Below are 56,917 nucleotides of genomic sequence, written 5' to 3' on the forward strand. Positions count from 1 at the left end.
AGGTATCGCCGCGGTCGCTCCGCTCGCCGCCCCCGCTCCGGTCAACTCGGCCCCCCCCCCCCCCCCCCCCCCCCCCCGCGGGCCCCCCCCCCCCCCCCCCCCCCCCCCCGCCGGATGTGCGGGAGGACCCTCGGGTCCGCACAGGCCCGTTACGGTCGGAGCGTGCGCTCCATCCGCTGACGGTCGAGCTTGGAGTCCGGCTCGGCCAGCGGCTTCGCCGCGGCGTCGCCGCTGCGGACGGCCGGCGATGCCACGCCCGCCCACTCCAGGATCTCGGACGTGGCCTTCTCCTTCTCCTTCGCCGTCAGACCGGCGACATTCGCACCGTGGTTGGCACCGGGCGCGAAGAAGACATAGGAGTCCTTGGCACTCTTGCCGAGGCGGAACGGTTCGGCACCCCACGGGTCGTTCTGCCCGTAGACGAACATCATCCGCTCGCTGCGGTTCCGGACCCAGCGGTCGACGTCTCGCATGACGCCGTTCTTCCACTTCATCGGGATGTCACGCGGCACGTAGGCACGCGGCGTGAAGTAGTCGGGGTACCGCAGCAGGCCGTCGAGGTGCGGGTACTCCAGGGTGGGAGCGCCCAGTTCCGTGCCGGCCTGGTAGTAGTACGGCGTGTAGGTCTCGAGGCCCTGGTCGGCGTAGGCGGAGAAGCCGGAGATCGCGTCGACGTAGGCGTAGAGCTTGTCGGTCGAGACGTCCGGCTCGGGAACGTCGGCGCAGTCCTTCTCGGAGCTGTACTGCCAGAAGGCCCAGACCATGTCGAGGACGACGCTCTCGTAAGCCTTGTCGAGGCTGCCGACCGTCTTGAAGGTGGCGTCGTTCTCCTTCGCCCACTTCTTGTACAGGTCGGTCATCTCACCGCGGCGCACGAGCGCTTCGCGCTGGACGGCGGACAGGGCGTCCCGGCACTCCTTGGTGGAGACGTTCTCGAAGAAGCGGTCGTATCGGGAGTCCTCACGGTTGTTGACGTCGTTGGGAGCGACGTACGCGACCGTGCCGTCCATGTCGTGCGGGTAGAAACGGCGGAAGTAGGTCGCCGTCATGCCGCCCTTGCTTCCGCCGGTGGCCAGCCAGTTCTTGCCGTAGATCTTCTTCATCGCCTTGAAGATGCGGTGCTGGTCGCTGGCGGCCTGCCAGATGTCCAGCTTCTTCCAGTCGGCCGGGTCGGGCCGGGACGGCGTGAAGAATCGGTACTCCATCGACACCTGGTTACCGTCGATGATCTTCGTCGGCTCGCTGCGGCCGGCGGTCGTGGAGACGTTGTAGCCCGAGGTCTGGAAGACCGTCGGGCGGTCGGTGGCCTTGTGCAGCACGGTCAGCCGCTGCTTGAAGGTCCCCTTCGACGGGTGCCGGTGGTCGACCGGCTGGGTGTAATTGAGGACGAAGTACCGGTATCCGTCGACCGGCTTCTCCTCGATGAGGCTCATACCGGGAATCGCGAGGATCCGGTCCTTGATGTCCTTACTGCCCGGCTCGGCGGCGGTGGCCGCTCCTGCGGGCGCACCGCCGGCACCAGCGGCGCCTATGAGCACCGTGAGCGACAGCAGCCATCTGAGCGCCTTGCGCATTCACCCTCCCCTGGGTTCACAAAGGTCGCCGCGAACCTACCGGCGCAACTCACGGCACCGCCAGACCTTATGGGCGAATCTGTTCGATCGGTGCACGATCGAAAGAGAGCGCCGGGCCATGACCGGTGGAGCAGGGCCGGGGGAGAGGGACCCGGCCGGGACGGACAACGGGTCGGTCAGCAGAGAACCCAGCCGGACTTGACCGACTTGTCGCCGACCGCGCCCCGTACGAACACGCAGCGGCCCCCCGCGGTCACCTTGACCGGCCCCGCGTGGTGCGTGAACCAGCCGCTGTCCGCCCGGGGGTGGCTGCCGCGCGCCTGGATGCTGACGCTCATCCTGCGGCGCTCACCGGGCGACTTGGCGATCGTGACCGCGCACTTGATCCGGTTGCTCTTGTAGACCTGGACCTTGCCGCCCGAGAAGTCGATCGTCTTGACCTTCCGCCCGGGGCACAGCGCGCCGGCCCCGGCCGTGGCAGCGGTGAGACCGGCTGCTCCGGCCGCCAGAACAGCGATCACCAGTCCTATGACCATGCGTCGACGTGCCGCACCACGCACGTGTGCCTCCCCCAAGGGGTCGAGTGCCCGTACCTCGTACATGCGGGCGATTGACAAGCTACACGCGCGCGACGGGGCGGTTGGTTCCCGGGGTGTCAGGGTTTCGGTGAGGCCTTGCGGAGACCTGTGGCGGCGTTCAGGCCGCCGCGATCTCCGGCTCACCGACGAACGTGCGCCAGAGCTGGGCGTATGCGCCCTCCGCGGCGAGGAGTTCGGCGTGGGTACCGTCCTCGATGACGCGACCGTGCCCCATGACCACGACGCGGTCCGCCCGTGCGGCCGTCGTCAGCCGGTGGGCGACGACCAGGGTGGTGCGCCTCCCGGCCAGCCGGTCCGTGGCCTGGTTGACCAGGGATTCGGTCGCCAGGTCGAGCGCCGCCGTGGCCTCGTCGAGAAGCAGAATGTCGGGATCGACCAGCTCTGCCCGGGCCAGGGCGATCAACTGCCGCTGGCCCGCGGAGAGGTTGCGGCCCCGCTCGGCCACCTCGTGGAGATAGCCACCGTCCAGCGAGGCCACCATCGCGTGCGCGCCGACCGCCCGCGCCGCGGCCTCCACCTCGGCGTCGGTCGCCTCCGGGCGGCCGTACGCGATGGCGTCGCGCACCGTGCCCGGGAAGAGGTACGCCTCCTGCGGGACGACACCGAGCCGCTGCCGGTAGGCCGTGAGGTCGAGGTCCCGCACATCGGCGCCGTCGACGCGGACCGTGCCGGACACCGGGTCGTAGAAGCGGGCGACCAGCTTGACGAGGGTCGACTTGCCCGCGCCCGTCTCCCCCACGAACGCCACCCGCTGGCCCGCCGGGATGTGCAGGTCGATCCCGGACAGCGCGGCCGGCTCCTCCTGGCCGTCGTTGCCCCGGTAGCGGAAGTGCACGTCCTCGAAGGCGATCTCGCCGTGAACCGTCCGCACCTCGCGCGGCCGCTCCGCGACCGCGGTCGACGTCGGCTCGCGCAGCAGCTCCTGAATGCGGCCCAGCGAGACCGTCGCCTGCTGGTATCCGTCGAAGACCTGGGAGAGCTGCTGCACCGGCGCGAAGAACAGGTCGATGTAGAGGAGGTACGCCACCAGCGCACCCGTCGTGAGCGTCCCCTCCGAGACCCGGCCCGCGCCGACGATCAGCACCAGCGCCGCCGCCACGGACGACAGCAACTGCACGAACGGGAAGTAGACGGAGATCAGGAACTGGCCGCGCACCCGCGCCCGCCGGTAGCTATCGCTCCGCTCGGTGAACCCCGCCGCGCCGCTGCCCTCGCGCCGGAACGCCTGCAGGATCCGCAGCCCGGCGACGCTCTCCTGCAGATCGGCGTTGACCACACTGATGCGCTCACGCGCGAGCTCGTACACCTTCACGCTCTTGCGGCGGAAGAAAATCGTCCCCACGACGAGTATCGGCAGGGTCGCGAACACGACCAGCGCAAGGCCCGCGTCGAGGACGAGCAGCGCGACGAGGATGCCGAAGAAGGTGAGGACCGAGACGACGGCGGTGACCAGACCGGTCTGGAGGAACGTCGACAGCGCGTCCACGTCCGTCGTCATCCGCGTCATGATCCGGCCGGTCAACTCGCGCTCGTAGTAGTCGAGTCCAAGACGCTGGAGCTGCGCGAAGATCTTGATACGGAGGCTGTAGAGGATGCGTTCGCCGGTGCGTCCCGTCATCCGGGTCTCACCGAACTGCGCCGCCCATTGCGCGAGGACCACGCCCAGCGCGAAGGCCGAAGCCGTCCATACGGCGCCGAGCGCGAGCTTCTGCACACCGTCGTCGATGCCGTTCCTGATGAGGATGGGCAGCAGCAGACCGGCGCCGGCGTCGACGGACACCAGCAGCAGGCAGAGCAGCAGGGGCGCGCCGAACCCGCGGAGCAACTGGCGCAGCCCGTAGTCCTTCTCGGGCCGGGCGGCGTGCGCCTCGTCCACCTGCGGAGTGTCGGTGGCGGGCGGGAGCGCCGCGACCTGGCTGAGCAGTTCGGGTGTGGCCGGCATTCCGGCGAGCGCTCCCGCCATGCCGCCCGCGGTGGGCGGGCCGGACCCGCCGGGACGCGAGGTGGACAGGGCGTCGATGGCGCTCGATGCGGTCGAGCCGGTGCGCGGCTTCCGCCCGGAGGCGTCCCCGCCCCACAGTTCTGGAGTGATGCCGTCCGCGACGCGGCGGCGGGCGTTGACCGGTTCGGAGTCGATCTCGGCCTCGACCTCCAGATCGCACTCGGCCCGCAGATCGGCGTCGGAGACCCGGCGGTCGGCCGCGCGGCGCTCGATCGCGCGGCCCCGGCTGATACGGGAGTCGGTGACGTAGGGGCGGTACGCGTAGGCCCGCTCGGAGGCTGCCTGCTCCTCACGGGCACCGGAGTCCTGGCTCGCCTCTCCATCCGTGGCGCTCGCCGCCTCCTCCCCGCTCTCCCCGTCCTCGCTCGGCACGGCACCGGCCGGATCGCGCTCCACGCCGCCCAGTTCGTCCGGATCCGTGAGCAGCCTGCGATACAGGGGACAGCGCTCCTGCAACTCCTCGTGCGTACCGGCGTCGACCAGCCGCCCGCCGTCCAGCACCGCGATCCGGTCGGCGAGGCTCAGCGTCGAGCGCCGGTGGGCGATGAGCAGCGTCGTACGGCCCGCCATCACGCCGCGCAACGCCTCGTGGATCTCGTGCTTGACGCGCGCGTCGACCGCGGACGTGGCGTCGTCCAGGAGCAGCAGCCTCGGGTCGGTGAGGATCGCGCGGGCCAGCGCGACGCGCTGCCGCTGGCCGCCGGAGAGGGTCAGGCCCTGCTCACCGACGGTGGTGTCGTAGCCGGAGGGCAGTTCCTGGATGAACCCGTCGGCCTGGGCGGCCGTCGCGGCGGCGCGGATCTGCTCGTCCGTGGCGTCCGGCTTCCCGTACGCGATGTTGGCGCGGACCGTGTCCGAGAAGAGGAAGCTGTCCTCCGGCACGAGTCCGATGGCGGCGCGCAGCGAGGCGAACGTCAGGTCCCGCACGTCGTGTCCGCCGACCCGTACGGCCCCGCCGCTCACGTCGTAGAACCGCGGCAGGAGCAGCGAGACCGTGGACTTGCCGCTGCCGGAGGTGCCGACGACGGCGACGGTCTCGCCCGGCTCGATGCGCAGCGAGAAGTCCTCCAGGACCGGCCGCTCCGGGTCGTATCCGAAGGTGACGGCATCGAACTCGACGGTCGCGGCGGCGTCGGCGGGCAGTGCGTGCGCGTCCGGCCGCTCCTCGATCGTCGGCTCGGTGTCGATGAGTTCGAGCACCCGCTCGACGCCCGCCCGCGCCTGCTGCCCGACCGTGAGGACCATGGTGAGCATCCGGACCGGGCCGACGAGCTGGGCGAGGTAGGTGGAGAAGGCGACGAACGTCCCGAGGGTGATCTGCCCGCGGGTCGCCATCCAGCCGCCGAGCGCGAGCATGGCGACCTGCCCGAGGGCGGGTACGGCCTGCAGTGCGGGGGTGTAGCGGGAGTTGAGGCGGACCGTCCGCATCCGCCCGGCGAACAGCTTCCTGCCGACCTCGCGGAGCTTGCCGGTCTCCTGCTCCTCCTGCCCGAACCCCTTGACCACGCGCACGCCGGTGACCGCCCCGTCCACGACACCCGCGACGGCCGCCGCCTGCCCCTGCGCGTACCAGGTGGCGGGGAAGAGACGCTTGCGGCTGCGCTGGGCGAGGATCCACAGGGCGGGGGCGATGGCCAGCGCGACCAGGGTCAGCAGCGGCGACAGCCAGACCATGACGCCCAGGGAGATGACGAAGAGGAGGATGTTGCCGATCATCATCGGCAGCATGAACAGCAGGCCCTGGATGAGCTGGAGGTCGCTGGTGGCACGGCCGATGACCTGCCCGGTGGACAGGTCGTCCTGGCGCCTGCCGTCGAGCCGGACGAGGGACCGGTACATCTCGGTCCGCAGATCGTGCTGGACATCGAGGGCCAGGCGCCCGCCGTAGAAGCGGCGGAGGTAGGTGAGTCCGTAGACGACGGCGGCGGCGAGGACCAGCAGGGCGGCCCAGGGGGCGAGATCGCGGGTCCGGGCGATCACCACGTCGTCGATGATCAGCCGCGTGACCAGCGGGACGAGGGCCAGGACGCCCATGCCTGCGAGCGAGGAGCCGAGGGCGAGCAGGACGTGGCGGCGGTAGCGCCATGCGTATCCGGTCAGCCGCCGCGCCCAGCCCGGCTGCCGTGTGCTCTCGCCCCTCGGACTCACTTGTCGTCCTCCGTTGTCCATGCCTCCCGGGCGCCGCGGGTATCCGCGGCACCACGATCCACAACACCGGTGATCCCCGGTTTTGTTTCAGCGGTGCGTACGCAATGTGTCGCAGACGGCTCCGCCCCGGGACGTACGACCCGGGACGGGGGCCGGACACGGGAGCCCACGGCGGCAGCGAGTAGGGTCCGGCCGTGACGCCGGCCCGGGGCCGGAGGCGTTGTCGGTGCGACGGGGGCGGGGACAGTGCGGCGCTGGATCAAGGTGTCGGTGGTGGCGGCGGCGGTCCTGGGTGTGGGCGGCTGGATCGCCGAGCCGTACGTGCAGGACTGGGCGGTGGCGCGAAGCGCCTGCGACGGGGCACTGCCGCAGGACGCGGTACGGCAGCTCGTACCCGAGGACGCGCATCTGGGATCCGCGGAGTCCCGGCGGAGCGAGACGCTCGGCTCCTTCACCTGCCGCGTCACCGTGGACGGCAAGCGCGGGTGGCTCATCGACATGGAGGCCTACACCCGGCGTGACGACCAGGACCGCACGTACATGACCGTCTTCCCGCAGGAGGGGACGGCGCCCCAGGCGCCCCTGCCGGACGGGCTGCCCGGATTCGTCGACCGGTTCGGCTCCGTCCAGCTCGTGCTGGCCTGCCCGGACCTCGGCAGGGACGCCGACGGCAGGCGGCGCACGCTCCTCGTACGGACCTCGCTGAGCCGGAGCGCCGACAGCGGCGTACCGGGAGCGGCGTACCGTACGGCCGTCTCCTTCGCCAACACGGCCTCCGGGAAGCTCGGTTGCGGTGCGAAACCGCTGCGCGCCCCCGCGCGGGACGCCGTGCCGCCCGACCCGCAGGACAGCGAGGACGCCCCGGAGGCGGTGGAGCTCGCGCGAGCGGGGAAGGGAGCCTGCGGGTGGGCGGCCCGTGCGGGGCTGCCGGAGGACGGCGGCTGGCATGTGGTGAACGGCATGAACGACGCCGCGCCCACGGGGTACTGCACCCTTTCCATGGGTTCCCCGGGGTCGGAGCGAGACGACACGGGGTCCGGGCAGGGAGGCCATCGCATGCTCCTGCTCGCCTGGTACGGCGACTGGAGCAACCGCCTCACCGCCGGCAGCGGCAACGGCGAGCGCCGTTCGTCCACGGCGACGGCCCGCTGCGACGGCGAGAGCGCCAACTTCGCGCTCGTGGCGGACGATGACATCCCGGGGGCCGGGGAGGCGGTGCGACGGCGGGCGCTGGAGACGTTCGCGAAGGACCAGGCCGTCCGGCGCAACTGCACCGGCCTGCGGTTCTTCTGACGCGGATCCCGCGATCCCGCTCCTGTCATGCCACTGCCTCGGGCAGCGTGATCAATGGTTGAGCCAGAGCCCGCGGACATAGGCGTCGTCCAGGAGCTGCCGCATCGCGGCCGCCCGGCGCGCCGGTACCCCGCGCTCCTCCGCCCACCGGTCCAGCACCGCGAACAGCCGGCCCCGTCCGTCCATCGGGTCGCCCCGGAACGGGCCCGCGACCGGGCGTTCCGCGATGCCGCCCATCGGCGGACGGCTGTCCACCTGCCGGGGCGCGGGACGGAAGGTGCCGCGGATGTGGTCGCGTACGGCACGGTCGAAGGCCGTGAGATCGGGAATCGTCCCGTCGCCGGCGTACTCGGTGCGGTACCGCATGAGCCGGGCGACGCGCTCCCCCAGGTCCTGGAGGTCGTTGTCGGGCCACGTCGTCGCCTCCGCCGAGCGGTCGCGGGGCCCGGGGCGGAAGGCCGGGTCGCCGCCCTCGCGGGTCAGCCGCTCCAGATAGTGCGCGAAAAAGGCGCGCTCGGCGTCGTAGAGAATCGCGAACGCCTCGGGGTCCTTGGCGAGTTCGGCGACCAGGTCCTCGGTGTCGGCGTCCGCCTTCACGGTGGCATCGGCGTACTCGAACGCCGCGTGGGCCTCGCCCGGGGCCAGGAACCGGCCCACCCACACCCAGCCGTTCCGGTCCGGACGCGCCTGCCCGGGAGGGAGCGCCGGGCCGGACGCGTCGTCTCCGTACGCCAAGTCCTCGCGCCCCGCGTCGACCACGTACTCGGCCAGCATCCGGGCCACGCCGGGCGCCATCCCCGCGGGGAGTTCGACACCGTCGAAAGCGGCGGCCACGGCATACGCGGCCCGGGCCTGCGCCATGGTGTGCGGCTCGTCCGGACCGGCGGAACGGGTGGCTCCGGCCACGATGCGGCCCAGCACGCGGGCGCCGTCACCGCACACACGCTCGTGCGCCAGCAGCTTCTTCGCGGCCCCGAGCCGAGCGAGACCGTCACCGGGATCGAGGGCCTTCGTGGCGGCCGCGGGGTCATCGGCGAGGGCCCGCGCCGAGGCGGGCGGCCGCCAACAGGGCCTGTTCTCACCGGAGTCGGCGATGCCCAGGGTCGTCGCCACCCCTGCCGCCGCCAGTACCAGGGCCGCCGCGGCGACGAGCAGCCGCTTCTCCTTCAGCCGGACGAACCGGCCCGCGTCCCGCCGCACGGCAGAACCGGCGGCACCCGCGTCGGCACCGTCGGTGGTGCCTCCCCCATCACGCATCCGGGCAGAGTAGCGACCGCCGCGGGGCGGACGGGCGGAGGGTGGCGGGGCCCGCGGCCCCAGAGGGTGGCGGGCCCCGCTCCACCACCCTCGTCCCCACCACCCTCTCGTCCCCACCACCCTCTCGTCCGCACCGCTCCGGACGGTCAGCCGCTCGTGGCCCCGCCGCGCCCCGCGGCGATCTGCCGGGACATGATCGTCGTCAGCTCGTACGCAGTGTGGGAGGCCGCCACCGACGTGATCTCCGCATGGTCGTAGGCCGGGGCGACCTCGACGACATCGGCCGAGACCAGGTTGCAGGAGGCCAGCCCGCGCAGGATCTCCAGCAGTTCGCGGGAAGTGAGGCCGCCCGCCTCGGGGGTGCCGGTGCCGGGGGCGTGCGCCGGGTCCAGGACGTCGATGTCGATGGAGATGTAGAGCGGACGGTCGCCGACCCGCTGGCGGAGCTGGTCAGTCACCTCGTCGACCCCGCGGCGCATGACGTCGGCGGAGGTGACGATGCCGAAGCCCATCTTCTCGTCGTCGGTCAGGTCCTGGCGGCCGTAGAGCGGGCCGCGCGTGCCCACGTGGGAGAGCGCCTCGGTGTCGAGGATGCCCTCCTCGACCGCCCGCCGGAACGGCGTGCCGTGGGTGTACTCGGCGCCGAAGTAGGTGTCCCAGGTGTCCAGGTGCGCGTCGAAGTGCAGCAGCGCGACCGGCCCGTGCTTGCGCGCCATGGACCGCAGCAGCGGCAGGGCGATGGTGTGGTCGCCGCCGAGCGTCATCAGACGGGCGCCGGTGCCCAGCAGGTCGTCGGCCGCGGCCTCGATGGACTCGACGGCCTCGTTGATGTTGAACGGGTTCGCGGCGATGTCACCGGCGTCGGCGACCTGCGCGAGCGCGAACGGCGAGGCGTCCTGGGCCGGGTTGTACGGGCGCAGCAGCCGGGAGGCCTCGCGGATGGCGTTGCCGCCGAAGCGTGCGCCGGGCCGGTAGGAGACGCCGGTGTCGAAGGGCACGCCGACCACCGCGACGTCGGCGGCCCCGACCTCGTCGAGCCGGGGAAGCCGCGCGAAGGTCGCGGGTCCTGCGTAGCGCGGGATGCGGGACGAGTCGACGGGTCCACGGGGCTGGGTGCTCATGCGGAAGCTGCCTCTCGGCGGATTCGGGGACGTACGGGCTATGGACCGAGAGTAGGAGGACCCGCGGATTCCGCACATGTACGTTCCCGATGGACGGGCACCGCTATTTGGACACAGCGTCCATCGCGGACGCGTACAGGACACAATGAAGCCATGCCGATACCCAGTCCCGCCCCGAACCGCGCAGAACTGATCGACCACCTCGTCCGTACGCGGATCGCGGGCGACGTCGCCACGCCCCGGGACAACAACCTCGCCCACTACCGCAGGCTGGCGAACGGCGACCGGCACTACTGGCTCGGCCTGGAACTGGGCGACCGCTGGACCGACGAGCAGGACGTGCTGGCCGTCATGGCCGAGCGCTGCGGCGTCGTCGACGACCCGCAGCACCGTACGGGCCAGGACACCATCGACCCGGAGCTGACGGTCGACGCCCTGGACCGTATGGCCACCGTGCTGCGCAAGGCGGCCGAGGCCCGGCAGCGGGTGCTGTTCGCGACCGGGCACCCGGGCGGGCTGCTGGACGTGCACCGGCATGTGGCGGCGGCGCTGCGGGCGGCAGGCTGCGAGATCGTGGTGATCCCGCCGGGGCTGGGCGCGGACGACGGCTATGTCTTCCAGTTCTGCGACGTGGCGATGCTGGAGCGGGGCGCCACCCTGTGGCACACCCACTCCCCCGAGCCGATGTCGGCGATCCTGAACGGTCTGAAGCGGGAGGGCCGGGCGTGGCCCGACCTGGTGATGGCCGACCACGGCTGGGCGGGGTGCGCGGGACAGCACGGCATCGACGCGGTGGGCTTCGCGGACTGCAACGACCCGGCCCTGTTCATCGGCGAGGCCGAGGGCACGGTCGCCGTGTCCGTCCCGCTGGACGACCACGTGGTCAACCCGCGCTTCTACGACCCGCTCACGGCCTACCTGATCGCGGCGGCGGGACTGACGCCGCAGCCGTGAGGGTCCTGGCTGGGGGCACCCGGCACCCGGCACCCGGAGAAGGGCAGCGGCCGCGTACGTCTCAGGCGCGCGGCACGCGGATCACGCCCTCCTGGATGACGGTGATCGCGAGCTGCCCGTCTGCGGTGTAGATCCGGGCCTGCCCGAGCCCGCGGCCCCCGGAGGCGGAGGGGCTCTCCTGGTCGTACAGCAGCCACTCGTCGGCCCGGAAGGGGCGGTGGAACCACATGGCGTGGTCCAGGCTCGCGCCCACCACGTCCCCCACCGTCCAGCCACCCCGGCCGTGGGCCAGGAGCACCGAGTCCAGCAGCGTCATGTCGGAGACGTAGGTGGCGAGGCAGACATGCAGCAGCGGGTCGTCGACCAGCTTTCCCACCGTCTTGAACCACACCTGGGAGCGCGGGTCGCGCGGTCCCTTCGCCGCCGTCGCGTACGGCGGCTCCTCCACATACCGCAGGTCGATGGCGGCGCGCGACTCCAGCAGGCGGTCCACCGTGCCGGGGTCTCGGAAGAGGTGGGCGTGCCGGGGCAGCGTCTCGGCGGCCGTCGGCAGGGTCTCCGGATCCGGCGCGCACGGCATGGGGGCCTGGTGCTCGAGCCCGTCCTCGTACGTCTGGAAGGACGCCGAGAGGTGGAAGATCGGCTGCCCGTGCTGCACGGCGACCACGCGGCGGGTGGTGAAGGAGCGGCCGTCGCGGATCCGGTCGACGGTGTAGACGATCGGGGCGCCGGGGTCGCCGGGCCGCAGGAAGTAGGCGTGCAGGGAGTGCGCCGAACGGTCCTCCGGGACGGTGCGGCCCGCGGCGACCAGGGCCTGGGCGGCGACCTGGCCGCCGAAGACGCGGGGCACGACAGCAGCGCGGCTGTTGCCCCGGAAGATGTCCTCCTCGATCCGCTCGAGGTCGAGCAGATCGAGGAGCGACTGCAGTGACGGATTCATCGGTGAACAGTCTCGCGGGCCGTCTCCGGCGGCCTCAGAGCCCCATCGACTTGGCGATGATGGACTTCATGACCTCGCTGGTGCCGCCGTAGATGCGGTTGACGCGGTTGTCCGCGTACAGCCGGGCGATGGGGTACTCCATCATGTAGCCGTAGCCGCCGTGGAGCTGCAGGCAGCGGTCGATGACGCTCGCGGCGGTCTCGGTGCAGAACAGCTTGGCGGAGGCGGCGTCGGCGGCGGACAGCTCACGGGCGTCGTGGGCGTCGAGCGCGCGGTCGACGACGGCCTGGGCGGCGTCCACCTGCGCCTTGCAGGCGGCCAGTTCGAACTTGGTGTTCTGGAAGGTCGCCACCGACGTGCCGAAGACGGTGCGCTCCCGCACATATGCCTTGGCGAACTCGACGGCCGCGGCGGCCTGCGCGTACGAGCCCATGGCGATGGCCAGGCGCTCCTGCGGCAGGTTCTGGCCGAGGTAGGAGAACCCCTTGCCCTCCTCGCCGAGGAGGTCCTCGACCGGAACCTTGACGTCGGAGAAGGAGAGTTCCGCGGTGTCGGAGGTCTTCAGGCCCAGTTTCTCCAGCTTGCGGCCGACCGCGTACCCCTCGCTGCCGGTGTCCACGAAGAACAGGGAGATACCGGCGCGACGGTCCTCGGCGCTGGGCGGGGCGGTGCGGGCGCAGACGATGACGCGGTCGGCGTGGACGCCGCCGGTGATGAAGGTCTTGGCGCCGTTGAGGACGTAGTGCGTGCCGTCCTCGGAGAGCTTGGCGGTGGTCTTCATCCCGGCCAGGTCCGAGCCGGTGCCGGGCTCGGTCATGGCGATGGCGGTCATCATGGCGCCGGAGACGAAGTCGGGCAGCCAGCGCTTCCTCTGCTCGTCGGTGGCGTAGGCGAGGAGGTACGGCAGGCAGAGGCCGACGTGGACGCCGCTGCCGCCGAAGCTGACCCCGGCGCGGGCGCACTCCTCGGTGACGACCGCCTGGAACTTGAAGCTGGTCTCGCCGGCGCCGCCGTACTCCTCGGGGACCTCGATGCCGAAGACGCCCAGCTCACCGAGCTTGTAGTAGAAGTCGCGCGGTGCCTGGCCGGCCTCGAGCCACTCGTCGTAGACCGGGACGACCTCGGCGGCGATGAAGTCGCGGATGGTCTCCCGGAAGGCCTCGTGGTCCTCGTTGAACACGGTGCGCCGCATCGCACGCCTCCTCGTATCGCTGCCTTCGGGTACCGGAGAGGACCGGGTACCACCGAGCGGGGTTTCTAAGCGCTTGCTCAGCACGAAGTTACCCGGGGGTCAGCGAATCTGTCCAGAGTCCGACGCGGCCGCGAAGGCGCCGCGGGCGATCCGGTGCAGCAGGGCGGCGGTCTCGGGGCGGCCGGGCAGGGAGCCCCGCCCCAGGTGGGGCGTGGAGTTCAGCAGGCCGAACACCGCGTGGACGGTGGCGCGCGCGTCGCGCTCCCCCATGCCCGGGTAGACCCGGCGCACGATCTCCACCCAGAGCTCCACGTACTGCCTCTGGAGCTGGCGGACCAGCTTGCGGTCGCTGTCCCGGAGGCGGTCCAGCTCGCGATCGTGGAGAGTGATCAGTGGGCGGTCGTCGAGGGCGAAATCGATGTGGCCCTCGATGAGTGAGTCCAGCACGGTCTCGGCAGGTCCCTCGATCTCGGCCACGCACCGCTTGCCACCGGCGAGCAGGCGGCCGCTGATGCCGACGAGGAGTTCGGCGAGCATCGCGTCCTTGCCCGCGAAGTGGCGGTAGAGACCGGGTCCGCTGATGCCGACGGCGGCGCCTATCTCGTCGACGCCCACGCCGTGGAAGCCGCGCTCGGCGAAGAGCCGGGCGGCCTCCTTGAGGATCTGGTCGCGGCGGGTCGGGGCCCCGGTTCCGGCGGCAGCGTTCGCGCTCATGGGAATTCATTCTAGACAGCCGGGTTAGCGCTCGTTAACCTGAAGGAAACGCGTTAACGCTCATTAACACCCGCGGGGTCCGCGACCACGGACGGGACCGCATCCACCGGGCGGACGCACCACCCCATCCACCGGGCAAGGGGGCTCGAAGGAGATGCAGCAGGCACCCGTGCTGGCCGGCGCCGCCGATCCGGCGTCCGACGCCTGGCGCGCGAACGAGGCGGGACACCGCGAGCTGGCGGCACAGTTGCGCGAGAGACTCGCGACCGCGCGGCTGGGGGGCGGCGAGAAGGCGCGGGCGCGGCACACCGCGCGCGGCAAGCTGCTGCCCCGGGACCGGGTGGACACCCTCCTCGACCCGGGCTCGCCGTTCCTGGAGCTGGCGCCGCTGGCGGCCGAGGGGATGTACGGCGGGCAGGCCCCCGCCGCGGGAGTGATCGCGGGCATCGGCCGCGTCTCGGGCCGCGAGGTGGTGATCGTCGCCAATGACGCCACGGTCAAGGGCGGCACCTACTACCCCATGACGGTGAAGAAGCATCTGCGGGCGCAGGAGGTGGCGCTGGAGAACCGGCTGCCGTGCCTGTATCTGGTGGACTCCGGCGGCGCCTTCCTGCCCATGCAGGACGAGGTCTTCCCGGACCGCGAGCACTTCGGCCGGATCTTCTACAACCAGGCCCGTATGTCGGGCGCGGGCATCCCGCAGATCGCGGCGGTGCTCGGCTCGTGCACGGCCGGCGGGGCGTATGTCCCGGCGATGAGCGACGAGGCCGTCATCGTGCGCGAACAGGGCACGATCTTCCTCGGTGGGCCCCCTCTGGTGAAGGCGGCGACCGGCGAGGTGGTGACGGCCGAGGAACTCGGCGGTGGCGAGGTCCACTCGCGTACCTCCGGGGTCACCGACCACCTCGCGGAGGACGACGCCCACGCACTGCGCATCGTGCGGAACATCGTGGCGACCCTGCCCGAACGGGGGCCGCTGCCCTGGTCGGTGGAGCCCGTCCAGGAGCCGGAGACCGACCCGGCGGGGCTGTACGGCGCGGTGCCGGTCGACTCGCGTACGCCCTACGACGTGCGCGAGGTCATCGGGCGGGTCGTGGACGGCTCCCGGTTCTCGGAGTTCAAGGCCGAGTACGGCACGACGCTGGTCACCGGCTTCGCCCGGATCCACGGCCACCCGGTCGGAATCGTCGCCAACAACGGCATCCTGTTCTCCGAATCGGCCCAGAAGGGCGCGCACTTCATCGAGCTGTGCGACCAGCGCGGCATCCCGCTGGTCTTCCTGCAGAACATCTCGGGCTTCATGGTCGGCCGCTCCTACGAGGCGGGCGGCATCGCCAAGCACGGCGCCAAGATGGTCACGGCCGTGGCCTGCACACGCGTACCGAAGCTGACCGTCGTCATCGGCGGCTCCTACGGCGCGGGCAACTACTCGATGTGCGGCCGGGCGTACTCCCCCCGCTTCCTGTGGATGTGGCCCAACGCCAAGATCTCGGTGATGGGCGGCGAGCAGGCCGCCTCGGTGCTCGCGACCGTCAAGCGCGACCAGTTGGAGGCCCGCGGCGAGGAGTGGAGCTCCGAGGACGAGGAGACCTTCCGCGCCCCGATCCGCGAGCAGTACGAGCACCAGGGCAACGCGTACTACGCCACGGCGCGGCTGTGGGACGACGGGGTCATCGATCCGCTGGAGACCCGCACGGTGCTGGGGCTCGCGCTCACCGCGTGCGCCAACGCGCCGCTGCCGCACAAGGACCCGTCGGCGCCCGGCTACGGCGTCTTCCGGATGTGAGAGGGATGCCCGAGATGTTCGACGCAGTCCTGGTCGCCAACCGCGGCGAGATCGCGGTCCGGGTCATCCGGACGCTCCGGAGAATGGGCATCCGCTCGGTCGCCGTATTCAGCGACGCCGACGCGGACGCCCGGCACGTACGCGAGGCGGACACCGCGGTGCGGATCGGCCCGGCCTCCGCGGCCGAGAGCTATCTGTCCACGGCCCGCCTGCTGGAGGCCGCCGCCCGTACGGGAGCCCAGGCGGTGCACCCCGGGTACGGCTTCCTCGCGGAGAACGCCGCGTTCGCGCAGGCCGTCACCGACGCGGGGCTCGCCTTCATCGGCCCGCCGCCCGCGGCGATCGACCTGATGGGCGACAAGATCCGCGCCAAGGAGACCGTCCAGGCGGCCGGGGTCCCGGTCGTGCCGGGCTCATCGGGGAGCGGTCTTTCCGACGCCGAACTCGCCGCCTCCGCACGGGAGATCGGCATGCCGGTACTCCTCAAGCCGTCGGCGGGCGGCGGCGGCAAGGGCATGCGGCTCGTGCGCGCGGAGGAGCTGCTCGCCGACGAGATCGCGGCGGCGCGGCGCGAGGCACGCGGCTCGTTCGGCGACGACACCCTGCTGGTGGAGCGGTGGATCGACGGCCCGCGCCATATCGAGATCCAGGTGCTGGCCGACGGGTTCGGCCATGCGATCCACCTCGGTGAGCGCGAGTGCTCGCTCCAGCGCCGCCACCAGAAGATCATCGAGGAGGCCCCGTCCCCGCTCCTGGACGAGGCGACGCGTGCGGCAATGGGTGAGGCCGCGGTACAGGCGGCCCGCAGCTGCGGATACGCGGGCGCGGGCACGGTGGAGTTCATCGTCCCCGGCGGCGACCCGTCCGCGTACTGCTTCATGGAGATGAACACCCGCCTCCAGGTGGAGCATCCGGTCACCGAGTTCATCACCGGCCTGGACCTGGTGGAGTGGCAGGTGCGCATCGCGGCCGGCGAGCGGCTGGCCCTCGCGCAGGAGGACATCACGCTCAGCGGTCACGCGGTGGAGGCCCGGATCTGCGCCGAGACGGCGCGGATGTCGGGCGACCGCGTGGACTTCCTGCCCTCCGCCGGCACGGTCCGGGCGCTGCGCGAACCGGAGGGCGAGGGCGTACGGGTCGACTCCGGCCTCTCCCCCGGCACCGAGGTCGGCACCTCCTACGACCCGATGCTCGCCAAGGTCATCGCCCACGGCCCCGACCGTCCGACGGCGCTGCGCCGCCTGCGCACCGCGCTCGCCGGCACCGCCGTCCTCGGGGTCGACACCAACACCGCCTTTCTACGGCGGCTGCTGGCCCATCCGGCCGTGATCTCGGGCGACTTGGACACCGGTCTGGTGGACCGCGAGGCGCCCTCCCTGGTCGCGTGCGACGTCCCGGCCGAGGTGTACGGGGCGGCGGCGCTGCTGCGGCACGCGGCCCTGAGCCCGGCGGGACTCCGCGCGGGCGGGGGGATTCCGGCAGGCGGCGGTTCCTCGACGACTGCGGGATCAGGCCCGCAGGGGCCTGCCGGTGCGGGCGCCGTGTGGACCGACCCGTTCTCCGTGCCCAGCGGGTGGCGGCTCGGCGGTGAGACCGCATGGACCGTGCACCATGTGCGGGTGCCGGGGCAGGAGCCAGTGGCGGTCCGGGTGCGCGGCGACGCCGGCGATGCCGTTGTGTGCGTGGGCGAGGCCGAGCCGGTGGCCGCCCGGCTGATCGCGGCGGGCGCCAACGCTCCGGCCGCGGGTCCGGCGGGCGCGGCGCAGGGAGCCGCATCCGGCGGCGGCCCGGCCGGGGGCCCCGATGTCCCCGGCTCCCCCGTCCATGTGCTGCTGGAGTGGGACGGCGTCACGCATCCGTTCGTCGCCCCGCCCGGTGGGGGCGGCAGTTGGCTCGGCCGGGACGGCGAGACCTGGCACGTACAGGACCACGACCCGGTCGAGGCGGCGCTGAGCGGCGGGGCCGGGGCGCACGGCGTGGACGCCCTCACCGCGCCCATGCCCGGCACCGTGACCGTCGTGAAGGCGGCCGTCGGCGACGAGGTCGCGGCCGGCCAGAGCCTGCTGGTGGTGGAGGCGATGAAGATGGAGCACGTCATCTCCGCCCCGCACGCCGGCACGGTCACCGAACTCGATGTGACGCCGGGCTCCACGGTCGCCATGGACCAGGTGCTCGCCGTGGTCACCCCGTACGACACCCAGGAAGCGCAGGAAGGCGGGTCATGACGGAGCGACTGACCGGTGGGGCGCCCCTGGGACTGCCCATGGAGGTGACCGCGCCGGGTCTTCCGGCCCGGGTCCGCATCCATGAGGTCGGCCCCAGGGACGGCCTGCAGAACGAGAAGATGGTCGTCCCGGTCGAGGTGAAGGCCGACTTCATCCGGAGGCTGGCCGACGCGGGCCTGTCCACGGTGGAGGCGACGAGCTTCGTGCGCCCCGAGTGGGTGCCCCAACTGGCCGACGCCGAGCAGCTCATGCCGATGCTGGAGGATGTGGACGCCCGGCTCCCGGTGCTGGTGCCGAACCAGCGTGGCCTGTCCCGGGCGCTCGCCCTCGGCGTGCGCGAGATCGCCGTGTTCGCCAGCGCCACCGAGTCGTTCGCCAAGGCCAACCTCAACCGCACGGTCGACGAGTCGCTGGCGATGTTCGCCCCCGTGGTCACCGACGCGAAGGAGGCCGGCGCCCGGGTGCGCGGCTATGTGTCGATGTGCTTCGGCGACCCGTGGGAGGGCCCGGTACCGGTCGCCCAGGTCGTACGGGTCTGCCGGGCCCTGGTGGACATGGGGTGCGACGAGCTGAGCCTCGGCGACACCATCGGCGTGGCGACGCCGGGCCATGTCCTCGAACTGCTCTCCCTGCTGGGCGAGTCCGGCGTCGGCGCCGACCGGCTCGCCGTGCACTTCCACGACACCTACGGCCAGGCCCTCGCCAACACCCTGGCCGCCCTGCAGCACGGCGTCACCGTCGTCGACGCCTCGGCCGGCGGCCTCGGCGGCTGCCCCTACGCCAAGAGCGCCACCGGGAACCTCGCCACCGAGGATCTCGTGTGGATGCTGCACGGCCTCGGCATCGAGACCGGGGTCGATCTGGGCCGTCTCACCGCCACGAGCGTGTGGATGGCAGCTCACCTGGGCCGACCCAGCCCGTCCCGTACCGTCCGTGCCCTTGCCGGCACCACCTCCCAACAGGAGCAGTGACCGCCATGTCGATCGACCACCGGCTCTCGTCCGAGCACGAGGAACTCCGCCGCACGGTGGAGGAGTTCGCCCACGACGTCGTCGCCCCGAAGATCGGGGAGTTCTACGAGAACCACGAGTTCCCGTACGACATCGTGCGCGAGATGGGCCGCATGGGCCTGTTCGGGCTGCCCTTCCCCGAGGAGTACGGAGGCATGGGCGGCGACTATCTCGCCCTCGGCCTCGCCCTGGAGGAGCTGGCCCGGGTGGACTCCTCCGTGGCCATCACCCTGGAGGCGGGCGTCTCGCTCGGCGCCATGCCCATCTACCGGTTCGGCAGCGAGGAGCAGAAGCGCGAGTGGCTGCCCCGGCTGTGCTCGGGCGAGATCCTGGGCGCGTTCGGCCTGACCGAGCCGGATGTCGGCTCGGACGCGGGCGGCACGCGCACCACGGCCCGGCTCGACGAGGCCACCGGCGAGTGGGTGATCAACGGCACCAAGTCCTTCATCACCAACTCCGGTACGGACATCACGGGTCTGGTGACGGTCACCGCCGTCACCGGCCGCAAGGAGGACGGACGGCCGGAGATCTCCTCGATCATCGTTCCGTCGGGCACCCCGGGCTTCACGGCCGCCCCGCCGTACTCCAAGGTCGGCTGGAACGCCTCGGACACCCGCGAGCTGTCCTTCACCGACTGCCGCGTCCCGGCCTCCAACCTCGTCGGTGAACTGGGCCGCGGCTACGCCCAGTTCCTGCGGATCCTCGACGAGGGCCGCATCGCGATCTCCGCTCTGGCCACGGGCCTGGCCCAGGGCTGCGTCGACGAGTCGGTGGCGTACTCCAAGACCCGCGTGGCGTTCGGGAAGCCGATCGGCGACAACCAGGCGATCCAGTTCAAGCTGGCGGACATGGAGATGCGCGCCCACACGGCCCGCCTCGCCTGGCGCGACGCGGCGTCGCGGCTGGTGCACGGCGAGCCGTTCAAGAAGGAGGCGGCGCTCGCGAAGCTCTACTCCTCCGAGATCGCCGTCACCAACGCGCGTGAGGCCACCCAGATCCACGGCGGCTACGGCTTTATGAACGAATACCCGGTGGCCCGTATGTGGAGGGACTCCAAGATCCTCGAGATCGGCGAGGGCACCAGTGAGGTCCAGCGCATGCTGATCGCCCGGGAGTTGGGACTGGGAGGCTCCTGAGCCGTAGGACCTGCACGCCGGTGAGGGCGTGAGGCCGGGTTACGAGGCGGCCTGGACAAATAATAAGGTTAGGTTAACCTAACCTTTGACCGCGTCCAGGAACACTCGTACCACGAAAGCGGAATCGCTATGCCTCACGCCCGAGCCGCCCGGCTCTCCCGTCGCTCCCTCCTCACCACGGGTGGCGCCCTCGGCCTCGGCGCCGCACTCACCGCCTGCGGTGGCAGCGATTCCGGCTCCGGCAACTCGTCCGGGAAGTCCGGCGCCTGGAATTTCAAGGACGACCGCGGCAAGACGGCCAAAACGGATGGCACCCCGAAGGCCATCGTGGCCTTCACCGGCACGGCCGCCGCGCTCCACGACTACGGAGTGAAGGTCAAGGGCGTCTTCGGCCCGACCAGAACAAAGGACGGCAAGCCCGATGTCCAGGCCGGTGACCTGGACATCGACAAGGTGACGATCCTCGGCAACGCCTGGGGCGAGTTCAACGTCGAGAAGTACGCGGCCCTCGCGCCCGAGGTGCTCGTCTCCACGATGTTCGATGACGCGGGCACCCTCTGGTATGTCCCGGAGGAGTCCAAGGGCAAGATCCTGGGGCTTGCACCCAGCGTCGGCATCAGCGTCTACGACCGCCCGCTGACCGAGCCGCTCAAGCGCCATCTGGAACTCGCCGAGTCGCTCGGCGCCGACATCCGCTCGGACAAGGTCACGCAGGCGAAGAAGCGTTTCGAGGCCGCCGCGGAGCGGCTGCGCAAGGCCGCCAAGTCCAAGCCCGACATCAAGGTCATGATCGGCTCCGCTTCCGACAACCTCTTCTACGTCTCGGGCTCCAACCTCTCCGCCGACCTGGAGTACTTCAAGCAGCTCGGCGTCAACCTCGTCGAGCCGCCCGAGAAGGCGAAGAAGGACACCGGCGGCTGGTTCGAGGAGCTGAGCTGGGAGAACGTCGACAAGTACCACGCGGACCTCATCATGATGGACAACCGCACGTCGGCCCTTCAGCCCGCGGCCCTCGACAAGTCCAAGCCCACCTGGTCCAAGCTGCCCGCCGTCAAGGCCGGCCAGGTCATCCCGCGCGTCACCGAGCCCATCTACTCGTACGACAAGTGCGCGCCCATCCTCGAGGACCTCGCCAAGGCGCTCGAGAAGGCCAAGAAGGTCGACTGAGCCTCCGTACGCGACCGGAGTTCCCGCCCGCCGCCACGTCAGGAGCCGCCCCATGCCCACCGCTGCCGCCCCCGCCGCCGCGACCGCCGAGGCCGCCCCGTTCCGCTTCTTCGATCTGCACGTCCTCAGAACCGAGAGGCTCAGCCCCTCGATGATCCGGATCACCTTCGGCGGCGAGCAGTTGGAGGGATTCCTCGCGGGAGGCCGGGACCAGAGCCTCTCGCTCTTCCTGCCGCACCCGGGTCAGGACGCCCCCCTCGTCCCGTACGAGGAGGGCGACGCCTGGTTCGGCCGGTGGCGGGAGATGGACCCCGGGGTGCGGGGCATCATGCGCTCCTACACCGTGAGCGCTCAGCGCCGTGATCCGGACGAGATGGACATCGAGTTCGTGCTCCACGGCAGCGGGCACGCGGGCGGGCCCGTGGCGGCGGGCCCGGCCTCCCGGTGGGCCGAACGGGCCCGCCCGGGAGACCGCGTAATCATCCTCGGCCCGGCGGTGGAGGACAACACCGCCGTCCGCTTCCGTCCGCCGCGGGGCACCGACTGGGTGCTCATCGCCGCCGACGAGACGGCGCTGCCCGCGGCGGCGGCCATCCTGGAATGGCTGCCGCCGGGCACACCGGCGAAGGTCTGGATCGAAGTCCCCGATGCCACGGACCGCCGGGACCTGCCGACACGGGCCGACGCCGACATCACCTGGCTGGTGCGGCGGCCGACCACCGGAACCGCGGCAGCAGCCGGGCCCCGGACAGCGGCAGTGACCGCGGCCGGAGCAGCGGACCCGTCCGCCCTGGACGCGGTGCGCGAGGCGGCACTGCCCCTCGGCACCCCGTACGCCTGGATCGCCGGCGAGTCCGGCACCGTGCGCGCCCTGCGGCGCCATCTCGTGGGCGAGCGCGGCTTCGATCGCAAGGCCGTGACGTTCGTGGGCTACTGGCGTCGTGGCGCCAGCGAGGAGGACCTCCGCAAGGAGGCCCTGTCCGGCACCGCCACCGCCGACTGAGCGGTACGAGATCCCGTACCGCCGCTGACACCTGAGCGTTCAGGCGTCGTCGAGCGCACCGCCCGCCGGCGTCCCAGCGTCCGCACCTCATTGGCTCCTTGAGGAAGTTGAGGCAATGACAGCGCGCCCACCAGGTGCGCTCTCCGGCATGCCCACCGGCGCATACGCCGAGCCCGCGCCCTACCCGTCCCCGGATCACACCGGGCCTGGCGGGCCGGGGCGAGGAGTGACGAGGCGGGCGACGGAAGCCTTCAGGACCCGCCCTCACCCGCCAGATTTACTTAGGTTAGGCTAACCTAAGTAACCGCACGTCCCCCGAGCCACGTCCGCCCCGAAGGCGTGGCGAAGTCCCCTATCCGGGAGGGCAGTTCATGTCTTTCCTCGCGCAGTCCGCCGAGGAGCCCCCGTCGCCGGCCGTCCCCACTCAGCCGGACCACCGGGCCCATCTGCTCAACGACGCCACGGCCGAGCGCTACCGCCGCTCCGTCACCGAAGGTGTGGAGCGGGTGGCCGCCAAACTCTCCGCCACCACCCGGCCGTTCACCGGTGTCACGCCGCACGAACTCGCCCCCGTCATCTCCGGGGTCGACCTCGACCGGCCGCTGCACGACTCGTCCGCCGCCCTGGACGAACTCGAGGACGTCTACCTCCGCGACGCCGTGTACTTCCACCACCCCCGCTACCTCGGCCACCTCAACTGCCCCGTCGTCATACCCGCCGTCCTCGGCGAGGCGGTGCTCTCGGCCGTCAACTCCTCGCTGGACACCTGGGACCAGAGCATCGGCGGCACCCTGATCGAGCGCCGTCTCATCCGCTGGACGGCCGACCGCATCGGTCTGGGCACCGCTGCCGACGGCATCTTCACCAGCGGCGGTACGCAGTCCAACTTCCATGCCCTGCTGCTCGCCCGCGACGAGGCCTGCCGCATCGTCGGCAAGAACTCGGCGGTACCGCCCCGCAAGGCCGACATCCTCCCCCGGCTGCGCATCCTCGCGTCCGAGTGCAGCCACTTCTCCGTCGCCAAATCGGCCGCCCTGCTGGGCCTGGGCTACGAGGCCGTCATCCCGGTGCCCGTCGACCGCGACAAGCGGATGCGGCCCGCCGCGCTCGCCCGCGAGCTCGAACGCTGCCGCGCCGAGGACCTGGTGCCCCTGGCCGTCGTCGCCACCGCCGGCACCACCGACTTCGGTTCCATCGACCCGCTGCCCGAGATCGCCCGCCTCTGCGAGCAGTACGAGACGTGGATGCATGTGGACGCCGCGTACGGCTGCGGGCTGCTGGTCTCCCGCAGGCGCCATCTGCTCGACGGCATCGAGCGCGCCGACTCGGTGACCGTGGATTACCACAAGTCCTTCTTCCAGCCGGTCAGTTCGAGCGCCGTCCTGGTCCGCGACCAGGCGACCCTCCGGCACGCCACCTACCACGCGGACTACCTCAACCCGGCCCGTATGGCCGAGGGGCAGATCCCCAACCAGGTCGACAAGAGCATCCAGACCACCCGCCGCTTCGATGCCCTCAAGCTGTGGATGACACTGCGCGTCATGGGCGCGGACGCCGTGGGCGGGCTGTTCGACGCGGTCGTGGACCTCGCCGCCGAGGGCTGGAAGCTGCTGGACGCCGATCCGCGCTTCGAGGTCGTCACGCAGCCCCAGCTCTCGACGCTGGTCTTCCGCTACGTGCCGCCCGCCGGCACCGGCCCCGAGCTGACCGACGCGGTCAATCTCCACGCCCGCGAGGCCCTGTTCGCCTCCGGCGACGCGGTCGTGGCCGGAACCAAGGTCGACGGCGCCCACTATCTGAAGTTCACGCTGCTCAACCCGCAGACCACGGTCCACGACATCGCCTGTGTCCTCGACCTCATCGACGGGCACGCCCTCCGGTACCTGTCACAGCACGCCGAGCCGGAACTCGCCGCCCGGGCCGGCTGACGGCCCGCTCCCCCTCCGGCTCAACCACCCTCAACGGACAGGAGATGCGTATGTCCGCCCCCCACGACTTCGTCGCCATCGGGCTCGGACCGTTCAATCTGGGGCTCGCCTGCCTCACCGACCCGATCGACGGACTCGACGGCCTCTTCCTGGAGAGCAAGCCCGACTTCGACTGGCACTCGGGCATGCTGCTGGAAGGCAGCACCCTGCAGACCCCGTTCATGTCGGACCTGGTCACCCTGGCGGACCCCACCTCCCCGTACTCCTTCCTCAACTACCTGAAGGAATCGGGACGTCTGTACTCGTTCTACATCCGCGAGAGCTTCTATCCGCTCCGCTCGGAGTTCAACGACTACTGCCGCTGGGCCGCCGCCAAACTCTCCGGCTCCATCCGCTTCGGCCGCCAGGTCACGGAGGTCACCTACGACGAGGCCGAGGAGGTCTACGCCGTCCACTCCGTGGAGACGGCCACCGGAGAGCGCCGCACCGACCGCGGCCGCCGCCTGGTGCTGGGCACCGGCACGCCGCCCTTCATACCCGACGCCTGCCGCGGCCTCGGCGGGGACTTCCTCCACAACTCCCGCTATCTGCACAGCCGGGACGCCCTGCAGGCGAAGGACTCCATCACGGTCGTGGGCAGCGGTCAGAGCGCGGCCGAGGTCTACTACGACCTGCTGCAGGACATCGACCGCTTCGGCTACGAGCTCAACTGGGTCACCCGCTCGCCCCGCTTCTTCCCGCTCGAATACACCAAACTCACGCTGGAGATGACCTCCCCGGAGTACGTGGACTACTTCCACGCGCTGCCGGCCCCCGCCCGGGACCGGCTCGTCACCTCGCAGAAGAACCTCTACAAAGGCATCAACGGCGAGCTGATCGACGAGATCTTCGATCTGCTGTACATGAAGAGCCGCCGCGGCCGGGTCCCCACCCGGCTGATGACCAACACGGCGCTCACCCGGGCCGGTTACGACGAGAGCGACCGTACGTACACGCTCCAGTTGCGTCACGAGGAGCAGGGACGGGACTTCGAGCTGCGGACCCAGGGCCTGGTGCTCGCCACGGGTTACCGCCACCAGGTCCCGGCCTTCCTCGCCCCCGTGACCGACCGCATCGTCTGGGACGACTCCGGCCGCTTCGACGTCCGCCGCAACTACTCCGTCGATGTCACCGGGCACGGCATCTACGTGCAGAACGCCGAGCTGCACACCCATGGCTTCGTCGCCCCCGACCTGGGCATGGCCGCGTACCGCAACTCCAGCATCATCCGCGAGCTGCTGGGACGCGAGTACTACCCGGTCGAAAAGGCCATCGCCTTCCAGGAGTTCGGTGCACCGGCGGAACCGTCCGGGCCTCCCGGGTCGGGGCTGCCCCGGCCCGGGTACGCCGACGAGCCGCTGGAGGTCTCCCCCGCATGACGGAGACCGTCTTCAGCCGCACCGACGCCGTCCTCGGCGAGTTCGCCGTACGGCCCGTGGACCCCGCCGCCGACGCCGGCATGCTGCACGGCTGGGTCACCGACCCCAAGGCCGCCTTCTGGCTGATGCAGGACGCGACCCTGCCCGATATCGAGCGGGAGTACTTCTCGATCGCCGCCTCCCCGCACCACGACGCCTTCATCGGGCTGTACGAGGGGAGCCCGGCCTTCCTCGTCGAGCGCTACGACCCGGCCCATGTCGAGCTGGAGGGCCTCTACCCGGCCCGATCCGGTGACGTCGGGATGCACTTCCTTACTGCCCCCGCCGCCGCGCCCGTACACGGCTTCACCCTCGCCGTGATCACCACGGTGATGGAGATGCTGTTCTCCGACCCCGCGGTCGAGCGTGTCGTCGTCGAGCCCGACGTCCGCAACGCGGCCGTCCACCGGCTCAACGAAGCCGTCGGCTTCGAGATCGCCGAGAAGCTGGCAAAGCCCGAGAAGACCGCCTACCTCAGCTTCTGCACCCGTGAGCGGTTCGAGGCCGCCGTCCCCGCCTCCGCCCGAGGAGCCTCCCAAGGAGTCACCCGATGACCACCACCGCCGCACCGGCCAAAGCCGTCGACCACCTCACGCCCGGGCTCTGGGCCGAGGCGGGCCGCCTTCTGCTGCGCAAGGCGCTCGCCGAGTTCTCGCACGAGCGGCTGCTGGCACCCGTACCGCTGTCCGGGGCGGAGGGCCGGTACGCCGTCCGCAGCGACGACGGGAGCGTGGAGTACCGCTTCACCGCCCGTGTCGGCTCCCTCGACCACTGGCACATCGAGGCGGGCTCCATCACCCGCCACCGGGGCGGAAACGAACTCCCCCTGGACGCCCTGGACTTCTTCGTCGAGTTCAAGGACGCCCTCGGTCTTTCGGCCCAGATCCTGCCCGTCTACCTGGAGGAGATCAGCTCCACTCTGGCCTCCACCGCCTTCAAACTGGCCAAGGAGCAGGTCACGTCGGAGGAGCTGACCAAGGCCGGTTTCCAGGCGATCGAGACCGGGATGACCGAGGGCCACCCCTGCTTCGTCGCCAACAACGGGCGGCTCGGCTTCGGATCCGACGAGTACCGCTCGTACGCGCCCGAGGCCGCCAATCCCGTACGGCTGATCTGGCTGGCCGCCCACGGCGACCGCTCCACCTTCACCTGCGGCGCGGGCCTGGACTACGACACGTTCATCCGCTCCGAGCTGGGCCAGGACACCCTTGCCCGCTTCTCGGAGGTGATGGCCGAACGCGGTCTGGATCTGGGCGACTTCCATCTCATCCCGGTCCACCCCTGGCAGTGGTGGAACAAGCTCTCCGTCACCTTCTCCGCGGAGATCGCGCAGAACCGGCTGGTGTGCCTCGGCCACGGCGACGACGCCTACCTCGCCCAGCAGTCGATCCGTACCTTCTTCAACACCAGCAACCCCTCCCGGCACTATGTGAAAACGGCGCTGTCGGTGCTGAACATGGGCTTCATGCGGGGCCTGTCCGCCGCCTACATGGAGGCCACCCCGGCCATCAACGACTGGCTGGCCGGGCTCATCGAGCGCGACGAGGTGCTCTCGGCCGCCGGCCTGTCGATCATCCGCGAGCGGGCGGCGGTCGGCTACCGCCACGAGAGCTACGAGGCCGCCACCACCAAGAGCTCCCCGTACCGCAAAATGCTCGCCGCCCTCTGGCGGGAGAGCCCGGTGGCGTCCCTGGAACCGGGCGAGCGGCTCGCGACGATGGCGGCGCTGCTGCATACCGACCGCGCGGGCGGCTCGTTCGCGGGTGCGCTCATCGCCCGTTCCGGCCTGGAGCCGGCGGATTGGCTGCGCCGCTACCTGGACGTCTACCTGACGCCGCTGCTGCACTGCTTCTACGCATACGAGCTGGTGTTCATGCCGCATGGCGAGAACGTCATCCTCGTCCTGGACGAGCAGGGCGTCCCGAAGCGGGCGGTGTTCAAGGACATCGCCGAGGAGATCGCCGTCATGGACCCGGACGCGGTGCTGCCGCCCGAGGTGCAGCGGATCCGGGCGGATGTGCCGGAGGACATGAAGACGCTGTCGATCTTCACCGATGTCTTCGACTGCTTCTTCCGTTTCCTGAGCGGAACCCTCGGCTCCGAGGGCGTCATGGACGAGGACACCTTCTGGCGGACGGTCGCCGGCTGTGTCCGCGACTACCAGGCGTCCCGCCCCGAACTGGCCGAACGCTTCGCCCGGTACGACCTGTTCACCGAGGAGTTCGGACGCTCCTGCCTCAACCGGCTGCAGCTCCGGAACAACCAGCAGATGGTCGACCTGGAGGACCCGGCGGGTGCCCTCCAGCTCATCGGCACCCTGCAGAACCCGATCGCCCGTTTCGCGTCCTGACGTGAGGCGTGCCGAGGGCCGGACCGCCGGGCGGCGGTCCGGCCCTCAGGCGTTCACTCGGCAGACCTCACTCCCCGGGCCTCAGTCCCGGCCTCACTCGGCAGGCCTCACTCGGGGCCTCACTCAGGACCTCACTCCGCGGGCCACGGGACCTGCGGCGAGCGGTAGAAGTCGATGCCGAGTGCCGACCAGCGCGGGCCCTGCGCGGCCAGGCGCGTCCGGTAGGAGTCCCAGTCGAGCGCGGCCGCCTGCGACCAGCCCAGCTCCGCGACGCCCGCGAGCCGCGGGAAGGCCATGAACTCGATGTGGTCGCTCGTCGACAGCGTCTCCGACCACAACGGGGCCTCGACACCGAGGATCGCGGAGGACGGGGTGTCCTTGATGTACGCGCCGGGATCCCAGTCGTAGGACTGCCGGACCTCGACATAGCCCGCCCAACTCAGGCCGAGCGGCGTGTCCTTGGTGTACTTCATGTCGAGGTAGATGCGGTTGGCGGGCGAGAGCACGAGCCTGGTCCCGGCCTTGGCGGCGTCCACGACCTCCTGCTCGGTCCCGGTCGTGCCCCAGTACTGGGCGACGGCTCCCTTCACCGGCTTCGCGCCGGTGAGCTGGTGCCAGCCGACGACCGTCTTGCCGTACTTCGCGACGGCCGCCTGCGCGCGGTCCATGAAGGCGACGTAGTCCTCATGGCTCGTCGAGTGCGCCTCGTCGCCGCCGATGTGGAGATAGCGGCCCGGCGTCATCGCGGCCACCTCGCGTACGACGTCGTCCACGAAGTCGTAGGTGATCTCCTTCGGCACGCAGAGGGAGCTGAAACCGACCTCGGTTCCGGTGTAGAGCGGCGGGGCGACGCCGTTGCAGTTGAGCTCGGCGTACGAGGCGAGGGCCGCGTTCGTGTGCCCCGGCATGTCGATCTCGGGGACGATCTCCACCTGCCGGTCGGCGGCGTAGCGCACGATCTCGCGGTAGTCGTCCTTGGTGTAGAAGCCGCCCGGTCCGCCCCCGACCTGTGTGCTGCCGCCGTACGTGGCGAGCCGCGGCCAGGAGTCGATCGCGATCCGCCAGCCCTGGTCGTCCGACAGATGCAGATGGAACGTGTTGATCTTGTAGAGCGCCATCTGGTCGATGTAGCGCTTGACCTGACCGACCGTGAAGAAGTGGCGTGAGACGTCGAGCATCGCCCCGCGGTAGGCGAAGCGCGGGGTATCGGTGATCGTGCCGCCCGCGACCCGCCACGGACCGGGCTGCCGCTCCCCCTTCTCGACCGAGGCGGGCAGGAGCTGACGCAACGTCTGGATGCCGTGGAAGAGCCCGGCGGCCTTGCGCGCGGTGATGGTGACCGAGCGGCGGGAGGAGTCGAGGCGGTAGCCCTCGGAGCCCAGCTCGCGGTCCCCGCCGAGCCGGAGGACGATGCCGTCCTGCCCGCCGCGCGAGGTGACGGGCAGGGCCAGGCCGGTGGACGGCCGGAGCAGGCCCGCCAGTTGCTCCGCGGCCTTCCGCGCCTCGCGCGAACGGTCGGGCACGCGGATGACGGTCCGGGAGCCGATCGCGTACGGGTCGCCGGCGGGCCGTACCGAGACCGGCGCGGGCACCACGTGGTCGAGCGGGATCACGGACCGGGCGTCCTCGGAGTCCGCCGCCGACGCGGAACCGGTGGCCGTCGCTCCGGCCGAGGCGACGAGGAGGAGGGAGCAGAGCAGTCGGGGCAGTCGTCTCACGAGCGGTCCCTTCGACGGGGCTTCGGCCTTGCGGTCGGGCGCAGGAGGGTGGAGCGACCGGACGGTCATCATGGGTACCGCGCGCCACTGTGGTGGTCAAGGTGTAGACCACTTCGGCCTCGTTCGCGCCGCGCCTCACCGCCTGGCCGCCTCACGCCTCACCGCCGGAGGGCACGCCGCCGGAGGATCTCCGCGCAGGATCGGGTGCTGCCGCCGGACACGCTTCGGACCGGCTGCCGGGACCCGTCATCGGCCCGGTGCCGGAGCGGAATCGAGACCGCCTTCGGGGCCGCCTTCGGGGCCGCCCTCGGGCCGTACTCGGGACCCGGTGCCGGACCGGGTGCCGCCTGAGAGAATCCGCGCATGACGGAAATCATCCAGCGGGACGGGACCTGGACCTTCGACGGCGAGACCGTGCGCATCGTGCCCGGCCACGACAAGAGCGTGAACCTCCTGCGCAGGACACTGGGTGAACTGGCCGTGCCGCTCGAAGCGTTGGCGGGCATCGCCTACGAGCCGGGCAAGAAGACGGGGCGGCTCAGGCTGCGGCTGCGCGACGGCGCCGACCCGCTGCTCCAGGTCACGGCGGGCAAGCTTCCGGATGCCGCCGACCCGTACCAGCTCGCCGTCGAGGCCGACCGGGCGGGCGTGGCCGAGTACATGGTGGACGAGGTGCGCAACGCGATGCTGCTGGAGCAGGTGCCGTCGGAGCCCTGCACGCACTACCTGATGCCCGGTCCCTCCGTGCCGCTGACCGTCAGCGCGGGCGACGGGGTGGTCGCGTTCGACGGGGGCCGGATCCGGCTCGACTGGACGTGGAAGACCGACGAGGTGAAGCAGAAGGCCGGGCCGCGGGTGCTGACCCTGGACGACCTGGCCGCGATCGAGTGGACGCCCGCCTCGGGACTCGAGAACGGATGCCTCCGCTTCATCGTGTCCGCGGCATCGCCGAAGCCCCCCGCCAAGTACGACCCGCACGCCCTGGTGCTGTTCGGGTTCCGGAAGGATCCGCTGACGGCTCTGGTCGCGGCCGCGGTCGCCGCCCGTATGCCGCATCCGGCCGCACCGGCCGTGCCCGAGACCCTCACGGCAACGGCCGATGGCGTCGGCTCGGCCGACCTCCACGACGAACTGCTGCGGAGGCTGCGGGAGTTGGGCGAGCTGCACCGCTCCGGGGTCCTCACGGAAGAGGAGTTCACGGTGGCCAAGCAGGCGGTGCTCAAGCGCTTCTGAACCATCCAGGCCCGCGGGTGCGAGACCTCAAGTCCTCCCGGGGCCGCGGTATCCGGCCGCGGAATCCGGACGGCTGGTTCGCCGGGGACGGCGCGATCCGGGACCGCTCGTCCGCCCCCGGGCCGCCCGCCCCGCACGCATCCCGATGACCCGTCGTCGCGCCGCGGAACCGGGCGTCGGCCGCGGGCGGTGGGCGTCGTCCGGCGGTGGGCGCTGTGAGCCTGGGGCCGTCGGAAGCGTGAGGACCGCGCCGAGCGAACTCACGGCGGAGGACACCGCCGCATTCGGCACCCGGTGGTTCTCCTCCCTGGCACCCGCCCACCGCGGGGTGAACAGGCCGCTGCGGGAGGCGGTGAGGTTCGGGGTGACGGCGAGATGCCGTCGGCCTCCGTCATCGCGCCGATCGCCTCGCGCAGCGCGGCGTCGGCGAATCCGGAGACGACGTCGTCGGCGATCTCCGTTGCCGGATCGCGGAGTTCGACGATCCGGACGTCCGCCGTGCGACCGGTGCCGTTCAGGTGTTCCGTCGTCGCCTCGGACAGCCGGTCCGCGAACAGGCGGGGCGACGACCTGGTCAACTCCGTACCGCGGGGCCCGGGTCCGATGCCTCCGGGGCCGCGAGACCCGTCAGCAGGGCGCGTAGCGTCGATTCCACGCTCGTTCGGTCCTCCGCGCCGGGACGGGCGCCGATCATGACCAGAACCGCCTCCCCCAGCACGGCGTTGATCAAGCGCGCCGTCACGTCGATCGAGTCCACACGGATCTCCCCGGCCTCGGCGGCCCGCCGCAGCGCGCCGCCGACCTCCCCGAGGCTGTACCGCTCCTCTATCTGCCGGCAGCGCCGCCACCCGAGCGCGGCCGGGCCGTCCTCGACCACGATGCGGGCGACCTCGGGCCGGCTCACCTCGTCCAGCCAGGCAAGGCTTCCGGCGACCAGCCGCTCGAGCGCGGTCGCGTCGCCCGGCACGCGGTCCGCGGCGCGGGCGATCGCCGCCGCCGCCTCCTCCTCGTAGACGGCCGCGACGAGGTCGTCGCGCGAGGCGAAGTGGTGGTACATCGCGCCCCTGCTGACACCGGCCGCCTTCAGGAGGGCATCCGTACTCGTCGCGTCTATGCCCTGGCGGGCGAAGAGATCCCGCGCCGCGTCGAGGATCTTGCGCCGCGTGGCGTGCCGTCGTTCCGCCTGAGTCGCCATGCACCCCACTTTACAGACCGCCTGTCGGTATTTACCGTGGAGCTCGAAAGAAAAACCGACAGCCGGTCTGTAACTCTACTCGGGGAGCCTCCATGACCGTCCTGCCCGACACCTTCACCCACTACCTCGCCGCCTGGAACGAGGCGGACACCGGCCGCATCCGCGGGCACCTCGACCGCGCGGTGGCCGAGGACGTCCTCTTCGCCGACCCGGCGAACACCACGGTCGGACCGGATGAGATGGAGGCGATGATCCGCACCGCACGTACGGACATGCCGGGCGCCACGTATCACCGCGCCGGCGATGCCGACGGACACAACGGCCGGTACCGCTACCGCTGGGAGGTCCGCGTCGACGGCAAGGTCACCGCGGCGGGGATGGACGTCACCACGGTCGACACCTCCGGCCGGATCGAGCGGATAGACGGCTTTTTCGGCGAGTTCTGAGGCGACCGGACGGCACCAACTCGAGGTTTCGCCTCTCCTGTGCCCGATTCCGGGCAGGAATGTTGCGAAACTCTGGGCGAAACCGCAGTATCAACGAGTGCTCGATCGCCCCACGTCCCACGAGGACCTCGTCGACCATCTGGTCCGCTCCACGCCGCTGCACCGCGGCGAGGCGGCCCGGGTGGTGCTGGACGTGCTGGCGTACTTCGACGAGACGACGGAGGAGTTCGTCCGCCGCCGCCACCGCGAACTGCAGTCCGGCGGCCTGAGCAACACCGACATCTTCGAGCGGATCACGCACGAGCTGCCTCGCCGTGCGGTCGCACCGCCCGAGCTGTCCCTGCGGCAGCTCCGCCGCATCGTCTACGGCTGACCACCACGCGTCGGAGGCTTTCGGGCCCGGAACCACGCGGAACACCACGGGAGGGACACACCCTATGTGCGGGATCGTCGGATACATCGGCAAACGAGATGTCGCTCCGCTGCTCCTCGAAGGACTGCAGCGGCTCGAGTATCGCGGCTACGACTCCGCCGGCATCGCGATCCACGGCAAGTCCGGGGGGCTGAAGACCGCCAAGGCCAAGGGCCGGGTCCGCGAGCTGGAGAGCAGGCTCCCCAAGCGCTTCGCGGGCACCACCGGGATCGCCCATACCCGTTGGGCCACCCACGGCGCCCCGAACGACGTCAACGCCCATCCCCACACGAACGCCGACGGCACCGTCGCCGTCGTCCACAACGGGATCATCGACAACGCGTCCGAGCTGCGCGCCAAACTCACCGCCGACGGCGTCGAGTTCGTCTCCGAGACCGACACCGAGGTCCTCGCCCACCTCATCGGCCGCTCCCAGGCCGAGACGCTGGAGGAGAAGGTCCGCCAGGCGCTCCGCCTGATCGAGGGCACCTACGGGATCGCCGTCCTCCACGCGGGCTTCCCCGACCGGATCGTCGTCGCGCGCAACGGCTCCCCGGTGGTGCTGGGCATCGGCGAGCACGAGATGTTCGTCTCCTCCGACGTGGCCGCACTCGTCAGCCACACCCGTCAGGTCGTCACCCTGGACGACGGCGAGATGGCCACGCTCAAGGCCGACGACTACCGCACCTACACCACCGAGGGAAGCCGCACCGCCGCCTCGCCGACCACGGTGGAGTGGGAGGCCGAGTCGTACGACATGGGCGGCCACGACACGTATATGCACAAGGAGATCTCCGAACAGGCCGACGCCGTGGACCGGGTGCTGCGGGGCCGGATCGACGACCGGTTCTCCACCGTGCACCTGGGCGGGCTGAACCTCGACGCCCGCGAGGCGCGCGGTGTGCGCAGGGTGAAGATCCTCGGCTGCGGCTCGGCCTACCACGCGGGCCAGATCGGCGCCCAGCTGATCGAGGAGCTGGCCCGGATCCCCGCGGACGCGGAGCCGGCGAGCGAGTTCCGCTACCGCAACGCGGTGGTCGACCCCGACACCCTCTACATCGCGACCAGCCAGTCCGGTGAGACCTACGACACACTGGCCGCCGTCCAGGAGCTGAAGCGCAAGGGCGCCCGGGTGCTGGGTGTGGTCAACGTGGTGGGCAGCGCCATCGCACGGGAGACCGACGGCGGTGTGTACGTCCACGCGGGCCCGGAGGTCTGCGTGGTCTCCACCAAGTGCTTCACCAACACCGCGGTGGCCTTCGCACTGCTGGCCCTGCACCTCGGCCGTATCCGGGACCTCTCGGTCGCCGACGGCAAGCGGATCATCGCGGGCCTGCGCAGGCTGCCGGAGCAGATCGCCGAGATCCTGCGCGGCGAGGAGGAGATCAAGAAGCTGGCGGCGAACTACGCGGACGCGAAGAGCATGATGTTCGTCGGCCGGGTCCGCGGCTATCCGGTCGCCCGCGAGGCCTCGCTGAAGCTCAAGGAGGTCAGCTATGTGCACGCGGAGGCCTACCCCGCCTCGGAGCTGAAGCACGGGCCGCTCGCGCTGATCGAGCCGGCGGTCCCGACCGTCGCGATCGTGCCCGACGACGACCTGCTGGAGAAGAACCGCGCCACGCTGGAGGAGATCAAGGCCCGCAGCGGCCGGATCCTGGCCGTGGCGCACCAGGAGCAGGAGAAGGCCGATCACACGCTCGTGGTGCCGAAGAACGAGGTGGAGCTGGACCCGATTCTCATGGGCATTCCGCTCCAACTCCTCGCCTATCACTCGGCGCTGGCGCTGGGCCGCGACATCGACAAGCCGCGGAACCTCGCCAAGTCCGTGACGGTGGAGTAGTCACAGGACAGTCCCCGGCGCGCGCCACCGAAAGCGCCGGGGACTTCCCGTACGGACCGGCTTCGCCCGCCCCCGCGCTCGGCGGGGGCGTCCCCAAGGCCGGTCCCTGCCGCCTAACCGGAGACCGTCACTCCCCGGTCGGCAGCGCGTCCGGGCCGGACCGCCGGCCAGGAGGCCAGGGGCGCGGTGGCGGCGAACCAGGCGCCGGCACCCGCCAGCGCGGCCGCCCAGCCGCCGACCTGCGCGAGGCCGTCGTTCCCGGCGAACTGTGCGATGGCGAGCAGGAGCAGGGAGACGCACAGGAGTCCGTGGACTCCCTGGGCGAGGCGGCCGGAACTCGCCGCGCCCAGTGTCAGGGTCAGAGCGAGCAGGGCGAAGAGGACCAGGAAGAGGCCGGTCGCCTCGGCGGACGCGTCCGCCCCGGCCCCGCGGCCCCAGGTGAACCAGAAGGCGCCGAGACCGGCGAACGCCGTGCCGGCCGGGGCGTTGCCCGCCCGGAGTTCCAGCAGTCCGGCGACGAACAGCGTGACGCCCCCGACCCAGACGGCCAGAGAGACGGCGTCGGCGGCGCTCACACCGTCGATCACACCGGTGTGACCGAGACCGAACGCCAACAGAGTGAGTCCGAGGGCGAGTTGACCCAGAGTCGAGGCACTGCCTCGTCCCGCGGCGACACCATTGTCCACAGCGGGCTCCCTTCGTGCGGTTGTGCGGTATCAACGACGAATGTCTACCCCTCACAAACGCACAATCCACCTCCGCGCACGGGTGGACACATCGACTTGCCGTCCGAGGCGCTGCCCATCTCACCTGCGGGAACGGTGAGTTGTGACACACGTGACGCAGCGATACCCGAGGGAGTGCGGAACACCCGGGAAAAGCCGGGGACTTAGGGGATGGCCCACACGGGACGAGTACCTCGCGGAGCCGGACTTCATGACGAGGACGGGGAGGAGGCCTACGGGATGACGATGACGGGACGCTGCGCGCGCCGCGCGAGCCGCCCGGCCACCGAGCCGAAGATCCGGCCGACCAGCCCGTGCGTGGAGCCGACCACGATCGCGTCGGCGGAGTACTCCCGGCCGACCTCCTCCAGCTCGTGGCAGATGTCCCCGCCCCGCTCGACGAGAATCCAGGGCACCTCGGACAGGTAGTCCGCGCAGGCGAGTTCGAGACCGAGGACCTCGGTGCGATGGTCCGGCACATCGACGAAGACGGGCGGCTCGCAGCCTGCCCAGACCGTCGTCGGCAGCCGGTTGGCGACATGCACGATGATCAGGCCCGAGCCCGATCGCACGGCCATGCCGATGGCGTACGCCAAGGCCCGCTCACTGGAGGTCGATCCGTCGAAACCGACGACAACTCCGTGCTGGAACGCCGGATCGCAAGGATGGCGTGACTCTTCCGCCGCTTCGAGGGGCGCTGTCGGATCAGCGACCTGCTTGCGGTCCGCTGGTTCGGGAATCTCGTGACCGGCCATCGGTGTCTCGGCGAAGAATGTCCTCTTGGGAGCGGAACGACAGTTGACGACGGAGCGGTTCGGACCTGGTGGATCGTCCGGGAATCATCTTCCCAATCCCTTACCCACAAGGGTACGGCGACACTCCCCACCTGCCCAGCGCTCGCCTACCCGCACGAAGGCGGGGCGACGCGTCGGCCGCGGAACGGCTTCCCGGGAGCATGCCGGAGCCGCGCCCGTAACGCAATGCCTCCGTGTGATGACTCACAGCGCCCACCGCGTCACACTGCGGTCATCAGCGGATTCACCTCCGCCGGTCGTCCAGTTCCGTACTATCGCCCCGGCAATCCGGGGCACTCCGGGACCGCGCCCGGGAGCGGAGGGAATCGAGGCTCGCACCGGCGCACAGGCAACTTTTGTGCGCCGGGGGCGTACGCCGGTCGACTCCCAGCCCCATCGCGTGTGCCTCCGAATTTTTTCGGCCAACTTCGCGCAACCACACATGAGTTGCAGGAACGGTTCCCGAACCGCCGCGTGAGCGGGACGGAATGGGGTGTCCCGGGCGGAAGCACCCCATAGCCCAGGGGCGGGAACAGGAGGCGCACTTCCCAGCAGCGCCGTCGAGTGCAACGCTTCGTGATCGAATGCTTCACGCCAAGTTGTCATGTCGACATAGCGGTGGGTGGTGAACTTGTCACGCCGACCTCATACGACGCAGTAGATTCGATCTTGGCCATTCACTGCGGGGGACTTGTGCAGGACCGAGGGGAAACGTGCAGGAGCGACCTAACCGAGGAGCCGCGACCACCGAGGGGGGCTTAGTGCCATGAGCCAGGACTCCACGACCGCACCGGAGGCCGCGCGGAAGCTCTCCGGGCGTCGCCGCCGCGAGATCGTCGCAGTGCTGCTCTTCAGCGGCGGGCCCATCTTCGAAAGCTCCATCCCGCTTTCCGTGTTCGGCATCGATCGCCAGGACGCCGGGGTGCCCCGGTACCGGCTGCTCGTGTGCGCCGGCGAGGACGCGCCCCTGCGCACCACGGGCGGGCTCGAACTGACCGCGCCGTACGGCCTCGAGGCGCTGTCCCGGGCAGGCACCGTCGTCGTACCGGCGTGGCGGTCGATCACGGCGCCACCACCGGCCGAGGCCCTCGACGCGCTGCGCCGGGCGCACGAGGAGGGCGCGCGGATCGTCGGGCTGTGCACCGGGGCGTTCGTCCTGGCGGCCGCCGGACTGCTGGACAGCCGGCCCGCGACGACGCACTGGATGTACGCGCCGACGCTGGCCAAGCGATATCCGCTGGTCCATGTGGACCCGCGCGAGCTGTTCGTCGACGACGGCGACGTCCTGACATCGGCCGGGACGGCGGCGGGCATCGACCTGTGCCTGCACATCGTGCGGACGGACCACGGGGCGGAGGCCGCGGGCGCCCTCGCCCGGCGGCTGGTCGTCCCCGCGCGGCGCAGCGGCGGTCAGGAGCGCTACCTCGACAGGTCTTTACCGGAGGAGATCGGCGCGGACCCGCTCGCCGAGGTCGTCGCGTGGGCGCTCGAGCATCTGCACGAGCAGTTCGACGTGGAGACCCTGGCCGCCCGTGCCTACATGAGCCGGCGCACCTTCGACCGGCGGTTCCGCTCGCTCACTGGGAGCGCTCCCCTGCAGTGGCTGATCACCCAGCGGGTGCTGCAGGCCCAGCGGCTGCTGGAGACCTCGGACTACTCCGTGGACGAGGTCGCGGGCCGCTGCGGCTTCCGCTCGCCCGTCGCGCTGCGCGGCCACTTCCGGCGCCAGCTCGGCTCCTCGCCGGCCGCCTACCGGGCGGCGTACCGGGCGCGGAGGCCGCAGAACGGCTCGCCCGAGCGGCTGGAGATCGCGGAGCAGCGCGGGCCCTCGGATCCGCTAGCCGCGCCCGTACCGCTCCGGCGGCACGGGGCGGGCGGAGGGTACGGCGGGTACGACCCGGGCAAACCGGATTCGGACGCCTACGCTCCGCGACTGGCCGAGCAGAGCGGGCACGGCGGGCGCATATCCGGGCGTCCGTCGGTCCCCGGTCAGCGTGACCGCCCCGTAGGGTGAGACACATGAACGATCGCATGGTGTGGATCGACTGCGAGATGACCGGCCTCTCGCTGTCGAGTGACGCGCTCATCGAGGTGGCCGCTCTGGTCACCGACTCGGAGCTGAACGTTCTCGGTGACGGGGTGGACATCGTGATCCGCCCGCCCGCCGAGTCGCTCGCCACCATGCCCGAGGTGGTGCGGCACATGCACACGGCCTCCGGGCTGCTGGACGAGCTGGACGGCGGCACGACGCTGGAAGACGCCGAACAGCAGGTGCTGGCGTACATTCGCGAGCACGTCCCGGAGCGCGGCAAGGCCCCCCTGTGCGGTAACTCCGTCGGCACGGACCGCGGCTTCCTGGCGCGCGACATGCAGACGCTGGAGGACTATCTGCACTACCGGATCGTCGACGTCTCCTCCATCAAGGAGCTGGCGCGGCGGTGGTATCCGCGGGCGTACTTCAACAGCCCGGAGAAGAACGGCAACCACCGGGCTCTCGCGGACATCCGCGAGAGCATCGCCGAGCTCCGCTACTACCGGGAGGCGATCTTCGTTCCGCAGCCCGGCCCGGACTCGGAGACGGCGAAGACGATCGCCGCGCGCCACGTCCTCCCGGCGGAACGGCCCGCTCCCGTACGGGACCCGCAACCGGCGGAGTAGCGCCTCGCTCCCGGCCCGGACGACCCGCCGCAAAGCCGGGAGCGAGCACGCCGTCGGACCCTGTACACTTTTTCTCGGCCGGTGCGGGAAGCACCGGTCATGGTGGGTATAGCTCAGCAGGTAGAGCACCTGGTTGTGGTCCAGGATGTCGCGGGTTCGAGTCCCGTTACTCACCCTGAGAGATCATCCCCTGCCCGGTAGCGGGCCAGGGGATGATCTTTTTCCGGCTTCGGCCCCACGGGCGCGCGCTCCGGCGACCGGACCGCGGACGCAGCACCCGACCACCCGGGTCGGGCATTCCAGGACACACATCCCACCCGTCCCACTGCGCGGTCCGGATAGACGTGAGCGAAGCCGGATGACGTACTGGTGCTCCGCAGCGTGGGTACGGCTCCGAAGGACGCATCAGAGCACGGTTCGCTCCGACTTCAGCCCGTGGCGATACTCGCGCCAGGCCGCTGCCTTCCTCGGCCGTCTTGGGCAAGGTGGAGACCATGACCACGGGTTTCAGCGGTGAAGTCGCCGAGTACTACGCGAAGTTCCGGCGCGGCTACCCGCCTCAGGCTCTCAGCGCACTGCAAAGAGCCTTCGCACTGACCACGGATGACATCGTGCTCGATGTCGGATGCGGAACCGGCCAGCTGGCTGTGCCGCTCGCTGCCCGGGTCCGCTCGGTCATCGGCATCGATCCCGAACCGGACATGCTTCGGCTCGCGAGGGACGAGGCCACGAAGCGAGGCGTGCGCAACGCGACATGGGTCCTGGGCGCCGACGCCGATGTTCCCGCGCTCGGTGCGCTGTTGGGAGAGCGGTCCGTGGCGATGGCGGTCATCGGCCAGGCACTCCACTGGATGCGGCACGAGGAGCTCTTTCGTGCGCTGGGGCCACTGTGCCGTCCGGGCGGAGGCGTGGCTGTGGTCGCCAATGGAACGCCACTGTGGTTGCAGGACAGCAGCTGGTCACGTTCACTGCGGGCCTGCCTGGAGGAGCACTTCGGAACGAAGCTGGAAGCGTCCTGCGGCACCAGCACGGAAGACCGGCAGCGCTATGCGCAGGCGCTGGTCGATGCCGGCTTCGACGGTGTGCGGGAGATCGTGATCGAGTACAGCGATGAGTTGACCTTCGACCAGCTCATCGGCGGGGTCTACTCCGCGATGCCCGTGGACGAGCTGCCCGGACCGGACGAGCGGCAGGCGTTCACCGAACGCATCCGGCGGTCGCTGCCTCAAGACCAGGGGTTCACCGAGGACGTCAGGGTTTCCGCGCTCGTGGGCTGGATCACGTAGTCCGCGAGACCTCCCATGGGCAACCACGCCCTGCCGTCCGACTCGCCGCCGCGCGGCGGGCACCACCTCGTCCAACGCCGCCTGCGAATGCGCCCGTTGCAGGCGATTCTCATCCCGCCGGGCGCCGGATCATGAGCGTGTTGTCGCGTCGTACGGCCGGTCGTCCGTCGGGGGCCGTCCGGGTGCGCTCGTACTCCTCGCTGCGCAGCACCTCCCACTCCCCCTCCGCGAGGTCGAGTCCCTCGAAGACCTCCTGCGGGGTCGGGAAGTGGAGGCCGGGGTGCTGGTGCTCGTGCTCGTGCTCCCACGGCGGGAACGAGGCGTGACCGACGACCAGGAGGACGCCGCCGGGCGCCACCGCCGAGGCGGCCTTCCCCAGGATCCGCTCGCGCGGCAGATCGCCCGGGGAGTGCAGGAAGTGCGCGCTGACGAGATCGAAGAGCCCGTCGGGGAAGGACTCGGCCAGGTCGACGCGCTGCCATGCGATGCGGTCGGCGACGCCCTCCTCGGACGCGTGCGCGGCGGCCCGGTCGAGCGCGACGCGGGAGATGTCGGTCGCCGTGACCCGCCATCCCTGCTGTGCCAGCCAGATCGCGTCGGCGCCCTCGCCGCAGCCCAGGTCCAGAGCGCGGCCCGGCGGCAGCCCGGCGGCCTCCCGGACGAGAGCGGTGTTGGGCTCCCCGCTCCAGATCCTGTCGCTCTCCGCGTAGCGGCCGTCCCAGAACTCGGCGCCCGAGGCGGTGTCGTCGGTCATCGGCGTCTCCTCCGTGGTGTACGAGCGGGTCGGGACCCGTGGTGTGCGGGCGACGGCCGTGGCCCAGTCTCGCCGATCTCACGCATGCGAGAGAGGTCCCATCGCGCGGGCCGTCTTCCGGAGGCGACAGATTCGATACCGGTCGCGACGGATCCGCCCGGCCCCGGCCCGTTACGCCTCCGCACCACGCGACGATCGCAGTGCGCCCCGACGACGCGGGCGCACCACGAGACGTACGACGGGGCGGCTGCCCCGGGAACCAGCAGGAGGCACCCATGGAGTCCTTTCCCCACCCCCGCGACGGCGCCCTGGTCACCCACCTGCTCATCGTGCGGGACCAGGACGCCTCCCGCGCCTTCTACACGCGCGTCTTCGACGCGGAGGTCGTACGGGAGAAGAACCCCGTGATGCTGCGGCTCCACGGCTCGTGGCTGATCCTCAACAGCGGCGGCGGTCCGACGCCGGACAAGCCGGACGTGGTGGCCGTACCGCCGGAGGGCCACGGGGAGTTCTCCAGCATCCTGAACGTGCGCGTGGCGGACATCGACAGCGCGTACCGGACCTTCACCGAGCGGGGCGCCCGCTTCCTCACGCCTCCCGTCCAACGGCCTCAGGAGCGGCGCTGCTTCATGGTGGACCCGGACGGCCACCTGATCGAGATCGGCGAGTTCGAGCCGTCCTATCTGGCCGCGCACGGGCTGGAGAGCGACAGCCGCTGAGCCTTGAGGACACTCGGGGCGGTCAGGACGACTCCCGGACCACCAGCTCCGTCGGCAGCACCACCTGAGGGCGCTCGGGCCCGCGTTCGGTGATCTCGTCCCGCAGGACCCGGGCCATCGCCCGCCCCATCTCCTCGATCGGCTGGCGCACGCTGGTCAGGGGCGGGTCCATGTGGCGGGCGATCGGGGAGTCGTCGAAGCCGACGAGGGCGATGTCGTCGGGGACCCTGAGGCCGGCTTCGCGGAGAACCTGGCGGGCGCCCGCCGCCATCACGTCCGAGGCGGCGAAGACCGCGTCCGGGCCGGGCACCCGGTCCAGCAGCTCCCGCATGGCCCGCCGTCCGCCGTCTTCCGTGAAGTCGGCGGTCACGACCAGCGCGTCGTCCTCCGGGACGCCCGCAGCGGCGAGCGCCGCGCGGTAGCCGTCGAGACGGCACCGGGCCGCGTGCATGTCGAGCGGCCCGGTGATCGTGGCGATACGGCGTCGGCCGCGCGCGAGCAGATGCTCCACGGCCGTACGGGCTCCGCCGGTGTTGTCCGAGTCGACGTACGCCACGGGCTCGCCCGCCGTGCGCCGCCCCCCGAGGACCGCGGGCATCCCGATCTGCTCCAGCAGGTCGGGCAGCGGGTCGTCGGCGTGGACGGAGACCAGCAGGACGCCGTCCACGCGGTGTCCGCTCAGATACTGGGCGAGGCGCTGCCGCTCCTTGGGCGTACGGATGAGGATGAGCAGCAACTGCAGGTCGGTGTCGGCCAGTTCGGCGCCGACGCCCCGTATGACGTCGGAGAAGTACGGTTCGGCGAAGACACGCGTCTCGGGCTCGGGGATGACGAGGGCGATGGCGTCGGCCCGATTGCCCGCGAGCGCCCGTGCGGCCCGGTTGGGTGTGTAGCCGAGCTCGGCGACGGCCTCTTCGACGGCTGCGCGGGTACGGGCGCTGACCCGGGGCGAGCCGTTGATCACCCGGGAGACCGTGCCGCGGCCGACCCCCGCCCGGGCGGCCACTTCCTCGAGGGTGGGTCTGCCGCCGGGGCGCCCGCCACCGCGTCGTCCGGTCCCCGCCATGTGCGCCTCCAGCCATGCGTCCCGTATCGGGTACCGCCGTGTCATTGAACATCATTTCGAGTACGTCGAGTTGCTCGTGTTCGCGGCCTTGACACCCCACCGGGGAGCCGTAACCCTTCAACACATCACGTCTGGGAGCGCTCCCAAGGTACCGGAGTCCTACACATCCCGTACGTTCCACACCCGAGCCGCAGCACCACTTCCCCCCCCCTGTCGCAACCCCCTTTGGCCGGGAGCGGTACGTCAGTGCAGAGGAGTACGCACATGCGCTCAAAGTCCCGCACGCCCCACAGAGCGGTGGCCCTCGCAGCCGTCGCCGCCCTGGGCGCCGGCCTGCTCGCGGGCTGCGCCGACGACAGCGAGGAGCCCGGCGCCGCGAGCGCGGGCGGCAAGGACGGCAAGGACGGGACCACCGTCACGATCGGGGTCTTCGGTGTCTTCGGCTACAAGCAGGCCGGGCTCTACGACGAGTACGAGAAGTTGAACCCGGGCGTCACGATCAAGGAGACGTCGATCGAGCGGGTCGACCAGTACTACCCGCAGCTTCTGACCCACCTCGGCACCGGCAGCGGGCTCCAGGACATCCAGGCGGTCGAGGTCGGCAACATAGCCGAGGTCGCGAGCAGGCACGCGGAGAAGTTCGTCGACCTGGGCAAGGCCGAGGGCGTCGACAAGAAGAGCTTCGTGCCGTGGAAGTGGGCGCAGGCCACGGCGAAGGACGGCAGGACGGTCGGGCTCGGCACCGACATCGGCCCGATGGCCATCTGCTACCGCAAGGACCTGTTCAAGAAGGCGGGGCTGCCGACCGACCGCGACGAGGTCGGCAAGCTGTGGGCGGGCGACTGGCAGAAGTACGTGGACACGGGCAAGGACTACATGGCCGAGGCCCCCAAGGGCACGGTCTTCGTCGACGCCGCCGGTGGCGTCTACAACGCCGCGATCAACAGCAATGCCGAGCGCTACTACGACAAGAGCGGCAAGCTCTTCCACAAGAAGAGCCCCGCCGTCGAGGAGGCCTGGGGCCTGGCGATGGACGTCATCGAGGGGAAGATGACGGCCAAGCTCAAGCAGTTCGACAAGACCTGGGACCAGGCGTACGCCAACGGCCGCTTCGCCACCGTCTCCTGCCCGCCCTGGATGCTCGGCTACATCAAGGAGAAGGCCGGCGCCAAGGCCGAGGACCAGTGGGACGTCGCGCCCGCGCCCAGGCCCGCGAACTGGGGCGGCTCCTTCCTCTCCGTGCCCGAGGCCGCCAGGAACAAGGACGAGGCCGTGAAGCTCGCCGCCTGGCTGACCGCCCCCGAGCAGCAGGCCAAGCTCTTCGAGAAGCAGGCCAGCTTCCCCAGCTCGCAGGCGGCGTACGACCTCCCGGAGGTCGCCGGCGCCAAGCACGCCTACTTCGACGACGCCCCCATCGGAAAGATCTTCGCCGACGCCGCGCAGGACATTCCGACGCTGGTGGTGGGCGAGAAGGACCAGGCCCTGCAGACGGCCTTCACCGACGTCGGCATCCTCCAGGTCGAGCAGCAGGGCAAGTCGCCCGGCCAGGGATGGGACGCGGCCCTGAAGAACATCGACAACGCGCTGGACCAGTGACGCGCATGGCCGTCCAGCCGGACACGGTCGCGCCCCCCGAAGCGGCGGGGGGCGCGGCCCTGCGCGGGCACCGGGCGGCGGAGCGGCGCAGCCGCCGCTACCGCCGGGACGTGCGGTGGAGCCCGTACGCCTTCGTCGCGCCGTTCTTTCTCTTCTTCACCGCGTTCGGCCTCTTCCCGCTCCTCTACACCGGCTGGTCCTCCCTCCATCAGGTCTCGCTGCACGACCCCACGCACATGGAGTGGGCCGGGCTGCACAACTACACGCGGCTGCTGGAGGACGAGTTCTTCTGGAACGCGCTGCGGAACACCTTCACCATCGGTGTGATCTCCACCGTCCCGCAGCTCCTGATGGCCCTGGGGATCGCACACCTCCTCAACTACCGGCTGCGCGGCTCGATGTTCTTCCGGGTCGCGATGCTCACCCCGTACGCGACATCGGTGGCCGCGGCGACGCTGGTGTTCGTGCTGCTCTTCGGGCGCGACTACGGGATGGTCAACTGGGCGCTGGGGCTGGCCGGAATCGACACGATCGACTGGCAGAACGGCGACTGGAGCTCGCAGATCGCGGTGTCGTCGATCGTGATCTGGCGCTGGACCGGCTACAACGCGCTGATCTACCTGGCGGCCATGCAGGCCGTACCGAGCGATCTCTACGAGTCGGCGGCGCTCGACGGGGCCTCGCGCTGGCAGCAGTTCCTGCACGTGACGATCCCGTCGCTGCGGCCGACGATCCTCTTCACCATCGTCGTCTCCACGATCGGGGCCACCCAGCTGTTCGGGGAGCCGCTGCTCTTCGGCGGAGCGGGCGGGCAGAAGGGCGGCGCCGCGCACCAGTTCCAGACTCTGGGGCTCTACATGTACGAGCAGGGCTGGTTCAACTTCCACCTCGGCCGGGCCGCGGCCATCGCCTGGACGATGTTCCTGATCCTGCTGCTGATCTTCCCGCTCTACTTCGCCGTGGTCCGGGCGCTGCGCAAGAACCGTGAGGAGGCGTGATGACGACGACCGTCGTCGCCGAGAAGCCGCGCGGAGCGGGCGGGCAGGGCGGGCCCGGTGCACCCGGAGGGCCGGGGCGCAGCGGGCGCGTACGCAGAGCGGGCCGTGCGGGGACGGCCGGGAGGCATCTCCACGGCGGCAGGATCACCTACGCCGTGCTGATCCTCTTCACGGCGGGCTCGCTCTTCCCGCTGCTGTGGACGGCGATCGCCGCCTCGCGCACCAACTCCCGGCTGGCCGAGACACCTCCGCCGTTCTGGTTCGGCGGCCGGCTCCTGCAGAACCTGGAGACCGCCTGGACCGACGCCAACATGGGCCTGGCGCTGCTCAACACGACGATCGTGGCCGGCACGATCACGATCGGCACGGTGCTGTTCTCGACCGTGGCCGGCTTCGCCTTCGCCAAGCTCCGTTTCCGTCTCAAGAACGTGCTCCTGATGCTGACCATCGCCACGATGATGGTGCCGCCGCAGCTCAGCGTGGTGCCGCTGTTCATGACCGTCGCCGAGCTGGAGTGGACCGACCAACTCCAGGCGGTGATTCTGCCGACGCTGGTCAGCGCGTTCGGGGTGTTCTTCATGCGGCAGTACCTGAGCGAGGCGCTGCCGACCGAGCTCATCGAGGCCGCCCGCGTGGACGGCGCGAGCAGTCTGCGGATCGTGTGGCACGTCGTCTTCCCCGTCGCCCGGCCCGCGATGGCGGTGCTGGCCATGCTGACCTTCGTCCAGGCGTGGAACGACTTCTTCTGGCCGATCATCGCGCTGACCCAGGACAACCCGACGGTGCAGGTCGCGCTGACAGGTCTGGGCCGCGGCTACATCCCCGACCAGTCGGTGATCATGGCGGGCGCGCTGCTCGGCACCCTCCCCCTGCTGCTGGCCTTCACGGTCTTCGGCAAGCAGATCGTGGGCGGGATCATGAACGGCGCGGTCAAGGGCTGAACTCCCGCTTCCGGCCCCGTCGTTCGCCCTCCCCCCTTCCCTCATTCCCGACCCATCTCCCCCGCACCGAGCCACCCCCTCTGCACTCCATCCCGCACCGCCAATCATGGGAGCGCTCACATGACCGCAAGCTTTCCGCCCGGCTTCCTGTGGGGCGCGGCGACCGCCGCGTACCAGATCGAGGGAGCGGCGCAGGAGGACGGCCGCACACGCTCCATCTGGGACACCTTCAGCCACACCCCCGGCAAGGTGGCCGGGGGTGACACCGGTGACATCGCCGTCGACCACTACCACCGCTTCCGCGAGGACGTCCGTCTCATGGCGGAGCTGGGGCTCGGTGCCTACCGCTTCTCGGTCTCCTGGCCGCGCGTGCAGCCGACCGGCCGGGGCCCGGCCGTCCAGCGGGGCCTGGACTTCTACCGCGCGCTCGTCGACGAACTCCTCGCCAACGGCATCACCCCGCTGCTCACCCTCTACCACTGGGACCTGCCGCAGGAGCTGGAGGCCGCGGGCGGCTGGCCCGAGCGGGACACCGCCTACCGTTTCGCCGATTATGCACGTCTCGTCGCCGAGGCGCTCGGCGACCGCGTCGAGATGTGGACCACCCTCAACGAGCCCTGGTGCAGCGCCTTTCTCGGCTACGGCTCCGGTGTCCACGCCCCCGGCCGCACCGACCCCCTCGCCGCCCTGCGCGCCGCGCACCACCTCAACCTCGCGCACGGCCTGGGCGCCCAAGCGCTGCGCGGGGCCCTGCCCGCCCGCGCCCGCGTGGCAGTCAGCCTCAACCCCGGCGCCGTACGGCCTCTGACGCAGTCCGCCGAGGACCGCGACGCAGCACGGCGCATCGATGCCCTGGCGACCCGCGTCTTCACCGATCCCATGCTCCATGGCCGGTATCCCGCGGATCTCTTCGAGGACACCGCGCAGATCACCGACTGGGAGTTCGTCCGCGACTTCGACCTCTCCGTCATCAAGCACCCCCTGGACGCGCTGGGCATCAACTACTACACGCCCACCGTGGTATCAGCGGCCGATGACAACGAGCCCCCGCGCCGGGACGGCCACGGCGCCAGCGCGCACTCCCCGTGGCCCGGCGCCGAGCGCGTCGCCTTCCATCAGCCGCCCGGCGAACTCACCGCCATGGAGTGGTCCGTCGACCCGAGCGGCCTGTACGACCTGCTCATGCGGTTCACCCGGGAGGTCCCGCGGGTGCCCCTGCTCATCACCGAGAACGGCGCCGCGTACGAGGACAAGCCCGACGCCGACGGCGTCGTCCACGACCCGGAGCGGATCGCCTATGTGCACGCCCACCTGGCGTCCGTGCACCGCGCGATCGCCGACGGCGCCGACGTCCGGGGCTACTTCCTGTGGTCCTTCCTGGACAACTTCGAGTGGGCGTACGGCTACGAGAAGCGCTTCGGGTCCGTCCACGTCGACTACACGACCCAGGCCCGTACGCCGAAGTCCAGTGCCCAGTGGTACGCCGACGTGGCCCGCTCGGGCGTGCTGCCTCCCCCGTAGCGCACCTCCCGTGGCGCGCTCCCGTCCCGGCTCCCGGCTCCCGGTGCCGCACACGCGTACCGGCGGGGCGGCCACTGACGTGCGCACGCCCCGGCCGGAGGGGGGGTGTCCGGGCCGGGGCGGGCGTTGGGGGGTAGCAGTCCGGAAGACGGGATCCGGGGCGGACGGGTTTCAGTCGTTGTACGCACCAAGGACCCGGGTGAACGCCAGCTCGTCCTCCAGGATCGAACTGCACGTCGCCTGGGCCGACTTCTTCTTGCCGCCGGGGCACGGCTTGTCGCGGGTGGAGGACCACATCGACAGCCACGCCAGGTCCTTGGACTCGGCGAACCTCACCAGTTCCTTCGCGTCGTCCAGCGTGAAGGTCTCGGTCGTGACGTCGTTGAGCCCGATCATGGGGGTGACGGCGAGGGTCTTCCACGCGTCCGCGTCCGAGAGGCCCAGCGCGCTCTTGAGCTGCTTCTGCGTCGCGGTGGCCGCCTGGATCGCGTACCGGCCCATGTCATCGCTGAAGCTGGTGCCGTAGTCCATCGCCATGATGTTGACGGCGGAGATCTTGACGCCGTTCTTCCGGGCGTCGGTGAGCAGGTCCAGGGCCTTCGGGTTCAGCCCGGCGGGCATCACGGGCAGGGTGTACGACACCTGGAGATCGGGATGCTCCTTCTGGAGCCGGGCGACGGCCTGTGCGCGGCGGGTGTTGGCCGCCGTGTCGGTCAGTGCGTCGCGCTCGATGTCGAAGTCGATCTTGGTGAGCCGGTAGGTGTCGATGATCCTTCCGTAGGCGTCGGCGAGCTCGGAGACGGACCGGCAGGACCGGCCCAGCTCCGATCCGCCCTGGCCGCCGAACGACAGGCGCACGTCCCCGCCCTCCGCGCGCAGATCGTCGATCCCGTCGGCCACCGCGTTGTCGGTCAGGGCCGACTTGCCGCCCCACTTCGGCGTGCACCCCCCGCCACCGGGGCTGATGAAGGCGAGGTTGAACTCCTTCACCCCGGTCCTCCCGGCCGTGTCCACCATGTCGTAGGGCGGGGAGAGCGTGGTGTCGATGTACGGGGCGAAGCGCGCGTACGGGGGCCGCGGGTCCTTTGTCTTCGTGGGCGAGGACCCGGGGGTCCGCTCCGGGCCGGACGACGGCGTACGGGACTTGCCGGACGGCCCATGCGAAGCCTTGTCGTCCGTGCCGGTCAGCAGGTACACACCCCCGCCCACGACGGCGGCAGCGGCGACGATCGCACCGGCCACCACGGCCGTGCGGTTCGTCCCGCGCCCGTGCGCCCTGCTCATGGCGTCCTGGCCCCTTCCCCGGTTCCGAGTGTCTGCACAAGCACGCTAACGCGCGGACGAACAGGACAAGCCAAGATCGGGAGCGAGGTGAGACTTCTTACAGATCGCCCGGCCGGGCACGGTCGGGCTCGCCCGGGCCTACCCGGGCCTGTTTCCGCGGGAGTTCCCTCCGCCGGGCCGCTTTCCCTCCGACGCACCGGCCGCCTTCCGGCCCCGCCTCCGCCGGACCATGCGATGCCCCCGGCCGCCCGGGAGGAGGCGCCGCCGGCCGGCGAGCCCGAGCCGGACGCGTACCTCCGTGCCGCCCAGCACCGAGGGCCCGATCCGTACATCACCGCCGGTGGACTCGGCGACGCGGCGGACGATGTCGAGTCCCAGCCCGGTCGAGCCGGGGCCGCCGTCGCCGTGGCCGCGCCGCAGTGCCGCGTCCGGGTCATCGATGCCGGGCCCGGCGTCCGAGACGAGCACGATCACCGCGTCCTCGCCGTTGTGCACATCCACGGAGAAAGCGGTGCCCTCGGGGGTGTGCCGGAAGACGTTGCCGAGCATCGCGTCGAGTGCGGCGGCGAGTTCGGGCCGGGCCACCGGCACACGCGCGGCCCGTTCGACCCCGGCCATCCGTACCTTCCGGCCCTCGTCCTCGGCGAGCGCGGACCAGAAACCCATGCGCTCGCGGATCACCTCGGACGCATCGCACCCGGCGCCGGTCCCCAGCGGACCCTGCGTCTGCGGCTTCTGATCGCGCGCGGTGCGGATGATCCGGTCGACCTCACCCTCGAGCTGGGCGACCGCTGCCCGGGTCTGCTCGGCGGCGGCGCTCTCGCCCAGGGAGGCGGCGTTGAGCCGCAGCACGGTCAGCGGAGTGCGCAGCCGATGGGAGAGGTCGGCGGCCAGCTCCCGCTCGTTGGCCAGCAGTTGGACCACCTGGTCGGCCATGGAGTTGAAGGCGACGGCGGCGGCCCGCAGTTCGGCGGGGCCCCTCTCCGGGACGCGCGAGGCCAGCAGGCCCTCGCCCAGATCCTGCGCGGCGCCTGCGAGTTCCTCCGCGGGCCGGACCATACGGGTGCCGAGCCGGTCGGCAATGGCGACGGAGCCGACGATCAGGGCGAGGCCGACGACGGCGAGGACGGCCCAGGCGGTGGTGACGCCGTTGGTGACCTCGCTGTCGGGCACGAACACCTCGACGACGGCGACCTGTCCGGACCCGATGGCGGTCGGCTGAAGCAGCGCGTATCCGCCGGGCACCGACGAGATGGAGGCGCGGCCCATACGTGTCACGGTGGCCAGATCGGCGTCGGTGACGCGCCGCTTGCCGATCTCCACGGCGGAACCGTCACCCGGCCCTGCGGTGCCGCGCGGCCCCGAGGAGCCCTCGCCGCCGGACGTCTGCCCGGCGGCGGGGACGTGCACCGCCATACGCCCCTCGGCCCACAGCTCCGTACTGGCGACGGCGCGTTGGAGCGGTCCGCGGTCGGTGGTGATGGCGAGGGCGGGGCCGAGGGTCGCCGCCTGGCGCTCGGCGTTGGAGAACGCCCGGTCGCGCGCCATCTCCTTGACCACGAGGCCGAGGGGGACGGCGAAGGCGACCACGACCATGGCGGTGACGGCCAGACACACCTTGACCAGGGCCCATCTCATCGCGGCTCCCGGGTGCCGGGGCCGCAGGTGCGGCTGCACTGCGCGGACCGCGGGGGCCACGGAGCACGCGGGGCACGCGGGGCACGCGGGGCACGCAGTCCGCGGCGTATGCGGTCCGTGATCGGGGCGCGGGACGCCGGACGGACGCGGGACGCCGGACGGACGCGGGACGCCGGACGGACGCGGGCCGGCGGTCGGACTCGGGACGCCGGACGGACGCGGGACGCCGGACGGACGCGGGACGCCGGGCCCGGGCGGCCGGTCACGCGGGAGGCTCCAGCTTGACCCCGACCCCACGCAACGTGTGCAGATAGCGGGGCTCGGCCGCCGTCTCGCCCAACTTGCGCCGCAGCCAGGACAGATGGACGTCGATGGTCTGGTCGTCCCCGTAGGCGAGGTGCCAGACCTCGGCCAGCAACTCCTTGCGGGCCACGACCACTCCGGGCCTCTCGGCCAGGAAGGCAAGCAGATCGAACTCGCGGCGCGTGAGGTCGAGGGCCGCCCCGTCCAGCTCCGCCTGGCGCCGCAGCCGGTCGATCTCCAGGCCGCCGACGCGGATCGCCCGGGGCGCCGGCCCGGCGCCCGCGGTTCCCCGTGCACGGCGCAGCACCGCGGCCATCCTGGCGGAGAGGTGCTCCACGGAGAACGGTTTCACCAGGTAGTCGTCGGCACCGTCGTTGAGGAGCCGGACGATCTCCGTCTCGTCGTCCCGCGCCGTCGCGATGATCACCGGGACGTCGGTGACCCCGCGCAGCATCTTCAGGGCCTCCGCCCCGTCGAGGTCGGGCAGCCCGAGGTCCAGGACGACGACGTCGAACCGGACATGGGCCACTTCGCGCAGCGCCTCGAGCGCCGTGCCCACGCTCCGCACGGTGTGGGAGGCCTCGGTGAGGTGCCGGATGAGGGCTGAGCGCACGAACTGGTCGTCCTCGACCACGAGCACACTTGCCATGCGCGGCACCGTACGCCATCTCCGTCATGGGCGTCCCGCCCGGAAGCATCGCCGGGAATCGCCGTGTGCGGCAGTATGAGCCGCATGCAACGAGGCCTCGTACACGCCGTGGCGTGGACGCTCGCGACGGGTGCGGCGGTGACGCTGTCGTGGTGGGGCGTCCACACCGTGCTCGCCGGGACGGCGTACGACCCGCCGCGTGCGCTCCCCGTGACCGCCGACGCCACCGAGCGCACGGGAGCTGCGGACGGCGCGGAACCGGAGTCCTCCTCCACCCGCCGCGGCACGCCTTCTCCGTCCGGCTCGTCACAGGCCGAACCGCCCAAGGAACCGGCGAAGAAGCCGGGCCCCTCCGCCACGGGCCCGGGCTCCGGGCCGTCCGGCACGACCGGCACGACCGGCGACGTGAAGAGCTACAGCGCCACGGGCGGCCGCGCGGTCTTCGAACTCGACCGGTACTCCGCCGAGTTGGTCTCGGCGACGCCGGACTCCGGCTGGCGCGTCCAGGTGTGGAAGCAGTCGGAGTGGATCCGGGTGAACTTCACCAAGGACGCGAGGACGACGTCGGTCTTCTGCACGTGGAACGGCCATGCGCCCACCGTCCAGGTCGTCGACGCGTAGCCGCAGAGCCGACGCGCGGCCACGTCCGTACAGGCGGAGGCACAAGGTCCGTACGACGGCGTCCCCACGGGCTTCCGTAGACCGGTCCCTTATACCGGTCCGTGCGTGCGGTCCGTGTGTGTGCGGGACCGCACTGCGGGCCGTGTGTGCGGTCCGTGTGTGCGGGACCGCACTGCGGGCCGTGCGTGCGGAGGCGGTGCGTGAGGGGCCCCCTGCGTGCGGGCCGTCAGCCGAAGGCGTCGTCCGGCGGCGCGGGGGACGGCAGCGCCGCCGCATCGCTCACCGGCACCGCGCCGCCGGTGAAGTCCGACAGCGCCTTCCCGTGTTCCACCCGCCCCAGTTCGGGGTCTCCCGCAGCGCGGCGCGTCAGGTCGGCGACCGGCAGCGCCCGGTCCGAGGCCAGCAGAACGGCGTTGCCGAACCGCCTCCCGCGCAGCACCGCCGGATCGGCCACCACGCACATCTCGGGGAACGCCGTCCCCACGGTGGCGATCTGCGCGCGCAGATGGGCCAGCGGGGGCCCGTCGGCGAGGTTCGCGGCGTAGAAGCCGCCCGGCCGCAGGGCCCTGCGCACCTCGGCCGCGAACTCCGTACTCGTCAGATGCGCGGGCGTACGGGCCCCGCCGAACACATCCAGGATGATCAGATCCGCCCAGCCGTCCGGCACCTTGGCGAGCCCGGCCCGCGCGTCGCCGCCCCTCACCCGGATCCGCCGGCCGCTCTCCAGCGGCAGCTCCCGCCGTACGAACTGGACCAGCCGGGCGTCGAGTTCGACGACCTGCTGGGTGGAACGGGGGCGGGTGGACGCGATGTACCGCGCGAGGGTGAAAGCGCCGCCGCCCAGATGCAGGGCCTGCAGAGGCCGGCCGGGCGGAGCGGAGAGATCGGCGATGTGGCCGAGCCTGCGCTGGTAGGCGAAGTCGAGGTACGCCGGGTCGTCCAGGTCCACATGGGACTGCGGGGCCCCGTCGACGAGCAGCGTGCGGGCACGCGGCCGGTCGGGGTCGGGGACGAGCTCGGCGACGCCGCCGTCCACCTCCTCGGTGACCGTCTCGGCACCTCGCCGTCTGCCCTTCACCATACCTCCAGTATCGCGCTGCACGCCCCATGGGCCGTACGGGCTCCCGCATCGCGGGGCCCGGGGCCGGCTCCGGCGGCTCTCGACTCTCGGCTCGCGGCACCGGGCACGGGCACGGGCACGGGCACGGGCACGGCGATTGATGGTCGGGCGCGACCTGTTCGCGCTCGGCGGCCAAGGCCCGGACGACCTCGCGGCGGACGACTCCGGGCCGCAACCAGGGGCCTGGTCACGGGCGGCCGTGCCGGCTGCGGTAGTGCGCGTGGGCCCGCGGCCGTACGGGATCCGGGAGCGCGAGGGCCCGCGCGGTGCCGTGCCGGGCCGTGCGGGGGCGTGCCGCGGGCGGAGCCGGCCGGTCAGCTGCAGCCGTCGGCCGCCTCGATCAGGCGGGCGGCCTCGCCCAGGGCGGCCCGGAGCACCTCCGGGTCGGTCACGGCGTTGTCGCCCGCGGGCGGCACCAGCCACCCGTCCCCCTCCGACTCCTCGGTGACCAGCGGCAGTCCGCGCCCGCCGGTCTGGGTGCAGGCGCTGCCGGGGACGTCCCATGCGTCGGCGGTCCCGGGCGGCACGAGGAAGCCGAGGGTGTCGCCTCCGCCGTCGAGCAGCACGGGGCCCACGGCCCCGGCATCGGCCTCCGCGCCTCCGGGAGGCGCCCCGGGGCCCACGGCCCGCCGCAGGATGTCCACCGCCTCCAGGCCCTGGCGCGCCGGGACGGTCACGAGATCGCACCCGTCCGCGGCTTCGGACGCCCGGCTGAAGTCCGGGCTGGGGTGATGCTGGGCAGTCGTCTGCGAACCACTGATGTCCACGCCGGCCTCCACCACGAGTAACCCCTCCTCCAAGAGGAGCGCCGCCGCTCCTCTTGAGGGTTCAACGCGGAGCGGCGTCAACGGCTACGGCGGCACGCCGCCGTAAAGGATGGCACTTCATGGCGGATCGTGGGTGAGATATCCGGTTTGTAGCCAAACCCTGGGTATTGCCACCGTCACAACAGGTACGGTCTGCCTCGCCGGTTCGAGCGTCCCGGACGGTCCAGACCGTCCCGATCGCGCACGGACCGGCGGCCCAGAGATCCCGCCCCCGACGGGGCGGAGCACCGTCAGGGAGAGGGCTCGGCCATGGCCATGCCGTCTGCGTCGTCGTCACCGTCCTCGCGAGCCTCCGCCGCGCGCCCCGCACCGCAGCCGAACACGGCGTTCCGGGACCTGCGCGGCTCGCTGTCTCCAGGCGAGTTCGCGGCCGCCGTGCGCCGTGCGGCGCGTGACATCGGGGAGCAGGTCTCCTGCGACGCGCGCTACATCGGGCGCGTGGAGTCCGGGGAGATCCGGTGCCCCAACTACGCCTACGAGCGTGTGTTCCGGCACATGTTCCCGGACCTCGCACCGGCGGACATGGGCTTCGCGGCCCGCGAGAACGTGCGCGGTCGGGGAGCCCGCGCGTATGGCATGGTGCCCGCGGCTCGTCACGAGCCACTTCCCCCTGTCACCACTCGCGAGGAGAGCGACGTGCTGCGTCGCGCATTCATGACCGGCGGCCCGGCCGCCGCCCTGGCCGCCGGGTCCCTGGGGCTCGGCTTCTCCCGGCCGCCCCGGCTCGCCGGGGAATCCGAGGTGGCCGAAGTCGAGGAGGCCGTACGCCGTATCCGGCTGCTCGACGACCGGCATGGCGCGGACGGGCTCTACCGGCGGGCCGCCCAACCGCTGCGCACCGCCTACGCCCTGCTCGACGCGGGCACCCACCGTCAGTCCACGGCCGACCGGTTGCACGCCGGTGCGGGTGAACTCGCCATCTCGGTCGGCTGGCTGGCCCATGACTCGGGCCGGTTCGCCGACGCCCGCTCGCACTACGGCGAGGCGCTCGCGACGGCGCGCGTGGCGGGCGATGCGGCCCTGGAGGCGCATGCGTTCTGCAACACCGCGTTCCTGGCGCGCGATGCGGGACGCCCGCGCGAGGCCGTACGCGCGGCCCAGGCGGCGCAGCGCGCGGCGCGGCATCTGTCCTCGCCGCGCCTGATGTCGCTGCTCGCACTGCGCGAGGCGGGCGGCTGGGCGCGGCTCGGTGACCGGGCGGCGTGCGAGGAGGCGCTGCTGCGCGCCCATACGTTCTTCGGGCGCGGGGCCTCGGACGACGACCCGGAGTGGATGTCCTTCTACAGCGAGGCGGAACGGGAGGGGCTGGAGGCGCAGTGCTGGTCCGCGCTCGGGGAGTGGGGGCGCGCGGCTGATCACGCACGCCGCGCGGTGGCCTTGCAGGACCCGCATTTCGCGCGCAACATCGCGCTGTTCACGGCCGAGCTGGCGGAGAATCTCGCGCGCGACGGGGCTCCGGACGAGGCGGCGCACTCGGGGCGGCGGGTGCTGCGGCTGCTGGACCAGGTCCAGTCGTCCCGCATCCGATCGATGCTGGACACCACGGCGGAGTTCCTCCGCCGCCACCACGCGGACTCACCAACGGTGGCCGACTTCCTGACCCGTCACGCGGCGACGGCGCACGCCTGAGGGCTGTCCCCACACAGGAGCCCAGGGGATGGGCGGGCGCGTGCGGGGGATCGCGCGCCGGGGTGGTGCGGTGCGCAACCACGGATGCCTGCGCGCATCAACTCACCTGCGGCGGCTTGCCCGTTGGCCTTCCTTGCCGTGCGGCCGCCTCCTCCACGGCCGGGTGCGGGCACGTGGAGCGGTCGGACGGGACGGATCACGGGCGGCGCGGGCCGGGCGGCCCGTACCGGACCACCGCTGTGGGGCCGCTCCACGCGCTGCCGTTCCCGCTGGTACCGGCAACAGCGACGAGGAAGCCGGGCACGTCCCCCGCATGCGGCGAGTCCTCAACTCCCCCGCACACCGCTCGCGTCCGGCACAGAGTGTCCGCGCGCACCGGGGAGAGCGAAGCGAGAGGCCCTTCGGTCCCCCGATGCGCGGCGACGGCGACGTGGCCCCTCAGCTCGGGGCGACCGGACCGGCGTGGTCGAGGTGGCCGAGGTCGTTCCAGCGCTCCAGCGCCGTCTCGCCGTACGCCCAGCCCAGGATCGACAGCGACGTCGGGTCCAGCTTGATACGCGCCCCGAAGGACACGTGCCGGCCGAGCCAGCGGGCGGCCAGCGCCCTCAGGATGTGCCCGTGCGCGAAGACCAGGACGTCGCGGTCCGCTGAGCAGGCCCACTCCACCACCGCGTCCGCCCGCCGCGCGAGTTCGTCGAGCGTCTCGCCGTCCGGTACGCCGTCCCGCCAGATGAACCACCCGGGACGCTGTGCCTGGATCTGGGCCTGGGTGAGGCCTTCGTACCCGCCGTAGTCCCACTCCATCAGCACGTCCCACGGTTCGGCCCGGTCCCCGAACCCGGCAAGGTCGCACGTCTCCGAGGCCCGGGAGAGCGGGCTCGTACGGATCTCCGCGTCCGGCAACCCTTGGAACGGCGACCGGTGCAACCGCTCGCCGAGGAGTTTGGCGCCGCGCCGCCCCTCGTCCAGCAGGGGAATGTCGGTGCGCCCGGTGTGCCTGCCGGACGTCGACCACTCCGTCTTTCCGTGCCGGACCAGCAGGATGCGCGGTGCCATAGGGACCTCTTCGCTAGACGAACGTGCGGTGC

46 protein-coding genes and 1 tRNA gene are annotated in these 56,917 nt (G+C 71.4%); 27 read left to right on the forward strand and 20 right to left on the reverse strand.

The window, feature by feature from the left end; genetic code table 11:
- Nucleotides 1–149: 149 nt before the first annotated feature.
- The 3 genes from ACGFNH_RS27180 to ACGFNH_RS27190 form a co-directional block, all read right to left on the reverse strand.
- Nucleotides 150–1,574, reverse strand: coding sequence for a S28 family serine protease (locus ACGFNH_RS27180; protein WP_393658051.1), 1,425 nt, complete (start codon nt 1,572–1,574; stop codon nt 150–152).
- A 176-nt stretch (nt 1,575–1,750) separates the two neighbouring features.
- Complete coding sequence (locus ACGFNH_RS27185) at nt 1,751–2,110, reverse strand: hypothetical protein (protein WP_393658053.1); 360 nt, start codon at nt 2,108–2,110, stop codon at nt 1,751–1,753.
- Nucleotides 2,111–2,270: 160 nt separating this feature from the next.
- Nucleotides 2,271–6,323 carry an ABC transporter ATP-binding protein gene (locus tag ACGFNH_RS27190; protein WP_393658055.1) on the reverse strand — a complete coding sequence of 1,351 codons (4,053 nt, stop codon included), beginning with the start codon at nt 6,321–6,323 and terminating at the stop codon, nt 2,271–2,273.
- 246 nt (nt 6,324–6,569) lie between these two features.
- Here ACGFNH_RS27190 and ACGFNH_RS27195 point away from each other — a divergent pair, with 246 nt between their 5' ends.
- The gene (locus ACGFNH_RS27195; RefSeq protein WP_393658057.1) at nt 6,570–7,616 is read left to right on the forward strand and encodes a hypothetical protein; all 1,047 of its coding nucleotides are present in this window, start codon (nt 6,570–6,572) and stop codon (nt 7,614–7,616) included.
- A 51-nt stretch (nt 7,617–7,667) separates the two neighbouring features.
- Here ACGFNH_RS27195 and ACGFNH_RS27200 read toward each other — a convergent pair whose 3' ends face one another.
- Together ACGFNH_RS27200 and speB are read right to left on the reverse strand one after the other, a co-directional pair.
- Nucleotides 7,668–8,873 carry a hypothetical protein gene (locus ACGFNH_RS27200; protein WP_393658059.1) on the reverse strand — a complete coding sequence of 402 codons (1,206 nt, stop codon included), beginning with the start codon at nt 8,871–8,873 and terminating at the stop codon, nt 7,668–7,670.
- Between the two features lie 146 nt (nt 8,874–9,019).
- Complete coding sequence (gene speB / locus ACGFNH_RS27205; protein WP_393658061.1) at nt 9,020–9,994, reverse strand: agmatinase; 975 nt, start codon at nt 9,992–9,994, stop codon at nt 9,020–9,022.
- A 153-nt stretch (nt 9,995–10,147) separates the two neighbouring features.
- Here speB and ACGFNH_RS27210 point away from each other — a divergent pair, with 153 nt between their 5' ends.
- On the forward strand, nt 10,148–10,948 hold the full coding sequence (locus tag ACGFNH_RS27210) for a phosphatase (RefSeq protein ID WP_393658063.1): 801 nt from the start codon (nt 10,148–10,150) through the stop codon (nt 10,946–10,948).
- 61 nt (nt 10,949–11,009) lie between these two features.
- Here ACGFNH_RS27210 and tesB read toward each other — a convergent pair whose 3' ends face one another.
- The 3 genes from tesB to ACGFNH_RS27225 form a co-directional block, all read right to left on the reverse strand.
- Nucleotides 11,010–11,888, reverse strand: a complete 879-nt coding sequence (gene tesB / locus ACGFNH_RS27215) for an acyl-CoA thioesterase II (RefSeq protein WP_393658065.1) — start codon at nt 11,886–11,888, stop codon at nt 11,010–11,012.
- Nucleotides 11,889–11,922: 34 nt separating this feature from the next.
- Entirely contained in the window at nt 11,923–13,080 is a 1,158-nt protein-coding gene (locus ACGFNH_RS27220; protein WP_393658067.1) for an acyl-CoA dehydrogenase family protein, read from the reverse strand.
- A gap of 99 nt (nt 13,081–13,179) precedes the next feature.
- Nucleotides 13,180–13,794, reverse strand: coding sequence for a TetR/AcrR family transcriptional regulator (locus ACGFNH_RS27225; protein WP_393658069.1), 615 nt, complete (start codon nt 13,792–13,794; stop codon nt 13,180–13,182).
- A gap of 154 nt (nt 13,795–13,948) precedes the next feature.
- On the opposite strand from ACGFNH_RS27225, the gene ACGFNH_RS27230 reads away from it, so the two are divergent.
- The 10 genes from ACGFNH_RS27230 (at nt 13,949) to ACGFNH_RS27275 (ending at nt 27,856) form a co-directional block, all read left to right on the forward strand.
- Entirely contained in the window at nt 13,949–15,580 is a 1,632-nt protein-coding gene (locus ACGFNH_RS27230; RefSeq protein WP_393658071.1) for a carboxyl transferase domain-containing protein, read from the forward strand.
- Nucleotides 15,581–15,594: 14 nt separating this feature from the next.
- Nucleotides 15,595–17,805: an acetyl/propionyl/methylcrotonyl-CoA carboxylase subunit alpha gene (locus tag ACGFNH_RS27235; RefSeq protein ID WP_393658073.1), complete on the forward strand. Its 2,211-nt coding sequence runs from the start codon at nt 15,595–15,597 to the stop codon at nt 17,803–17,805.
- Nucleotides 17,802–18,776: a hydroxymethylglutaryl-CoA lyase gene (locus ACGFNH_RS27240; protein WP_393658075.1), complete on the forward strand. Its 975-nt coding sequence runs from the start codon at nt 17,802–17,804 to the stop codon at nt 18,774–18,776. The genes ACGFNH_RS27235 and ACGFNH_RS27240 overlap by 4 nt, the downstream gene beginning before the upstream one ends.
- 5 nt (nt 18,777–18,781) lie before the next feature.
- Nucleotides 18,782–19,951: an acyl-CoA dehydrogenase family protein gene (locus ACGFNH_RS27245; protein ID WP_393658077.1), complete on the forward strand. Its 1,170-nt coding sequence runs from the start codon at nt 18,782–18,784 to the stop codon at nt 19,949–19,951.
- Nucleotides 19,952–20,080: 129 nt separating this feature from the next.
- The gene (locus ACGFNH_RS27250; protein WP_393658079.1) at nt 20,081–21,118 is read left to right on the forward strand and encodes an ABC transporter substrate-binding protein; all 1,038 of its coding nucleotides are present in this window, start codon (nt 20,081–20,083) and stop codon (nt 21,116–21,118) included.
- 52 nt (nt 21,119–21,170) lie between these two features.
- Nucleotides 21,171–22,121 carry a siderophore-interacting protein gene (locus ACGFNH_RS27255; protein WP_393658081.1) on the forward strand — a complete coding sequence of 317 codons (951 nt, stop codon included), beginning with the start codon at nt 21,171–21,173 and terminating at the stop codon, nt 22,119–22,121.
- Between the two features lie 371 nt (nt 22,122–22,492).
- Nucleotides 22,493–24,049, forward strand: coding sequence for a pyridoxal phosphate-dependent decarboxylase family protein (locus ACGFNH_RS27260; protein ID WP_393658083.1), 1,557 nt, complete (start codon nt 22,493–22,495; stop codon nt 24,047–24,049).
- Between the two features lie 50 nt (nt 24,050–24,099).
- Nucleotides 24,100–25,467, forward strand: a complete 1,368-nt coding sequence (locus ACGFNH_RS27265; protein ID WP_393658084.1) for a lysine N(6)-hydroxylase/L-ornithine N(5)-oxygenase family protein — start codon at nt 24,100–24,102, stop codon at nt 25,465–25,467.
- Nucleotides 25,464–26,060 carry a GNAT family N-acetyltransferase gene (locus ACGFNH_RS27270; RefSeq protein ID WP_393658086.1) on the forward strand — a complete coding sequence of 199 codons (597 nt, stop codon included), beginning with the start codon at nt 25,464–25,466 and terminating at the stop codon, nt 26,058–26,060. The genes ACGFNH_RS27265 and ACGFNH_RS27270 overlap by 4 nt, the downstream gene beginning before the upstream one ends.
- A complete protein-coding gene (locus ACGFNH_RS27275; protein ID WP_393658087.1) occupies nt 26,057–27,856 on the forward strand; it encodes an IucA/IucC family protein in 1,800 nt (599 codons plus the stop codon). Before ACGFNH_RS27270 ends, ACGFNH_RS27275 begins: the two co-directional genes overlap by 4 nt.
- A gap of 131 nt (nt 27,857–27,987) precedes the next feature.
- On the opposite strand, the gene ACGFNH_RS27280 is transcribed toward ACGFNH_RS27275, so the two are convergent.
- Entirely contained in the window at nt 27,988–29,643 is a 1,656-nt protein-coding gene (locus ACGFNH_RS27280) for a beta-N-acetylhexosaminidase (RefSeq protein WP_393658438.1), read from the reverse strand.
- Between the two features lie 294 nt (nt 29,644–29,937).
- On the opposite strand from ACGFNH_RS27280, the gene ACGFNH_RS27285 reads away from it, so the two are divergent.
- Nucleotides 29,938–30,807: a DUF4429 domain-containing protein gene (locus ACGFNH_RS27285; RefSeq protein WP_393658089.1), complete on the forward strand. Its 870-nt coding sequence runs from the start codon at nt 29,938–29,940 to the stop codon at nt 30,805–30,807.
- Between the two features lie 574 nt (nt 30,808–31,381).
- On the opposite strand, the gene ACGFNH_RS27290 is transcribed toward ACGFNH_RS27285, so the two are convergent.
- On the reverse strand, nt 31,382–32,002 hold the full coding sequence (locus ACGFNH_RS27290; protein WP_393658091.1) for a TetR/AcrR family transcriptional regulator: 621 nt from the start codon (nt 32,000–32,002) through the stop codon (nt 31,382–31,384).
- Nucleotides 32,003–32,094: 92 nt separating this feature from the next.
- Here ACGFNH_RS27290 and ACGFNH_RS27295 point away from each other — a divergent pair, with 92 nt between their 5' ends.
- From ACGFNH_RS27295 to glmS, 3 genes are all read left to right on the forward strand, one after another.
- Nucleotides 32,095–32,448, forward strand: coding sequence for a nuclear transport factor 2 family protein (locus tag ACGFNH_RS27295; protein WP_393658093.1), 354 nt, complete (start codon nt 32,095–32,097; stop codon nt 32,446–32,448).
- A gap of 97 nt (nt 32,449–32,545) precedes the next feature.
- Nucleotides 32,546–32,821 (forward strand): hypothetical protein, encoded by a 276-nt coding sequence (locus tag ACGFNH_RS27300; RefSeq protein ID WP_393658095.1) that lies wholly within the window; start codon nt 32,546–32,548, stop codon nt 32,819–32,821.
- Nucleotides 32,822–32,885: 64 nt separating this feature from the next.
- Nucleotides 32,886–34,700, forward strand: coding sequence for a glutamine--fructose-6-phosphate transaminase (isomerizing) (gene glmS, locus ACGFNH_RS27305; RefSeq protein ID WP_393658097.1), 1,815 nt, complete (start codon nt 32,886–32,888; stop codon nt 34,698–34,700).
- A gap of 113 nt (nt 34,701–34,813) precedes the next feature.
- Here the strand turns inward: glmS and ACGFNH_RS27310 are convergent, their stop codons facing one another.
- Together ACGFNH_RS27310 and ACGFNH_RS27315 are read right to left on the reverse strand one after the other, a co-directional pair.
- The gene (locus ACGFNH_RS27310) at nt 34,814–35,386 is read right to left on the reverse strand and encodes an acetate uptake transporter (protein WP_393658099.1); all 573 of its coding nucleotides are present in this window, start codon (nt 35,384–35,386) and stop codon (nt 34,814–34,816) included.
- Between the two features lie 272 nt (nt 35,387–35,658).
- Nucleotides 35,659–36,180 carry a universal stress protein gene (locus tag ACGFNH_RS27315; RefSeq protein WP_393658101.1) on the reverse strand — a complete coding sequence of 174 codons (522 nt, stop codon included), beginning with the start codon at nt 36,178–36,180 and terminating at the stop codon, nt 35,659–35,661.
- Between the two features lie 805 nt (nt 36,181–36,985).
- Between ACGFNH_RS27315 and ACGFNH_RS27320 the strand changes: the two genes are divergently transcribed.
- The 4 genes from ACGFNH_RS27320 (at nt 36,986) to ACGFNH_RS27335 (ending at nt 40,163) form a co-directional block, all read left to right on the forward strand.
- Nucleotides 36,986–38,233 carry a helix-turn-helix domain-containing protein gene (locus ACGFNH_RS27320; RefSeq protein ID WP_393658103.1) on the forward strand — a complete coding sequence of 416 codons (1,248 nt, stop codon included), beginning with the start codon at nt 36,986–36,988 and terminating at the stop codon, nt 38,231–38,233.
- A gap of 5 nt (nt 38,234–38,238) precedes the next feature.
- Nucleotides 38,239–38,877, forward strand: coding sequence for an oligoribonuclease (gene orn, locus ACGFNH_RS27325; protein WP_393658105.1), 639 nt, complete (start codon nt 38,239–38,241; stop codon nt 38,875–38,877).
- A gap of 102 nt (nt 38,878–38,979) precedes the next feature.
- Nucleotides 38,980–39,052, forward strand: a tRNA-His gene (locus tag ACGFNH_RS27330).
- 319 nt (nt 39,053–39,371) lie between these two features.
- A complete protein-coding gene (locus ACGFNH_RS27335) occupies nt 39,372–40,163 on the forward strand; it encodes a class I SAM-dependent methyltransferase (RefSeq protein WP_393658107.1) in 792 nt (263 codons plus the stop codon).
- A 109-nt stretch (nt 40,164–40,272) separates the two neighbouring features.
- On the opposite strand, the gene ACGFNH_RS27340 is transcribed toward ACGFNH_RS27335, so the two are convergent.
- The gene (locus ACGFNH_RS27340) at nt 40,273–40,917 is read right to left on the reverse strand and encodes an SAM-dependent methyltransferase (protein ID WP_393658109.1); all 645 of its coding nucleotides are present in this window, start codon (nt 40,915–40,917) and stop codon (nt 40,273–40,275) included.
- A 275-nt stretch (nt 40,918–41,192) separates the two neighbouring features.
- Between ACGFNH_RS27340 and ACGFNH_RS27345 the strand changes: the two genes are divergently transcribed.
- Entirely contained in the window at nt 41,193–41,636 is a 444-nt protein-coding gene (locus ACGFNH_RS27345; protein WP_393658111.1) for a VOC family protein, read from the forward strand.
- A 22-nt stretch (nt 41,637–41,658) separates the two neighbouring features.
- Here ACGFNH_RS27345 and ACGFNH_RS27350 read toward each other — a convergent pair whose 3' ends face one another.
- Nucleotides 41,659–42,702 carry a LacI family DNA-binding transcriptional regulator gene (locus ACGFNH_RS27350; protein WP_393658440.1) on the reverse strand — a complete coding sequence of 348 codons (1,044 nt, stop codon included), beginning with the start codon at nt 42,700–42,702 and terminating at the stop codon, nt 41,659–41,661.
- Nucleotides 42,703–42,966: 264 nt separating this feature from the next.
- On the opposite strand from ACGFNH_RS27350, the gene ACGFNH_RS27355 reads away from it, so the two are divergent.
- The 4 genes from ACGFNH_RS27355 (at nt 42,967) to ACGFNH_RS27370 (ending at nt 47,758) form a co-directional block, all read left to right on the forward strand.
- Entirely contained in the window at nt 42,967–44,298 is a 1,332-nt protein-coding gene (locus ACGFNH_RS27355) for an ABC transporter substrate-binding protein (protein WP_393658113.1), read from the forward strand.
- A 5-nt stretch (nt 44,299–44,303) separates the two neighbouring features.
- Entirely contained in the window at nt 44,304–45,296 is a 993-nt protein-coding gene (locus ACGFNH_RS27360) for a carbohydrate ABC transporter permease (protein WP_393658115.1), read from the forward strand.
- A complete protein-coding gene (locus ACGFNH_RS27365) occupies nt 45,296–46,237 on the forward strand; it encodes a carbohydrate ABC transporter permease (protein ID WP_393658117.1) in 942 nt (313 codons plus the stop codon). Before ACGFNH_RS27360 ends, ACGFNH_RS27365 begins: the two co-directional genes overlap by 1 nt.
- A gap of 120 nt (nt 46,238–46,357) precedes the next feature.
- Entirely contained in the window at nt 46,358–47,758 is a 1,401-nt protein-coding gene (locus ACGFNH_RS27370; RefSeq protein ID WP_393658119.1) for a GH1 family beta-glucosidase, read from the forward strand.
- Between the two features lie 171 nt (nt 47,759–47,929).
- Here ACGFNH_RS27370 and ACGFNH_RS27375 read toward each other — a convergent pair whose 3' ends face one another.
- From ACGFNH_RS27375 to ACGFNH_RS27385, 3 genes are all read right to left on the reverse strand, one after another.
- Nucleotides 47,930–49,042 carry a chitinase gene (locus ACGFNH_RS27375; RefSeq protein WP_393658121.1) on the reverse strand — a complete coding sequence of 371 codons (1,113 nt, stop codon included), beginning with the start codon at nt 49,040–49,042 and terminating at the stop codon, nt 47,930–47,932.
- A gap of 138 nt (nt 49,043–49,180) precedes the next feature.
- Entirely contained in the window at nt 49,181–50,680 is a 1,500-nt protein-coding gene (locus tag ACGFNH_RS27380; protein ID WP_393658123.1) for a sensor histidine kinase, read from the reverse strand.
- A 262-nt stretch (nt 50,681–50,942) separates the two neighbouring features.
- Nucleotides 50,943–51,632 (reverse strand): response regulator transcription factor, encoded by a 690-nt coding sequence (locus ACGFNH_RS27385; RefSeq protein WP_393658125.1) that lies wholly within the window; start codon nt 51,630–51,632, stop codon nt 50,943–50,945.
- An 84-nt stretch (nt 51,633–51,716) separates the two neighbouring features.
- On the opposite strand from ACGFNH_RS27385, the gene ACGFNH_RS27390 reads away from it, so the two are divergent.
- Nucleotides 51,717–52,253 (forward strand): hypothetical protein, encoded by a 537-nt coding sequence (locus tag ACGFNH_RS27390; protein WP_393658127.1) that lies wholly within the window; start codon nt 51,717–51,719, stop codon nt 52,251–52,253.
- Nucleotides 52,254–52,479: 226 nt separating this feature from the next.
- Here the strand turns inward: ACGFNH_RS27390 and ACGFNH_RS27395 are convergent, their stop codons facing one another.
- Entirely contained in the window at nt 52,480–53,334 is an 855-nt protein-coding gene (locus ACGFNH_RS27395; RefSeq protein WP_393658128.1) for a spermidine synthase, read from the reverse strand.
- A gap of 353 nt (nt 53,335–53,687) precedes the next feature.
- Nucleotides 53,688–54,155 carry a hypothetical protein gene (locus ACGFNH_RS27400; RefSeq protein ID WP_393658130.1) on the reverse strand — a complete coding sequence of 156 codons (468 nt, stop codon included), beginning with the start codon at nt 54,153–54,155 and terminating at the stop codon, nt 53,688–53,690.
- A gap of 294 nt (nt 54,156–54,449) precedes the next feature.
- Here ACGFNH_RS27400 and ACGFNH_RS27405 point away from each other — a divergent pair, with 294 nt between their 5' ends.
- Complete coding sequence (locus tag ACGFNH_RS27405; RefSeq protein WP_393658132.1) at nt 54,450–55,829, forward strand: tetratricopeptide repeat protein; 1,380 nt, start codon at nt 54,450–54,452, stop codon at nt 55,827–55,829.
- A 438-nt stretch (nt 55,830–56,267) separates the two neighbouring features.
- On the opposite strand, the gene ACGFNH_RS27410 is transcribed toward ACGFNH_RS27405, so the two are convergent.
- On the reverse strand, nt 56,268–56,885 hold the full coding sequence (locus ACGFNH_RS27410; RefSeq protein ID WP_393658134.1) for a histidine phosphatase family protein: 618 nt from the start codon (nt 56,883–56,885) through the stop codon (nt 56,268–56,270).
- Nucleotides 56,886–56,917: the final 32 nt, after the last annotated feature.

The sequence above is a fragment of the Streptomyces sp. NPDC048639 genome (assembly GCF_043199075.1).
In the GTDB taxonomy this organism is placed as follows: domain Bacteria; phylum Actinomycetota; class Actinomycetes; order Streptomycetales; family Streptomycetaceae; genus Streptomyces.

Excerpts from the sequence above, each read along its gene's own strand:
- ACGFNH_RS27180 (WP_393658051.1), bottom strand. The coding sequence starts at position 1,574 with ATGCGCAAGGCGCTCAGATGGCTGCTGTCGCTCACGGTGCTCATAGGC.
- ACGFNH_RS27185 (WP_393658053.1), bottom strand. The coding sequence starts at position 2,110 with ATGGTCATAGGACTGGTGATCGCTGTTCTGGCGGCCGGAGCAGCCGGT.
- ACGFNH_RS27200 (WP_393658059.1), bottom strand. The coding sequence starts at position 8,873 with ATGCGTGATGGGGGAGGCACCACCGACGGTGCCGACGCGGGTGCCGCC.
- speB (WP_393658061.1), bottom strand. The coding sequence starts at position 9,994 with ATGAGCACCCAGCCCCGTGGACCCGTCGACTCGTCCCGCATCCCGCGC.
- ACGFNH_RS27210 (WP_393658063.1), top strand. The coding sequence starts at position 10,148 with ATGCCGATACCCAGTCCCGCCCCGAACCGCGCAGAACTGATCGACCAC.
- tesB (WP_393658065.1), bottom strand. The coding sequence starts at position 11,888 with ATGAATCCGTCACTGCAGTCGCTCCTCGATCTGCTCGACCTCGAGCGG.
- ACGFNH_RS27220 (WP_393658067.1), bottom strand. The coding sequence starts at position 13,080 with ATGCGGCGCACCGTGTTCAACGAGGACCACGAGGCCTTCCGGGAGACC.
- ACGFNH_RS27225 (WP_393658069.1), bottom strand. The coding sequence starts at position 13,794 with ATGAGCGCGAACGCTGCCGCCGGAACCGGGGCCCCGACCCGCCGCGAC.
- ACGFNH_RS27230 (WP_393658071.1), top strand. The coding sequence starts at position 13,949 with ATGCAGCAGGCACCCGTGCTGGCCGGCGCCGCCGATCCGGCGTCCGAC.
- ACGFNH_RS27235 (WP_393658073.1), top strand. The coding sequence starts at position 15,595 with ATGTTCGACGCAGTCCTGGTCGCCAACCGCGGCGAGATCGCGGTCCGG.
- ACGFNH_RS27240 (WP_393658075.1), top strand. The coding sequence starts at position 17,802 with ATGACGGAGCGACTGACCGGTGGGGCGCCCCTGGGACTGCCCATGGAG.
- ACGFNH_RS27245 (WP_393658077.1), top strand. The coding sequence starts at position 18,782 with ATGTCGATCGACCACCGGCTCTCGTCCGAGCACGAGGAACTCCGCCGC.
- ACGFNH_RS27250 (WP_393658079.1), top strand. The coding sequence starts at position 20,081 with ATGCCTCACGCCCGAGCCGCCCGGCTCTCCCGTCGCTCCCTCCTCACC.
- ACGFNH_RS27255 (WP_393658081.1), top strand. The coding sequence starts at position 21,171 with ATGCCCACCGCTGCCGCCCCCGCCGCCGCGACCGCCGAGGCCGCCCCG.
- ACGFNH_RS27260 (WP_393658083.1), top strand. The coding sequence starts at position 22,493 with ATGTCTTTCCTCGCGCAGTCCGCCGAGGAGCCCCCGTCGCCGGCCGTC.
- ACGFNH_RS27265 (WP_393658084.1), top strand. The coding sequence starts at position 24,100 with ATGTCCGCCCCCCACGACTTCGTCGCCATCGGGCTCGGACCGTTCAAT.
- ACGFNH_RS27270 (WP_393658086.1), top strand. The coding sequence starts at position 25,464 with ATGACGGAGACCGTCTTCAGCCGCACCGACGCCGTCCTCGGCGAGTTC.
- ACGFNH_RS27275 (WP_393658087.1), top strand. The coding sequence starts at position 26,057 with ATGACCACCACCGCCGCACCGGCCAAAGCCGTCGACCACCTCACGCCC.
- ACGFNH_RS27280 (WP_393658438.1), bottom strand. The coding sequence starts at position 29,643 with ATGACCGTCCGGTCGCTCCACCCTCCTGCGCCCGACCGCAAGGCCGAA.
- ACGFNH_RS27285 (WP_393658089.1), top strand. The coding sequence starts at position 29,938 with ATGACGGAAATCATCCAGCGGGACGGGACCTGGACCTTCGACGGCGAG.
- ACGFNH_RS27290 (WP_393658091.1), bottom strand. The coding sequence starts at position 32,002 with ATGGCGACTCAGGCGGAACGACGGCACGCCACGCGGCGCAAGATCCTC.
- ACGFNH_RS27295 (WP_393658093.1), top strand. The coding sequence starts at position 32,095 with ATGACCGTCCTGCCCGACACCTTCACCCACTACCTCGCCGCCTGGAAC.
- glmS (WP_393658097.1), top strand. The coding sequence starts at position 32,886 with ATGTGCGGGATCGTCGGATACATCGGCAAACGAGATGTCGCTCCGCTG.
- ACGFNH_RS27315 (WP_393658101.1), bottom strand. The coding sequence starts at position 36,180 with ATGGCCGGTCACGAGATTCCCGAACCAGCGGACCGCAAGCAGGTCGCT.
- ACGFNH_RS27320 (WP_393658103.1), top strand. The coding sequence starts at position 36,986 with ATGAGCCAGGACTCCACGACCGCACCGGAGGCCGCGCGGAAGCTCTCC.
- orn (WP_393658105.1), top strand. The coding sequence starts at position 38,239 with ATGAACGATCGCATGGTGTGGATCGACTGCGAGATGACCGGCCTCTCG.
- ACGFNH_RS27335 (WP_393658107.1), top strand. The coding sequence starts at position 39,372 with ATGACCACGGGTTTCAGCGGTGAAGTCGCCGAGTACTACGCGAAGTTC.
- ACGFNH_RS27340 (WP_393658109.1), bottom strand. The coding sequence starts at position 40,917 with ATGACCGACGACACCGCCTCGGGCGCCGAGTTCTGGGACGGCCGCTAC.
- ACGFNH_RS27345 (WP_393658111.1), top strand. The coding sequence starts at position 41,193 with ATGGAGTCCTTTCCCCACCCCCGCGACGGCGCCCTGGTCACCCACCTG.
- ACGFNH_RS27350 (WP_393658440.1), bottom strand. The coding sequence starts at position 42,702 with ATGGCGGGGACCGGACGACGCGGTGGCGGGCGCCCCGGCGGCAGACCC.
- ACGFNH_RS27355 (WP_393658113.1), top strand. The coding sequence starts at position 42,967 with ATGCGCTCAAAGTCCCGCACGCCCCACAGAGCGGTGGCCCTCGCAGCC.
- ACGFNH_RS27360 (WP_393658115.1), top strand. The coding sequence starts at position 44,304 with ATGGCCGTCCAGCCGGACACGGTCGCGCCCCCCGAAGCGGCGGGGGGC.
- ACGFNH_RS27365 (WP_393658117.1), top strand. The coding sequence starts at position 45,296 with ATGACGACGACCGTCGTCGCCGAGAAGCCGCGCGGAGCGGGCGGGCAG.
- ACGFNH_RS27370 (WP_393658119.1), top strand. The coding sequence starts at position 46,358 with ATGACCGCAAGCTTTCCGCCCGGCTTCCTGTGGGGCGCGGCGACCGCC.
- ACGFNH_RS27375 (WP_393658121.1), bottom strand. The coding sequence starts at position 49,042 with ATGAGCAGGGCGCACGGGCGCGGGACGAACCGCACGGCCGTGGTGGCC.
- ACGFNH_RS27380 (WP_393658123.1), bottom strand. The coding sequence starts at position 50,680 with ATGAGATGGGCCCTGGTCAAGGTGTGTCTGGCCGTCACCGCCATGGTC.
- ACGFNH_RS27385 (WP_393658125.1), bottom strand. The coding sequence starts at position 51,632 with ATGGCAAGTGTGCTCGTGGTCGAGGACGACCAGTTCGTGCGCTCAGCC.
- ACGFNH_RS27390 (WP_393658127.1), top strand. The coding sequence starts at position 51,717 with ATGCAACGAGGCCTCGTACACGCCGTGGCGTGGACGCTCGCGACGGGT.
- ACGFNH_RS27395 (WP_393658128.1), bottom strand. The coding sequence starts at position 53,334 with ATGGTGAAGGGCAGACGGCGAGGTGCCGAGACGGTCACCGAGGAGGTG.
- ACGFNH_RS27405 (WP_393658132.1), top strand. The coding sequence starts at position 54,450 with ATGGCCATGCCGTCTGCGTCGTCGTCACCGTCCTCGCGAGCCTCCGCC.
- ACGFNH_RS27410 (WP_393658134.1), bottom strand. The coding sequence starts at position 56,885 with ATGGCACCGCGCATCCTGCTGGTCCGGCACGGAAAGACGGAGTGGTCG.